This is a genomic window from Methylobacterium brachythecii, from assembly GCF_014196345.1.
Taxonomy (GTDB): domain Bacteria; phylum Pseudomonadota; class Alphaproteobacteria; order Rhizobiales; family Beijerinckiaceae; genus Methylobacterium; species Methylobacterium brachythecii.
This window is the reverse complement of the sequence record NZ_JACIDN010000005.1, coordinates 56,556-114,226: the sequence shown is the minus strand read 5'-3', so window position 1 is coordinate 114,226 and position 57,671 is coordinate 56,556. Positions and strand designations below refer to the sequence as shown.

Annotated in this window: 47 protein-coding genes and 1 tRNA gene (2 of these 48 cut by a window edge); 32 read left to right on the top strand and 16 right to left on the bottom strand. The window is 67.4% G+C overall.

Features of this window, described 5'->3' with window-relative positions; translation table 11 throughout:
• Positions 1–1,027, bottom strand: partial view of an MBOAT family O-acyltransferase gene (locus GGR33_RS14105; RefSeq protein ID WP_183506270.1) — the 5' portion only. 347 nt of this gene lie to the left of the window's left edge; 1,027 of the gene's 1,374 nt are visible here — the first part of the coding sequence; its start codon is at positions 1,025–1,027; its stop codon lies off the left edge, out of view.
• Between the two features lie 288 nt (positions 1,028–1,315).
• Here GGR33_RS14105 and GGR33_RS14100 point away from each other — a divergent pair, with 288 nt between their 5' ends.
• The gene (locus GGR33_RS14100; RefSeq protein ID WP_183506268.1) at positions 1,316–2,935 is read left to right on the top strand and encodes a sensor histidine kinase; all 1,620 of its coding nucleotides are present in this window, start codon (positions 1,316–1,318) and stop codon (positions 2,933–2,935) included.
• Positions 2,936–3,159: 224 nt separating this feature from the next.
• Here the strand turns inward: GGR33_RS14100 and GGR33_RS14095 are convergent, their stop codons facing one another.
• Entirely contained in the window at positions 3,160–3,591 is a 432-nt protein-coding gene (locus GGR33_RS14095; protein WP_183506913.1) for a flagellar assembly protein FliX, read from the bottom strand.
• Positions 3,592–3,834: 243 nt separating this feature from the next.
• Between GGR33_RS14095 and GGR33_RS14090 the strand changes: the two genes are divergently transcribed.
• Genes GGR33_RS14090 through GGR33_RS14080 form a run of 3 tightly spaced genes read left to right on the top strand, consistent with a single transcriptional unit; the run spans position 3,835 to position 5,826 of the window.
• Positions 3,835–4,974 (top strand): flagellar basal body P-ring protein FlgI, encoded by a 1,140-nt coding sequence (locus tag GGR33_RS14090; protein ID WP_183506266.1) that lies wholly within the window; start codon positions 3,835–3,837, stop codon positions 4,972–4,974.
• 23 nt (positions 4,975–4,997) lie between these two features.
• Entirely contained in the window at positions 4,998–5,360 is a 363-nt protein-coding gene (locus tag GGR33_RS14085) for a rod-binding protein (protein ID WP_183506264.1), read from the top strand.
• Complete coding sequence (locus tag GGR33_RS14080; RefSeq protein ID WP_183506262.1) at positions 5,347–5,826, top strand: hypothetical protein; 480 nt, start codon at positions 5,347–5,349, stop codon at positions 5,824–5,826. Before GGR33_RS14085 ends, GGR33_RS14080 begins: the two co-directional genes overlap by 14 nt.
• 4 nt (positions 5,827–5,830) lie before the next feature.
• Here GGR33_RS14080 and GGR33_RS14075 read toward each other — a convergent pair whose 3' ends face one another.
• The 6 genes from GGR33_RS14075 to GGR33_RS14050 all read right to left on the bottom strand — a co-directional run bounded on the left by GGR33_RS14075 (position 5,831) and on the right by GGR33_RS14050 (position 12,877).
• Positions 5,831–6,241, bottom strand: a complete 411-nt coding sequence (locus GGR33_RS14075) for a porin (RefSeq protein WP_246413141.1) — start codon at positions 6,239–6,241, stop codon at positions 5,831–5,833.
• Positions 6,242–6,298: 57 nt separating this feature from the next.
• On the bottom strand, positions 6,299–8,719 hold the full coding sequence (gene lon / locus GGR33_RS14070) for an endopeptidase La (RefSeq protein ID WP_183506260.1): 2,421 nt from the start codon (positions 8,717–8,719) through the stop codon (positions 6,299–6,301).
• Positions 8,720–8,978: 259 nt separating this feature from the next.
• On the bottom strand, positions 8,979–10,250 hold the full coding sequence (clpX, locus tag GGR33_RS14065; RefSeq protein ID WP_183506258.1) for an ATP-dependent Clp protease ATP-binding subunit ClpX: 1,272 nt from the start codon (positions 10,248–10,250) through the stop codon (positions 8,979–8,981).
• A gap of 226 nt (positions 10,251–10,476) precedes the next feature.
• Entirely contained in the window at positions 10,477–11,103 is a 627-nt protein-coding gene (locus tag GGR33_RS14060) for an ATP-dependent Clp protease proteolytic subunit (RefSeq protein WP_183506256.1), read from the bottom strand.
• Between the two features lie 126 nt (positions 11,104–11,229).
• A complete protein-coding gene (gene tig, locus GGR33_RS14055; RefSeq protein WP_183506254.1) occupies positions 11,230–12,633 on the bottom strand; it encodes a trigger factor in 1,404 nt (467 codons plus the stop codon).
• 159 nt (positions 12,634–12,792) lie between these two features.
• Positions 12,793–12,877, bottom strand: a tRNA-Leu gene (locus GGR33_RS14050).
• Positions 12,878–13,059: 182 nt separating this feature from the next.
• On the opposite strand from GGR33_RS14050, the gene GGR33_RS14045 reads away from it, so the two are divergent.
• Entirely contained in the window at positions 13,060–14,499 is a 1,440-nt protein-coding gene (locus GGR33_RS14045; protein ID WP_183506252.1) for a multicopper oxidase family protein, read from the top strand.
• On the opposite strand, the gene GGR33_RS14040 is transcribed toward GGR33_RS14045, so the two are convergent.
• On the bottom strand, positions 14,496–16,010 hold the full coding sequence (locus GGR33_RS14040; RefSeq protein ID WP_183506250.1) for an NAD(P)H-hydrate dehydratase: 1,515 nt from the start codon (positions 16,008–16,010) through the stop codon (positions 14,496–14,498). The two genes, GGR33_RS14045 and GGR33_RS14040, sit on opposite strands and share 4 nt — an antisense overlap.
• A 207-nt stretch (positions 16,011–16,217) precedes the next feature.
• On the opposite strand from GGR33_RS14040, the gene GGR33_RS14035 reads away from it, so the two are divergent.
• Genes GGR33_RS14035 through GGR33_RS14025 form a run of 3 tightly spaced genes read left to right on the top strand, consistent with a single transcriptional unit; the run spans position 16,218 to position 18,312 of the window.
• Positions 16,218–16,556: a P-II family nitrogen regulator gene (locus tag GGR33_RS14035; protein ID WP_183506248.1), complete on the top strand. Its 339-nt coding sequence runs from the start codon at positions 16,218–16,220 to the stop codon at positions 16,554–16,556.
• A 1-nt stretch (position 16,557) separates the two neighbouring features.
• Positions 16,558–17,337 carry an isocitrate lyase/PEP mutase family protein gene (locus GGR33_RS14030; RefSeq protein ID WP_183506246.1) on the top strand — a complete coding sequence of 260 codons (780 nt, stop codon included), beginning with the start codon at positions 16,558–16,560 and terminating at the stop codon, positions 17,335–17,337.
• Positions 17,338–17,382: 45 nt separating this feature from the next.
• The gene (locus tag GGR33_RS14025) at positions 17,383–18,312 is read left to right on the top strand and encodes a glutaminase (RefSeq protein WP_183506903.1); all 930 of its coding nucleotides are present in this window, start codon (positions 17,383–17,385) and stop codon (positions 18,310–18,312) included.
• 76 nt (positions 18,313–18,388) lie between these two features.
• Here the strand turns inward: GGR33_RS14025 and GGR33_RS14020 are convergent, their stop codons facing one another.
• Positions 18,389–19,444 (bottom strand): glutamine synthetase beta-grasp domain-containing protein, encoded by a 1,056-nt coding sequence (locus GGR33_RS14020; RefSeq protein WP_183506245.1) that lies wholly within the window; start codon positions 19,442–19,444, stop codon positions 18,389–18,391.
• Between the two features lie 485 nt (positions 19,445–19,929).
• Here GGR33_RS14020 and glnA point away from each other — a divergent pair, with 485 nt between their 5' ends.
• From glnA to GGR33_RS13945, 15 genes are all read left to right on the top strand, one after another.
• The gene (gene glnA, locus GGR33_RS14015; RefSeq protein ID WP_183506243.1) at positions 19,930–21,339 is read left to right on the top strand and encodes a type I glutamate--ammonia ligase; all 1,410 of its coding nucleotides are present in this window, start codon (positions 19,930–19,932) and stop codon (positions 21,337–21,339) included.
• Positions 21,340–21,519: 180 nt separating this feature from the next.
• Entirely contained in the window at positions 21,520–23,448 is a 1,929-nt protein-coding gene (locus GGR33_RS14010) for a putative bifunctional diguanylate cyclase/phosphodiesterase (RefSeq protein ID WP_183506241.1), read from the top strand.
• Between the two features lie 86 nt (positions 23,449–23,534).
• A complete protein-coding gene (locus GGR33_RS14005) occupies positions 23,535–24,113 on the top strand; it encodes an NADPH-dependent FMN reductase (protein WP_183506238.1) in 579 nt (192 codons plus the stop codon).
• Between the two features lie 132 nt (positions 24,114–24,245).
• The gene (rnr, locus tag GGR33_RS14000; protein WP_183506236.1) at positions 24,246–26,588 is read left to right on the top strand and encodes a ribonuclease R; all 2,343 of its coding nucleotides are present in this window, start codon (positions 24,246–24,248) and stop codon (positions 26,586–26,588) included.
• Positions 26,589–26,611: 23 nt separating this feature from the next.
• A complete protein-coding gene (locus tag GGR33_RS13995; protein ID WP_425488783.1) occupies positions 26,612–27,115 on the top strand; it encodes a DUF983 domain-containing protein in 504 nt (167 codons plus the stop codon).
• On the top strand, positions 27,084–27,818 hold the full coding sequence (locus tag GGR33_RS13990; RefSeq protein ID WP_246413184.1) for an NUDIX hydrolase: 735 nt from the start codon (positions 27,084–27,086) through the stop codon (positions 27,816–27,818). The genes GGR33_RS13995 and GGR33_RS13990 overlap by 32 nt, the downstream gene beginning before the upstream one ends.
• An 89-nt stretch (positions 27,819–27,907) precedes the next feature.
• Entirely contained in the window at positions 27,908–29,122 is a 1,215-nt protein-coding gene (locus GGR33_RS13985; protein ID WP_183506232.1) for a serine hydrolase domain-containing protein, read from the top strand.
• A 68-nt stretch (positions 29,123–29,190) separates the two neighbouring features.
• Positions 29,191–30,123, top strand: coding sequence for a LysR family transcriptional regulator (locus GGR33_RS13980; protein WP_183506229.1), 933 nt, complete (start codon positions 29,191–29,193; stop codon positions 30,121–30,123).
• Positions 30,124–30,451: 328 nt separating this feature from the next.
• Positions 30,452–31,612 carry an NAD-dependent formate dehydrogenase gene (locus GGR33_RS13975; protein WP_183506227.1) on the top strand — a complete coding sequence of 387 codons (1,161 nt, stop codon included), beginning with the start codon at positions 30,452–30,454 and terminating at the stop codon, positions 31,610–31,612.
• 116 nt (positions 31,613–31,728) lie between these two features.
• Positions 31,729–32,259: an HPP family protein gene (locus GGR33_RS13970; RefSeq protein WP_284211774.1), complete on the top strand. Its 531-nt coding sequence runs from the start codon at positions 31,729–31,731 to the stop codon at positions 32,257–32,259.
• Between the two features lie 199 nt (positions 32,260–32,458).
• Positions 32,459–32,947: a cyanase gene (cynS, locus tag GGR33_RS13965; protein ID WP_183506223.1), complete on the top strand. Its 489-nt coding sequence runs from the start codon at positions 32,459–32,461 to the stop codon at positions 32,945–32,947.
• Positions 32,948–33,183: 236 nt separating this feature from the next.
• A complete protein-coding gene (gene msrB, locus GGR33_RS13960; protein WP_183506221.1) occupies positions 33,184–33,654 on the top strand; it encodes a peptide-methionine (R)-S-oxide reductase MsrB in 471 nt (156 codons plus the stop codon).
• 32 nt (positions 33,655–33,686) lie between these two features.
• Positions 33,687–34,421: a peptide-methionine (S)-S-oxide reductase MsrA gene (msrA, locus tag GGR33_RS13955; RefSeq protein WP_183506219.1), complete on the top strand. Its 735-nt coding sequence runs from the start codon at positions 33,687–33,689 to the stop codon at positions 34,419–34,421.
• A gap of 87 nt (positions 34,422–34,508) precedes the next feature.
• On the top strand, positions 34,509–35,789 hold the full coding sequence (purD, locus tag GGR33_RS13950; RefSeq protein ID WP_183506218.1) for a phosphoribosylamine--glycine ligase: 1,281 nt from the start codon (positions 34,509–34,511) through the stop codon (positions 35,787–35,789).
• A 7-nt stretch (positions 35,790–35,796) separates the two neighbouring features.
• Entirely contained in the window at positions 35,797–36,243 is a 447-nt protein-coding gene (locus tag GGR33_RS13945) for a nucleoside deaminase (RefSeq protein ID WP_183506216.1), read from the top strand.
• Positions 36,244–36,366: 123 nt separating this feature from the next.
• Here the strand turns inward: GGR33_RS13945 and GGR33_RS13940 are convergent, their stop codons facing one another.
• Positions 36,367–37,290: an alpha/beta fold hydrolase gene (locus GGR33_RS13940; protein WP_183506214.1), complete on the bottom strand. Its 924-nt coding sequence runs from the start codon at positions 37,288–37,290 to the stop codon at positions 36,367–36,369.
• Between the two features lie 213 nt (positions 37,291–37,503).
• On the opposite strand from GGR33_RS13940, the gene GGR33_RS13935 reads away from it, so the two are divergent.
• The 7 genes from GGR33_RS13935 (at position 37,504) to GGR33_RS13905 (ending at position 46,790) form a co-directional block, all read left to right on the top strand.
• On the top strand, positions 37,504–39,609 hold the full coding sequence (locus GGR33_RS13935; RefSeq protein WP_183506212.1) for a sensor domain-containing protein: 2,106 nt from the start codon (positions 37,504–37,506) through the stop codon (positions 39,607–39,609).
• Positions 39,610–40,021: 412 nt separating this feature from the next.
• The gene (locus tag GGR33_RS13930; RefSeq protein WP_183506210.1) at positions 40,022–40,225 is read left to right on the top strand and encodes a CsbD family protein; all 204 of its coding nucleotides are present in this window, start codon (positions 40,022–40,024) and stop codon (positions 40,223–40,225) included.
• Positions 40,226–40,300: 75 nt separating this feature from the next.
• Positions 40,301–40,477: a DUF1328 domain-containing protein gene (locus GGR33_RS13925; protein ID WP_183506208.1), complete on the top strand. Its 177-nt coding sequence runs from the start codon at positions 40,301–40,303 to the stop codon at positions 40,475–40,477.
• A gap of 164 nt (positions 40,478–40,641) precedes the next feature.
• On the top strand, positions 40,642–42,429 hold the full coding sequence (locus GGR33_RS13920; protein WP_183506207.1) for a pseudouridine synthase: 1,788 nt from the start codon (positions 40,642–40,644) through the stop codon (positions 42,427–42,429).
• Between the two features lie 49 nt (positions 42,430–42,478).
• On the top strand, positions 42,479–43,039 hold the full coding sequence (rsmD, locus tag GGR33_RS13915; protein ID WP_183506205.1) for a 16S rRNA (guanine(966)-N(2))-methyltransferase RsmD: 561 nt from the start codon (positions 42,479–42,481) through the stop codon (positions 43,037–43,039).
• Between the two features lie 120 nt (positions 43,040–43,159).
• Positions 43,160–45,298: a molybdopterin-containing oxidoreductase family protein gene (locus GGR33_RS13910; RefSeq protein WP_183506203.1), complete on the top strand. Its 2,139-nt coding sequence runs from the start codon at positions 43,160–43,162 to the stop codon at positions 45,296–45,298.
• Between the two features lie 250 nt (positions 45,299–45,548).
• Positions 45,549–46,790 (top strand): glycosyltransferase, encoded by a 1,242-nt coding sequence (locus GGR33_RS13905; protein ID WP_183506201.1) that lies wholly within the window; start codon positions 45,549–45,551, stop codon positions 46,788–46,790.
• 112 nt (positions 46,791–46,902) lie between these two features.
• Here the strand turns inward: GGR33_RS13905 and GGR33_RS13900 are convergent, their stop codons facing one another.
• On the bottom strand, positions 46,903–47,256 hold the full coding sequence (locus GGR33_RS13900) for a hypothetical protein (protein ID WP_183506199.1): 354 nt from the start codon (positions 47,254–47,256) through the stop codon (positions 46,903–46,905).
• 26 nt (positions 47,257–47,282) lie between these two features.
• A complete protein-coding gene (locus tag GGR33_RS13895; RefSeq protein WP_183506197.1) occupies positions 47,283–50,537 on the bottom strand; it encodes a DUF6973 domain-containing protein in 3,255 nt (1,084 codons plus the stop codon).
• A 274-nt stretch (positions 50,538–50,811) separates the two neighbouring features.
• Here GGR33_RS13895 and GGR33_RS13890 point away from each other — a divergent pair, with 274 nt between their 5' ends.
• The gene (locus GGR33_RS13890) at positions 50,812–51,927 is read left to right on the top strand and encodes a DUF1521 domain-containing protein (protein WP_246413140.1); all 1,116 of its coding nucleotides are present in this window, start codon (positions 50,812–50,814) and stop codon (positions 51,925–51,927) included.
• A 390-nt stretch (positions 51,928–52,317) separates the two neighbouring features.
• On the top strand, positions 52,318–53,205 hold the full coding sequence (locus tag GGR33_RS13885; protein WP_183506195.1) for a response regulator: 888 nt from the start codon (positions 52,318–52,320) through the stop codon (positions 53,203–53,205).
• A gap of 18 nt (positions 53,206–53,223) precedes the next feature.
• Here GGR33_RS13885 and GGR33_RS13880 read toward each other — a convergent pair whose 3' ends face one another.
• From GGR33_RS13880 to sctV, 3 genes are all read right to left on the bottom strand, one after another.
• Positions 53,224–53,613 (bottom strand): hypothetical protein, encoded by a 390-nt coding sequence (locus GGR33_RS13880; protein ID WP_183506193.1) that lies wholly within the window; start codon positions 53,611–53,613, stop codon positions 53,224–53,226.
• A gap of 27 nt (positions 53,614–53,640) precedes the next feature.
• Positions 53,641–56,976: a DUF4781 domain-containing protein gene (locus tag GGR33_RS13875; RefSeq protein WP_183506191.1), complete on the bottom strand. Its 3,336-nt coding sequence runs from the start codon at positions 56,974–56,976 to the stop codon at positions 53,641–53,643.
• Between the two features lie 79 nt (positions 56,977–57,055).
• A protein-coding gene (sctV, locus tag GGR33_RS13870; protein WP_183506189.1) for a type III secretion system export apparatus subunit SctV crosses the window boundary here: on the bottom strand, positions 57,056–57,671 show its final stretch. Its footprint extends 1,523 nt past the window's final position; the window shows 616 of its 2,139 coding nt (coding positions 1,524–2,139); its start codon lies beyond the right edge, outside the window; the stop codon is at positions 57,056–57,058.

Sequence of the window (57,671 nt, the reverse complement as noted above, 5' to 3'; positions counted from 1 at the left end):
CCGCGCAGAGGCCGAGCCCGTGGGCCGCGCCCCAGGCGACGAAGGTCAAGCCGGCGCCGTGCCAGAGGCCGCCGAGCGTCATCGTCGCGAACAGGGCGGCCAGTTGAAGGGCGAGCCCGCGGCGATTTCCTCCGAGGGCGATGTAGAGGTAGTCGCGCAGGAAGCGCGACAGCGTCATGTGCCAACGCCGCCAGAAATCCCGCAGCGAGGTGGCTCGGTAGGGCACGTCGAAGTTCTGCGGCAGGACGAGGCCGAACAGCAGGGCGATGCCGAGCGCCATGTCGGTATAGCCCGAGAAATCGAAGTAGATCTGCAGAGTGAAGCCGAGCGTCGCCTGCCAGGCCTCGGTCACGGTGACGACGTGCCCGGCGGCAGCGTTCTCGAAGACGGAATTGACCTGGACGCTGAGAGGGTCGCTCAGAAGCACCTTCTTCGAGAGGCCGACGACGAGCAGCAGCAGGCCGCGTCCGATCCGCTCCATCGCGTCGGCGCGCGCGTAGGGGCGCTCGTCGAACTGGTGCATGATCTCGCTCCAGCGCACGAGCGGGCCGGCGAGAACCTGCGGGAAGAAGGCGATGTAGAGCGCGTATTTGACGAGCCCGAAGGCCGGCGCCCGGCCGGCCCTCAGGTCGGTCAGATACATGATGTGGTGGAAGGTGAAGAACGAGATGCCGAGTGGCAGCACCCAGTCGAGGTGGCGCGCGCTCACCCCGGGCAGCAGGCTCGCCAGATCCGCGAAGAAGTTCAGGTACTTGAAGAGCGCCAGGACCAGCAGGTTCGCGCCGATCGCGGCCGGGATCAGCCAGGAAACGGGGCGCGCCAGAAACGCGCGCATGACGAGCCAGTTCACGCCGATCGAAGCCAGCATCAGCGGCACGAAGCGGATGTCCCACCAGCCGTAGAAGACGAGCGACAGCAGGACGAGCAGCGCCAGCCGCCAGTCCGGCCGGAATCGCTCGACCAGCGCGTGGAGGGCGAAGGCGAGCGGTAGGAAGGCGAGAAGAAAGATGTGCGAGTTGAAGAGCATCGCCGCTGGATCAGGCGCGCGATGCGGGGCGCGTGGCCACCGTCCCCCTCACGCCGCGCCCTTGTCGAAGATCGGTCCGGCCAGGTCAACGGATGAAGCGGGGCCGGCGCGAGTTCGGTTCCGTACGATCAGGTTCCTGCGGCGATGCGTGCACAGCCAGAAGGTATCTATCTCGTTGTCGAAAAAGCGCTTTTCAGCTAGGCTCGAATCGGTCGAGACAGGCGACGCGTGACCGAAAATCATCGAAATCGAGTGGAGGTCGAACGACTTGCGGCGGAGAACGCGCGGTTGCGTAGCCTGCTGCAGGATGTCGAGGCCGATGCCTCGCGCGCCGAGGACAGCAGAGGCCAGCCGGCCGACCGCGATTACCAGCTCGATCTCGCCGATGCCGTCTCCGGCATCGCGGCCTCGGACGACCTCGCCGTCGAGTTGCGCGCCAGCCAAGCCGCCCTGGCGCTCATCGAGGAGCGCCTCGCCTTCGCCGTCGAAGCTTCGGGCGCCCTCGGCTGGTGGGACTGGGACATCGCCCTCGACCGCGTCTATGCCGGCGAGGTCTTCGCACGAATGTACGGGGTCGATCCCGCCGAGGCGGCAGCCGGCGCTCCGCTCACGGCCTTCGTCGACGGGATACACCCGGACGACCGGGAGATGGTTGCAGCGAAGATCGCGGCGACCGCCGCCGAGGCGGCCGAGTTCCGGGAGGAATACCGCCTGCTCGGTGCCGACGGCACCGTCACCTGGGTCTATGCCCGGGGCCGCTGCTACCACGATACGGAGGGCCGCCCGTCGCGCTTCCCCGGCGTCGTCATCGACATCACCGACCGGAAATGCACCGAGCGGCGCAAGGATGCGCTGATCGAGCTCGGCGACCGGCTTCGCGACCGCGACGACGTCGGCGAGATCACCTTCGCGGCGGCCGAGGTGATGGCGCGGGCACTCGGCGCTACGCGGGCCGGCTACGGCCTCGTCGACCACGCCGACGAGAGCATCGTGGTTCAGCCGGACTGGCGCTCGCCCGGGGCCGCGTCCATTGCCGGGCTGCACCGCTTCCGCGACTACGGCAGCTTCGTCGACGATCTGAAGCGCGGCGAGACGGTGATCATCACCGATGTCGCGACGGATCCGCGCTCGCGGGGCATGTCGGATACGCTTCTCGCTCTCGGCATCCGTGTGCTCGTCAACGTGCCCATCGTGGAGCGCGGCCGGCTCGCCGCCGTCGCCTTCGTGCATTACGACAAGCCACATCGATGGACGGATGAAGAGATCGGCTTCGTCCGGACGATGGCCGACCGCACCCAGGCTGCCGTGGCGAGAGCCCGCGCCGAGGAGCAGCAGCGCTGGCTCAACGGCGAATTGAGCCACCGGCTCAAGAACACGCTCGCGATGGTCCAGTCGATCGCGACCCAGACCCTGCGCAACGCCGCGGACCTCGACGCGGCGCGCGAGGATCTCGTCCCGCGCCTCATCGCGCTGGGCAAGGCCCACGACATCCTGCTCGCCGGCAGTCGCGAGAGCGCGGAGGTGGCCGACGTGGTGGGCGGCGCGCTGGCGCTCCATGCCGGACGGGAGGGCCGCTTCGAAATTCAGGGGGCTGTGATCCGCCTGGACTCGTCCGTCGCCCTGTCGCTGTCCCTGATCCTGCACGAACTCGCGACGAATGCCGCCAAATATGGATCGCTGTCACAGGAGAGCGGTCGAGTTTCGGTGTCATGGACGGTCGTTCGCGTAAACGGCGAGACGACGTTCCGCCTGGTTTGGACCGAGCGCGACGGCCCCGCCGTTTCGCCCCCCTCACGAAGAGGGTTCGGCTCGCGCTTGATCGAGCGCGGCCTCGCGGGGGGATCGGTGGCGATCGATTATGCGCCCGAAGGTCTGACCTGTACGCTCGAGGCTCTGCTGGGTGAGTGACCGGGCTGAGCCCCTTCCCAATCCAGCACCCCTTCCTCGGACGCGTGAAGCGAGAGCGGAACCTAAGCCGAGGCCTAGAGAAAAGACGTCGCGAAGAGTCGCAATGTCAGCGCGGTTCGACCCGAGCCGATGACGCGGCTCGTAATTGCTCTGCGTTCTGGATCACCTTCCGCTGGCGCTCACGCGTCCGGGAAGGAACCGCGTCGATCAGCCAGGAGCAGACCTCAAACGCCGCGTAGGGCTTCGAGCTTGGCGAGCTCCACGGCCGCACGCAGCTCGATCTCGGCGACGAGGCCGTCGAGGCGAGGATCGCCGCTGGACTCGGCCCTGTCGGCCAGGCGGCCGGCGATGGTCTGTAATTCGTGCGTGGCGACGCGGCCGCCGAGGATGGCGGCCTTGAGGCGATCGAGACCGTCGAGAAGGTCGTGGCCGCGCTTGACCGAGCGGCGACGGCGCTCTTGGGGCGCGTCCTCGTTGCCCTGCAAGGTCAGGATGGCATCGAGCCCGGCGAGCATGCCGGTCTGCGTGGTAGCGCTCGTTCCAACACGGGCCTGCTGCGCGCCCTCGGTGAGAGAGAACGCGCGCGCGGCGTCCGCGCGGCGTCCGGCATTGGCCGGTCCGGCAGCGGTAGCGGCAAAGCGTTGCTCGACGCGCATGATCCTAGCTGGGAAGGAGACGGGAGCCATCACGGCTCGACCCGTCCAGTCTTCCGGCCGCCATGGTTAACCGTCGGTAAACGGCCCGGCAGAAGCTGCCGGGCCGGCAGGAAAGGACGCGACCGGCGAGGCCTCGCTCGCCCGTGAAGCTTTGGAAAAATCGATAAAATTCAGTGATTTACAAAAACCCGACGGATGGCACGCCGCTCGCAAGGGAGGAGCCGTCAGTCACCTGAGTCCACCATGACCCCGCGTCCGGTTCGGCCCACTTCTCTCCCCATCCTGCGCCTGCTGGCGCTGGGGCTCGTCGCCTGGCTGTCGAGCCTCGGCGCGGCTTCGGCGCTGTCGCGGGTGAAGGATCTCGCCTCGATCGAGGGCGTGCGCCAGAATCAGCTCGTCGGCTATGGCATCGTCGTCGGCCTCAACGGCACCGGCGACACCCTGAACAACATCCCCTTCACCAAGCAGTCGCTGCAGGCGATGCTGGAGCGGCTCGGCGTGAACACGCGCGGCGCCACCATGCGCACGCAGAATCTCGCGGCGGTGATGGTAACGGCGAACCTTCCGCCCTTCTCGGCGCAGGGCAATCGCATCGACGTCACCGTCTCCTCGCTCGGCGACGCCAAGTCACTGCAGGGCGGCACTCTGCTCGTCACGCCGCTGCTCGGCGCGGATGGCGAGGTCTACGCGCTGGCGCAGGGTTCGGTCGCCATTGCCGGCTTCTCGGCCGAAGGCGACGCGGCAAAGATCACCCGGGGTGTGCCGACGAACGGCCGGATCTCCAACGGCGCGAACGTCGAGCGCGAGGTGGCGTTCAAGCTGAACGACGCGCGGTCCCTGCGTCTGTCGCTGCGCAACCCCGACTTCACGACCTCGAAGCGTATCGCCGCCGCGATCAACGACTTCATGGGCTCCGATACGGCCGAGCCGACCGATCCCGCCACCGTCACCCTGCAGATCCCCGCCAAGTATCATGGCAACATGATCCGCCTCGTTACCGAGGTGGAGCAGCTCAAGGTCGAGCCCGATCAGACCGCCCGCGTCATCGTCGACGAGCGCTCGGGCATCATCGTGATGGGCCGCGACGTGCGCGTCTCGACCGTGGCGATCGCTCAGGGCAACCTGACGGTAACGATCACCGAGCAGCCGCAGGTCAGCCAGCCCGGCCCGCTCTCGAACGGTCAGACCGCCGTGGTGCCGCGCACCGCTCTCAAGGTCGATACCGGCGACGGCAACAAGCTCGCCCTGGTTCGCGAAGGCGTGACGCTCCGCGAGCTGGTCGACGGCCTCAATGCGCTGGGCGTCGGCCCGCGCGACCTCATCTCGATCCTGCAAGCCATCAAGACTGCCGGCGCCCTGCAGGCCGACATCGAACTCATGTGATCGACAAGGAGAAGGGCCAGACCATGCTTCCTCTCGCAACCTTCGCAGCATCCGCAGCGGTCGGCGTCGGCAAGGCCTTGGCCGGCGCCATCGCCAAGACCGGCACCGACACGATGGACACGGCCAAGGCGACCGCCTCGGCCAAGGCCAAGAAGACCGCCGATGAGTTCGAATCGATGTTCCTGGAGAACAGCCTCGAGTCGATCACCCAGTCGAGCGGCACCGAGGGACCGCTCGGCGAGAACGGGACCGGTGGCGGCGTCTGGCGCTCGATGCTCACCAAGGAATATGCCGGCTCGATCGTGAAGAGCGGCGGTGTCGGCATTTCGAGCCAGGTCTACGGCGAGATGATGAAGATGCAGGAGGCCGGCCGTGCAGGCGCCTGACACGCGCGCCGTGCGCATCCATGACAAGGCATCGGCCGAGGCGTTCATTGCAGGCCTGATGGCGACCATGCAGGACCTCGATGCGGTGCTCGCCAGCGAGAGCGACGGTGTCCGTGCCGGCCGCATCCGCGAGGCGATGGTCGACGGCCCGCGAAAGGCCGAACTCGCCTCAGCCTATCTGAACGGCCTGGAAGCCGCGAAGGCCAACGCCATTGCCCTGGCGCGGCTCGCACCGAGCGGGATCGAGAGCCTGAAGGCTGCCCATCGCCGTTTCGCCGCCGTCGTCGAGACGAACCAGACAGTGCTCGCTACCGCGCGGACCGTCTCCGAGGGGCTGATCCGCACGCTCGCCGAGGAGATCGGCAAGTCCGGGACGCCGACCGTCTACGGCCGGCCTTCGACACCGCCCTCCCCCTATGGGCGCAGCGCCGGACGGGGGCCGCTGCTGCTCTCGCGCAGCCTCTGACGCTTCAGCGGCGCCCGGCGTCGATGCGCACAAAGGAGCGCATCGGGCCGACGGCCGTGTCGGTGCGCGTATCGATCGCGAAGCGGCCGCTCCCCGTGCCGGTGCTGTAGGTGCGCGTATCCGTCGCGACGTCGGCGCCGGCGGCGACCCGGCCCGAGAGGCGGATGCAGGTGCTGGTGCCGGGGATGCGGGCGAAGCCTGGCCCCTGTTCCGGGCATTTCTGCATCGGCGCCTCGGACGGAAGCGGTGCCCGCTCGAAGGCGGTGGCCGGCGCCGCAGCGAGAAACAGGAGGAGCGGGCAGAGACGGACGAGGCGGTACATGGCGCGGGTTCCGGCGAAGACCGAGCGAACCTCTACGCCTAAGACCAGCGCCGTCTGACGCCTAGCGCTGCAAGGCCACAGATCCCCGCTCATGAAAAAAGCCTCCGGGAGTGCATCCCGGAGGCTCATGTCGTTCGTCAGCCCGCGGGGTCAGTGAGCGACCACCGCGGCGCCGTCTTCCTGGCCCGGCTTCTTCACTGGCGGAACCGGCTCGTCCCATTCGATCGGCTCGGGCTGTCGCACCAGGGCGTGGATCAGGACCTGGTCCATGCGCGAGACCGGGATGATGTCGAGGCCGTTCTTCACGCTGTCCGGCACCTCGGCGAGGTCCTTGGCGTTCTCCTCGGGGATCATCACCGTCTTGATGCCGCCGCGGAGAGCCGCGAGCAGCTTCTCCTTCAGGCCGCCGATCGGCAGGACGCGGCCACGCAGGGTGACCTCGCCCGTCATGGCGACCTCGCGGCGCACCGGGATGCCGGTGAGCGTCGAGATGATCGCCGTGGCCATGGCGATGCCGGCCGACGGACCGTCCTTCGGGGTTGCCCCTTCAGGCACGTGGACGTGGATGTCCCGGCGCTCGAACAGCGGAGGCTCGATGCCGAAGTCGATGGCCCGCGAGCGGACATAGCTCGCCGCAGCCGAGATCGACTCCTTCATCACGTCGCGCAGGTTGCCCGTGACCGTCATCTTGCCCTTGCCGGGCATCATGACGCCCTCGATCGTCAGCAATTCGCCGCCGACCTCGGTCCAGGCCAGACCCGTGACGACACCGACCTGATCGTCCGCGTCGATCTCGCCGTAGCGGAACTTCGGCGGCCCGAGGAATTCCGGCAGGGTCTCGGCGTTGCCCACGACGGACTTCACCTTCGCGATCAGGATCTCCTTCACCGCCTTGCGGGCGAGGTTGGAGATCTCGCGCTCCAGGTTCCGCACGCCTGCCTCACGGGTGTAGCGGCGGATGAGCATCATCAGGCCGTCGTCGGTGATCGACCATTCCTTCTCGTCCAGACCGTGCTTCTTGAGCGCGTTCGGGATGAGGTGGCGACGGGCGATCTCAGCCTTCTCCTCCTCGGTGTAGCCGGCGATCCGGATGATCTCCATGCGGTCCATCAAGGGGCCCGGGATGTTCAGCGTGTTCGCCGTCGTCACGAACATCACGTTCGACAGGTCGTAGTCGACCTCGAGGTAATGGTCGTTGAAGGTCGCGTTCTGCTCGGGGTCGAGGACCTCCAGCAGGGCGGCCGACGGATCACCGCGGAAATCCATGCCCATCTTGTCGATCTCGTCGAGCAGGATGAGCGGGTTCGAGGTCTTGGCCTTGCGCATCGACTGCACAACCTTGCCCGGCATGGAGCCGATATAGGTCCTGCGGTGACCGCGGATCTCGGCCTCGTCCCGCACGCCGCCGAGCGACATGCGCACGAACTCGCGACCCGTCGCCTGCGCGATCGACTTGCCGAGCGAGGTCTTGCCGACGCCCGGAGGGCCGACGAGGCACAGGATCGGTCCGGTCAGCTTGTTGGCGCGCTGCTGCACGGCAAGGTACTCGACGATCCGGTCCTTGACCTTGTCGAGGCCGAAATGATCCTCGTCGAGCAGCGTCTGGGCCGCGACGAGATCCTTCTTGATCTTCGAGCGCTTGTTCCACGGGATACCGAGCATCCAGTCGAGGTAATTGCGCACGACGGTCGCCTCGGCCGACATCGGCGACATCTGGCGCAGCTTCTTCAGCTCGGCCGTCGCCTTCTCGCGGGCTTCCTTCGAGAGCTTGGTCTTCTCGATCTTCTCCTCGAGCTCGGCCAGCTCGTCGCGGCCGTCCTCGTCGCCCAGCTCCTTCTGGATCGCCTTCATCTGCTCGTTGAGGTAGTACTCGCGCTGAGTCTTCTCCATCTGCCGCTTGACGCGGGTCCGGATGCGCTTCTCCACCTGCAGGACGGAGATCTCGCTCTCCATCAGCGACAGCACGCGCTCGAGGCGAGCGGCGACAGTCGGGATTTCGAGGATCGCCTGCTTGTCTGCGATCTTGACCGCGAGATGCGAGCCGACCGTGTCGGCGAGCTTCGAGGGCTCGTCGATCTGCGTGACGGCCGAGACGACCTCGGGGGAGATCTTCTTGTTCAGCTTCACGTAGTTCTCGAACTCGGAGATCACCGAGCGCGCGAGGGCTTCGGCCTCGACGCTGTCGCCGAGATCGTCGACCAGCGTCTCCGCGGTCGCCTCGTAATACTCGTCCGAGCGGATGAACTCCTCGATCTTGGCACGGCCGGCGCCTTCGACGAGTACCTTCACGGTTCCGTCGGGCAGCTTGAGGAGCTGAAGCACGCTGGCGAGCGTGCCGATCTTGTAGATCTGGTCGGTCGACGGATCGTCGTCGCCGGCATTGATCTGGGTGGCGAGCAGGATGTGACGATCGGCCTTCACGGCCTCTTCGAGAGCGCGGATGGATTTCTCGCGGCCGACAAAGAGCGGCACGATCATGTGCGGGAATACGACGATGTCGCGCAGGGGCAGGACGGCATAGGAGCCCGTCGAGCCCGGAACGACCGGCTGGCGCGATTTCGACTGGGTCATGGGGTTGGCTTCCCTTGTGCTCTGACGCCGGGCATTCGCTCCTCTTTGACGAGCAAGCATCCTGCCAGGGCCGACCGGGCCGCGTATGGTCGGAGATCGGATCGAACGTTGCGGCTGGTGACGCGGCACCGCACCTCGGGAGGTGAGCATGCGGCCACTGCGCTGACGATCAGGTGGCGTTCGCCGCCACGGCTTTCAAGTTTGGTGACGGTGGAATGACAGGGCCGCGCCGCTTGCACGGCGCGGCCCCGAAGCCGGGTCAAGCGCTGACGCTTGCCGGGGCTTCCTTGTTGCGGTCGCCGTGGATGTAGAGCGGCCGAGACTTGCCCTCGACCACCTCGGGGCCGATCACCACCTGCTCGACCGAGTCGAGGCCCGGCAGGTCGTACATCGTCTCCAGCAGGATGGTCTCCAGGATGGAGCGCAGGCCGCGGGCGCCGGTCTTCCGTTCGATCGCCTTGCGGGCGACCATGGACAGTGCCTCTTCCTGGAAGGTCAGCTCGACGTTCTCCATCTCGAAGAGACGGGCGTACTGCTTCACCAGGGCGTTCTTCGGCTCCTGTAGGATCCGCTTGAGGGCGGTCTCGTCGAGATCCTCCAGCGTCGCCAGGACCGGGAGACGGCCGACGAATTCCGGGATCAGGCCGAACTTGAGCAGATCCTCCGGCTCGACCGAGCGGAAGATCTCGCCGGTGCGGCGATCATCGGGAGCCTGCACGGTCGCGCCGAAGCCGATCGAGGTGCCCTTGCCGCGCTGGGAGATGATCCGCTCCAGCCCCGCGAAGGCGCCACCGCAGATGAACAGGATGTTCGTCGTGTCGACCTGCAGGAACTCCTGCTGCGGGTGCTTGCGGCCGCCCTGCGGAGGCACGGAGGCGACGGTGCCTTCCATGATCTTCAGGAGCGCCTGCTGCACGCCCTCGCCCGACACGTCGCGGGTGATCGACGGGTTGTCGGACTTGCGGGAGATCTTGTCGATCTCGTCGATGTAGACGATGCCGCGCTGCGCCCGCTCGACGTTGTAGTCGGAGGCCTGGAGCAGCTTCAGGATGATGTTCTCGACGTCCTCGCCGACATAGCCGGCCTCGGTGAGCGTCGTGGCATCCGCCATCGTGAACGGCACGTCGAGGATGCGGGCGAGCGTCTGCGCGAGCAGCGTCTTGCCCGAGCCCGTCGGCCCGATCAGCATGATGTTGGACTTCGCCAGCTCGACGTCGGAATGCTTCGTCGCGTGGGCAAGGCGCTTGTAGTGGTTGTGAACCGCGACCGAGAGGACCTTCTTCGCGTAGTCCTGACCGATGACGTAGTCATCGAGGACGCGGCGGATTTCCTTCGGGGTCGGGACGCCGTCCCGCGACTTCACGAGCGAGGATTTCGACTCCTCGCGGATGATGTCCATACACAGCTCGACGCACTCGTCGCAGATGAACACCGTCGGGCCCGCAATGAGCTTGCGGACTTCGTGCTGGCTCTTGCCGCAGAACGAGCAGTACAGCGTGCTCTTGGAGTCGTTGCCGCCAGTCTTGCTCATATCGGTCTCCGCTCCGCGAGCGCGGCGCCGGCAAGGGACGCACGCGCATCGCTCAGAATTAAAGGCATCCGCCTAAAGAAACAGTCACCTCAAGGCACGCACCGGGTCCGGGTGGGGCACGAACCCCGATGCAATCACGCTGCCGACTTCGGATCAACCTGCGCGATGCCCCGAACTGTCGCCAAAAGGACGCATCGGGAGGCTGATCCGTACCGCGGCAACGCCTTTACGCCGCCGCCGGCTCCGGCCGCTTGTGCAGGATGTCGTCGACCAGGCCGAACTCCTTGGCGGCCTCGGCCGTCATGAAGTTATCGCGCTCGAGCGCCTGATGAATGGTGTCGTAGTCGCGGCCCGTATGCTTCACGTAGATCTCGTTGAGGCGCTTTTTCAGCGCTTCGATCTCGCGGGCGTGGATCAGGATGTCGGTCGCCTGGCCCTGAAATCCGCCGGAGGGCTGGTGGACCATGATCCGGGCGTTCGGCAGGGCAAAGCGCTGTCCGGCCTCGCCCGCGCAGAGCAGCAGCGAGCCCATCGAGGCCGCCTGACCCGTGCAGAGCGTCGTCACCGGGCAACGGATGAACTGCATGGTGTCGTAGATCGAAAGACCCGAGGTCACCACGCCGCCGGGCGAGTTGATGTAGAAGGAAATCTCCTTCTTCGGGTTCTCGGCTTCGAGGAACAGAAGCTGCGCGACGATCAGCGACGCGCCGTAATCCTCGACCGGACCGGTCAGGAAGATGATGCGCTCGCGAAGAAGACGCGAATAGATGTCGAAGGCGCGCTCGCCGCGGCTCGACTGCTCGACCACCATCGGGACGAGGTTGTTCTGGAAGTAGTCGACCGGATCTCTCATTCTCACGCCCTCAAGCTCAGGGACCGGCCGGGGCGAATCATCCCCGAACCGGTGTTACAAGCCAACTACGGCGGTTGTTAACACCGCCTGATCGGACCCGCTGACCCTGAACCTCGGGTGCGGGTCTCAGCCGGCGGCCTTCTCGGTCGCCGCCTCGTTCGTCTCGGCAGGTGCGGCCTCTTCGTCGTCCTCGGCGAAGAGCGTCTCCTTCGAGACCTGCTCTTCGACGAGCTTGACCTGACCGAGGACGTGGTCGACGACCTTCTCCTCGAACAGCGGCGCGCGAAGCTCGGCGAGCGCCTGCGGATTGTTCCGGTAGAAGTCGTAGACCACCTTCTCCTGGCCGGGGAACTGACGCACCCGGGCGAAGAGGGCTTGATTGACCTCGTCGTCGGAGACCTTGATATCGGCGGTCTCGCCGACCTGCGCAAGCACCAGTCCGAGACGCACGCGCCGCTCGGCGATCTTGCGGTACTCCTCTTGAGCCTTCTCTTCGGTAGTACCCTCGTCCTCGAAGGTCTTTTCGCGGGTCTTCAGGTCCTGCTCGACCTGCGCCCAGACGCTGGCGAATTCCTGCGTGACGAGGCTCGGAGGCAGCTCGAAGGCGTATTTGCCGTCCAGCGCATCGAGCAGCGCCTTCTTGGTCTTGCGGCGCGAGGCGGCCTCGTAGTCGCTGCCGATGGCCTTGGAGACGGCCTCCTTCAGCTTGTCGAGGTCTTCCATGCCGAAGCGCTTGGCGAGCTCGTCGTCGATCGTCACGTCGCCCGGCGCCTGGACGCCCTTCACGGTGACGTCGAATTCGGCGGCCTTACCGGCGAGCTGAGCGGCCTGGTAGTCCTCCGGGAAGTTCACCTTCACGACGCGGCTGTCGCCGGCCTTGGCGCCGACGAGCTGGTCCTCGAAGCCGGGGATGAAGCTGTTCGAGCCGAGTTCCAGGTCGACGTCCTCGCCCTTGCCGCCCTCGAACTCGGTGCCGTCGATCTTGCCGACGAAATCGATCGACACCTTGTCGCCGGTCTCGGCGGCGGCGGCTTCGTCCTTGGCGGCGAAGTCGCGGTTCTGCTTGGCCATGCGATCCAGCGCCTCCTGCACCTCCTCGTCGGAGGGCTTGAGCACCGGCTTGGTCAGCGTGACGTCGGAGAGGTCGACGAGGTCGAAGGTCGGCAGCACTTCGAGCTTCACCTTGAAGGCGAGGTCACCCTTCGCCTCGAGCGCCTTCTCGACGATGTTCTGCTCTTCGTCCTTGGGGAACTCGATCTGCGGCTCGAGCGCCAGCTTGAGGCTGTTGTCAGCCACGATCTTCTGATTGGCTTCGTTGACAGCGTTCTGCAGCACGTCGGCCATCACGGACTTGCCGTAGACCTTGCGCAGATGCGCCACCGGCACCTTGCCCGGGCGGAAGCCCTTGAGCTGGGCCTTACCCTTGATGTTCGAGAGCTCGGAATTCAGGCGATCCTCGAGCTCGCTTGCGGGAAGGAGCACCTGAAACTCGCGCTTCAGCCCCTCAGAAGTCGTCTCGGTCACCTGCATCGTCGTCTCGTCCGATTCTCTAACGTCTTACAGCAATGGCTTTGTCCGCCGCGGGCGAACCCTGGGCGGGGCGACGGACCGAACCTGGGGTCGGAGACCGTCTCGACGCGACCGCGGATGCTCTTTCGCGAGGCCCCTCGGCGGTCACGGCAGTCGGTCTGGTGCGGGCGGAGGGGCTCGAACCCCCACGTCTTGCGACACTGGTACCTAAAACCAGCGCGTCTACCAGTTCCGCCACGCCCGCGGGCACCTGCGAGGAGGCACACGTCCGACCGCACAGGGGCGGCTCTATAACACGCGTGTTCCAGGCCGCAGCAAAAAACTTCGCGCGGCTTCGCCTCGTGTTGGCGCATGGCACCGGCCGCCGCTAAGTAGCATTCTGCGCCTCTGCCGAAGCGCGCCGTCTCTCTCGAAAATCCGGGTGCCATGCCGCCACGCAAAGCCACGACAGGACCGTCGCGACGCGCGCTGCTCGGGGGTGTCGCCGCGCTTGCGTGGCTGCCGCGGCCGTCCGTCGCGCAGACTGCGCCGGCCGCCGCTACCGTTTCCCAAACCTCTGCCGAGACCCTCTGGAATGCGGCGCCCGGCAAGACGCGGCTGAAGCCGGAGCCTGCGAAGGAAACGCCGATCTGGTGCTTCGACGGGAAATCGGCCCCCCCGGTCCTGCGGATCAAGAAGGGCGAGGCGGTCAGGCTGAAGCTCGACAACAAGACCGACAAGCCGCTTTCGCTGCACTGGCACGGCGTGCGCAACAAGAGCGCCATGGACGGCGTCGGAGGTGTCACCCAACCTCCGATCGCGCCGGGAGCGAGTTTTTCCTACGATTTCACTCCGCCGGATGCCGGCACGTCCGTGATCCGCCTGCTGGTCGTCGGCGGCTCGAGCGAGCCATCGGGCCGCGGGCTTGCCGGGATGCTCGTTGTCGAGGAGGCGACGCCGCCCGTCACCGACCGAGACCTGAGCCTCCTGTTGCAGGACGTCCGCCTCGAGGGGGATGGCCAGCCCCTCGCCTTCGGCCAGGTCGAATTCGCCGCCGCCTCGGGTCGCCTCGGCAACCTGGTGACCCTCAACGGCAAGCCGATCCCGGAGGCCATCGAGGTGCCGCCGGGCAGCCGAATACGCCTGCGGCTGGCGAATGCCTGCAACGCGCGCTCGACCCGCATCCGCTTCGATGGCGCCAAGGCCTATGTCGTGGCGGTGGACGGCCAGCCGACGGACCTGTTCGAACCGCTGCGCGCGACGTTGCCCTTCGCGCCGGGCACCCGCTACGACCTTCTCCTCGACATGCCGTCCGAAGAGGGCGCTGCGGTGACGGTCAACGCCTTGATTGGGCAAGGCTTGGCGCTGGCGACCATCACCGCGAAGGGCTCGCCGGTGCTTCGGCGCAGTGCGCTCGCTCCGATCGCGCCGATCGGCACCAATCCCCTGTTACCGGCCGAGGTGAAGTTGCAGAACGCCTTTCGCCGCGATCTCGTCCTCACGGGCGGCGTGCGCATCGACAAGGAGAAGCCCGCGACGGAGCCGACCTACCACGGCGACCCCACCCGGATCTGGCAGATCAACGGCGTCAGCGGCGTGGCCGGCGCCGCGCCGGCCTTCTCGGTGAAGCGCGGTCAGGTTGTGGTGCTAGCTATTCGCAACGACACCTCGTTCCTGCAGACGCTGCATGTCCACGGTCACGCCTTCCGCCTGCTCCATCCCCTCGACGATGGCTGGGAGCCCTATTGGCTCGACACCTTCCAACTCCTCGACGGCAAGACCGCCCGCATCGCGTTCCTTGCCGACAATCCCGGGCGCTGGCTGATCAGTTCCACCGTGCTGGAGCGGTTTGATACGGGGATGTGGACGAGCTTCGAGGTGACTTAGGCCCCGAGCAACTCGGCCAACACCTCCGGCATCATTTCCGGGATGTCCTCGGCGATGAGCCCAGGCCCGTGCCGCAGGCCGGCATCGCCGTGCAGCCAGACGCCGGCGCAGGCCGCTTCGAACGGCTCCATGCCCTGAGCCAGAAGCCCCGCGATCAGGCCGCCGAGAACGTCGCCCGAGCCCGCGGTGCCGAGATAGGGCGAGCCGTGATCGTTGATGGCGGCCCGTCCGTCGGGCGCGGCGATCACGCTATCGGAGCCTTTCAGGACGACGATGCCGCCGACGATCGCCGCGGCACGCCTTGTGCGCTCGATCTTGGAGAGACCCACCTCGACGGCCCGCGTGTTGGCGAAGAGGCGCGCGAACTCGCCCTCATGTGGGGTGAGCACAGCGGCCGAGCCGCCTTCGCTCAGGTGTTCGGCCAGAAGCGGCGCCTGCCCCTTGAAACTCGTCAGCGCGTCGGCGTCGAGCACGAGCTTGCGGCCGGCGGAGGCGGCCACCGCAACAAGGTCGCGGGCCGTCTCACCGATACCGAGGCCGGGGCCGATCAGCACCGTGTCGAGGCGCTCGTCGGTGAGCAGGTCGTCGAGATCGTCTGGGCTGTCGCAAGCGCGGAGCATGATCGCGGTGAGGTGGGCGGCATTCTCGGCCATCGCCGCCGTCGGCGAGACCACCGTGACCAGCCCCGCGCCGACGCGTAGAGCGCCGCGCGCGGCGAGCCGTGCCGCTCCCGTCTTGAAGGCTGGTCCCGACAGGACGAGGGCATGGCCGCGGGTGTATTTATGGGCCTGCGCGCCGGGGCGTGGAAACGCGTCTTGCCAAAGGTCCGGTCCATTGCGGAACGAGGCAGGGCCGACAGCTGCAAACCCGGCTTCGACGGCCGCCTCGCCCGTTCCGATATCGGCGACATGGAGCCCGCCGCAGAGCGATCGTCCGGGCTGAAGAAGATGGCCGGGCTTCAACGTCACGAAAGTCATGGTCTCGGTGGCCGCGATGGCTCCGCCGCGCATCTCCCCGGTATCGCCGTCGAGACCGCTCGGAACATCCACCGCGAGGACGGTCGTGCCGGAGCGGTTGACGGCCTCGATCAGTACCCTCGCCTCGCCCGCGATCTCCCGCGACAACCCAGCCCCGAACAAGGCGTCGATGATCAGGTCGAAGGAGGAGAGATCGTCCGAGGCCGCCACGTCGACCGAAAAGCCCCCCTCCTGCCAATCGGCAGCGGCGAGGGCCGCATCGCCGGACAAGGTACCCAGATCTCCCAAGAGTTGCAGGGCGACCCGGTAGCCGCTGCCTGCGAGCATGCGCCCAGCGACGAAGCCGTCGCCGCCATTGTTGCCGGGGCCGCAGAGGATCAGGATCCGCCCACCGGAGGGAGCCAGAACGCGAGCCCGGGCTGCCACCGCTGCGCCCGCGTTGCGCATCAAGGTGTAGCCCGGGATGCCGCCGGCGATCGCGGCCTCGTCGACCCGCCGCATCGCACTGACCGTCAACAGCCGGTTCGTTGTCATGATGGCCTCTCCGGCTCCTGCTCGCGCACCACCCAGGCCCTGCCTTCAGGATGAGCGAAGTTCAGCAAAATGCTCGAATGTTGTGCATTTTCTGCTTAAGGCTTGCGCAGATCGTGGGCACAGCACAGCAAAACACCGTGGCGATCCGCGGTAGGCGGTGCTACGAATCCATCACCTCCGCGAATGCGCAGATCAGGCGCCCACCGAATGAAGAAGATCGAAGCGATCATCAAGCCGTTCAAGCTCGACGAGGTGAAGGAGGCCCTTCAGGACGTCGGCTTGCAGGGCATCACTGTGATCGAGGCCAAGGGTTTCGGCCGTCAGAAGGGCCATACCGAGCTCTATCGTGGAGCGGAATACGTCGTCGACTTCCTGCCCAAGGTGAAGCTCGAGATCGTGCTCGGGGATTCCCAGGTCGAGGCTGCGGTCGAGGCGATCCGCAAATCCGCCCAGACCGGCCGTATCGGCGACGGCAAGATCTTCGTCTCGAGCATCGAGGACGCGATCCGCATCCGCACCGGTGAGACGGGGCCGGACGCGATCTGACATGGGCGGGAGGGCGACAGCAGCGCGCCTCGCCTTCCGGGACCTGCACGCTCAGGGCTGTTTCGTTCTTCCGAACCCATGGGACATCGGCAGCCTGCGGCGGCTGGAGAAGCTCGGCTTCGAAGCCGTGGCCTCGACGAGTGCGGGCTTTGCCTGGAGCGCCGGCTTCGACGACCTCACGCTGACCCGCGACGCCGTGCTCGGCCATCTGCGCGCGCTCTGCGCCGCAACCGATCTGCCGGTGAACGCGGATTTCGAGGCTGGCTTCGCCGACGATCCGGCAGGTGTCGCGGCCAACGTCGTCCTGGCTCTCGATACCGGCGTGGCCGGGCTGTCGATCGAAGATCGCAAGGGCGACGTCCTCTACGACAAGGCTCTCGCGGTGGAGCGCATCGCGGCGGCACGCGCAGCGATCGACGGCATCGATCGCGAAACGATCCTCGTCGGCCGCAGCGAGGGTTTTCTGATCGGCCAGAAGGATCTGGCGCCCACCATCCAGCGGCTCGTCGCCTATGCCGAGGCCGGGGCCGATTGCCTCTACGCGCCGGGCTTCTCGGATCCGGTTGCGATCCGCGAGATCGTGCAGGCCGTGGCGCCGAAGCCGGTCAACGTCCTGCTGACCTCGCCCGTGATGCGCATGGCCGATCTCGCCGAACTTGGAGTGCGGCGGGTCAGTACCGGCAGCAGACTGGCCTTCGCGGCCTGGACCGGGTTCGATGCGGCGGCACGCATGCTGCAGGAGGACGGCGCCCTGCCGGGCACGAGCTTCAAGAGCGCCTGAGCATCCTCAGCTCCGCATCGTTCCCCTGACCGCGAGCCGACTGCCCTGCCCCACCTCAACGACGTCGTGAGCGAGATCGCCGAAGAGATGCGGCTGCGGCCGGATCGCGGTGAGGTCGCCACCTACATCCCCGAGCTCGCCCGCGCCGACCGGCGGGCCTTCGGCATCGCCGTGATCGGCGCCGACGGCCAGCTTGCCGCCGCCGGCGACAGCGAAACGCCGTTCTCTGTCCAGAGCATCACCAAGGTGTTCACGCTGACGCTGGCGCTCGGCAAGATCGGCGACCGGCTGTGGAAGCGCGTCGGCCGCGAGCCCTCAGGCAATCCGTTCAACTCGATCGTGCAGCTGGAACTGGAGAAGGGCGTCCCCCGCAACCCCTTCATCAATGCGGGCGCCATCGCGGTGACCGATGCCATCCTCTCCGGCCACGAGCCCCGCGAGGCGCTCGGCGAGATCCTGCGCTTTCTGCAGTTCCTGGCCGAGGATTCCTCGATCGCCATCGACGAGGCGGTGGCGGCGTCGGAGAAGCGCACGGGCTTCCGCAACGTCGCGCTTGCCAATTTCATGAAGTCCTACGGTGTGTTGGACAATCCGGTCGACTACACGCTCGGCGTCTATTTCCACCACTGCGCCGTCGCGATGTCGTGCCGGCAGCTCGCCATGGCAGGCCGGTATCTCGCCCATAGCGGCCGCAACCCGACGACGGGCCTGCTCGTCATCTCGCCGGAGCGCGCGCGGCGTATCAACGCGATCATGCTGACATGCGGGCACTACGACGGCTCGGGCGACTTCGCCTATCGCGTCGGCCTTCCGGGCAAGAGCGGTGTCGGTGGGGGCATCCTGGCGGTGGCGCCGGGGAAGGCCTCGATCGCCGTGTGGTCACCGGGTCTCGACGCTGCCGGCAACTCACATCTCGGCCGCATCTCATTGGAGATGCTGACAAAGCGCATGGGCTGGTCGATCTTCGGGGAGTAGAAAAAAGGGCTCCGAAACGAGAACGGCGCGGACCCGAAGGCCCGCACCGCTGATCTCGATTACTGCCCGATGAGCATCAGGCTGCAGCTTCGGCCTCGCTGAGCGAAGAACCGGTGCCGGCTTCCGCCTCGGCAATGGTCTTCAGGATCTGCGAGGCGATCTGGTAGGGGTCGCCTTGGCTGTTGGGACGGCGGTCTTCCAGGTAGCCCTTATAGTCGTTCTTCACGAAGGAGTGCGGCACGCGGATCGAGGCGCCGCGATCGGCGACGCCGTAGGAGAACTTGTTCCACGGAGCGGTCTCGTGCTTGCCGGTCAGACGCTTGTCGTTGTCCGGGCCGTAGACGGCGATGTGGTCCATCAGGTTCTTGTCGAACGCCGCCATCAGCTTCTCGAAATACGGCTTGCCACCGGTGGTGCGCATGTAGTCCGTCGAGAAGTTGGCGTGCATGCCCGAGCCGTTCCAGTCGGTGTCGCCGAGCGGCTTGCAGTGGTACTCGACGTCGATCTCGTACTTCTCGCAGAGGCGCTGCAGGAGGTAGCGGGCCATCCACATCTCGTCGGCGGCGCGCTTGGAGCCCTTGCCGAAGATCTGGAATTCCCACTGGCCCTTGGCCACCTCGGCGTTGATGCCCTCGTGGTTGATGCCGGCCTCGAGGCAGAGGTCGAGATGCTCATCGACGATCTTGCGCGCGACCGAACCGACGGCCGAGAAGCCGGCGCCGCAGTAATACGGGCCCTGCGGCGGCGGGTAGCCCTGGGCCGGGAAGCCGAGCGGACGGCCGTCCTTGTAGAAGAAGTACTCCTGCTCGAAGCCGAACCAGGCGCCCTCGTCGTCGAGGATGGTCGCGCGCTTGTTGCTCGCATGCGGGGTGACGCCATCCGGCATCATCACTTCGCAGAGAACCAGGATGCCGTCCTTGCGAGCCGGGTCGGGGAAATGGCGGATCGGCTTCAGCATGCAGTCGGAGCTGCCGCCCTCGGCCTGCTTGGTCGAAGAGCCGTCGAAGCCCCAGATCGGGAGCTGCTCGAGCGTCGGGAAGCTATCGAAAGCCTTGATCTGCGTTTTGCCGCGCAGGTTCGGCACCGGCTCGTAGCCGTCGAGCCATATGTACTCGAGCTTGAATTTCGTCATCCCTGATCTCTCGTTCGCCGATTTTGCTCGGTCTGAGGACGCCCGGCCGAACCGGACCGTCTACGGCCGCTGCAGCGCTTGCATTTCGTGTGCCAGCCCCGACCGCCTTCATACAGCGCTGGTTGGCGCGCGAACGGGCATTCCTTGCCCGGATAAAGCGCGGCCATACGCGCGTCCATGTCGCCGAGAGAACGAATTACCCCGCGAATTGCCTGAAAAAGCGGCAAATTCCCTCTCGCGGCCGTCTGGAAACGGATGCGAACGGGGGATATCAGTGCGCCCGGCCAACGTGCGCGACGGGAGGGCGCACGACACCAGAGGTCGCTCGGGCACGTCCCCCGCGTCCGACGATCGTGGACCGTTAGAGCCTCACCGTCGCGAGCACGTCCGGCGAGATCGGCCATCGGCCGCGGTCCCGGAACCTCCGTCGAACGAGGCGGCCACGCTCCCTTGCCTACGCTCCCTTCCTGAGGAGAACGCCGACGATGAAGAACGCAGCCGAAGTCCTGAAGGCGATCAAGGACAACGACGTCAGATACGTCGACCTTCGCTTCACCGATCCCCGGGGCAAGTGGCAGCACGTCACGTTCGACGTCTCCCTCGTCGACGAGGAGCTGTTCTCCGAAGGCACGATGTTCGACGGCTCCTCCATCGCCGGCTGGAAGGCGATCAACGAGTCCGACATGCTGCTGATGCCGGATCCGGTCACCGCCTGCATGGATCCGTTCTTCTCGGCCTCGACGATGTCGATCGTCTGCGACGTGCTCGAGCCCTCGACCGGCGCGCCCTATTCCCGTGATCCGCGCTCGACCGCCAAGCTCGCCGAGGCCTACCTGAAGTCGACCGGCATCGGCGACACGATCTATGTCGGCCCCGAGGCCGAGTTCTTCGTGTTCGACGACGTGAAGTTCGGCGCCGATCCCTACCATACCGGCTTCCAGCTCGACTCGACCGAGCTGCCGTCGAACGGCTTCACCGATTACGAGGGCGGCAACCTCGGTCACCGCGTGCAGACCAAGGGCGGCTACTTCCCGGTTCCGCCGCAGGATTCGGCTCAGGACATGCGCGGCGAAATGCTGGCCGCCATGCAGTCCATGGGCGTGAAGGTCGAAAAGCACCACCACGAGGTGGCCTCGGCCCAGCACGAACTCGGCATGAAGTTCGACACGCTGACGCTGCTCGCCGACCACATGCAGATCTACAAATACGCGATCCACAACGTCGCGCAAAGCTACGGCAAGTCGGCGACCTTCATGCCGAAGCCCGTTTACGGCGACAACGGCTCGGGCATGCACGTGCACCAGTCGATCTGGAAGGATGGCAAACCGCTCTTCGCCGGCAACAAGTACGCCGACCTCAGCCAGGAGTGCCTCTGGTACATCGGCGGCATCATCAAGCACGCCAAGGCGCTCAACGCCTTCACCAACCCGTCCACCAACTCCTACAAGCGCCTGGTGCCGGGCTACGAGGCTCCCGTGCTGCTCGCCTATTCGGCGCGCAACCGCTCGGCCTCCTGCCGTATCCCGTGGACGACGAACCCGAAGGCCAAGCGTGTCGAGGTTCGCTTCCCCGATCCGATGGCGAACCCGTACCTCGCCTTCTCCGCCCTGCTAATGGCCGGCCTCGACGGCATCATGAACAAGATCGATCCGGGTCCGGCCATGGACAAGGATCTCTACGATCTGCCGCCGAAGGAGCTGAAGAAGATCCCGACGGTGTGCGGCTCGCTCCGCGAGGCCCTGCAGAGCCTCGACAAGGACCGTGCCTTCCTCAAGCAGGGCGGCGTGTTCTCGGACGACCAGATCGACTCGTTCATCGAGCTGAAGATGACCGAGGTGCTGCGCTACGAGATGACCCCGCACCCGATCGAGTTCGTTCAATACTACTCGCTCTGAGCGATCGACGACGTCAGGACGAAGAGGGGGCCGGAGCGATCCGGCCCCTTTCTTATTTGCGATGCCGGCTCGTTATTCTGCCGTTGATGTGAACTGCGTTTATTCGCCAGTACCGAAACGTTAGGACTTGGCTGATTGTGATGGCCCGACCGGCGATTTCTCGCGACCGGCTCGGCGCTCATGATCCGATTGACCTTCCTGTCGCGGTTATTCGCGGTTCCGCATTCCGATGCGGCCTTGGCCGCCGCTCAGGTTCGCGCCCTCTCGCGCCAAGTCCCGCTGCTTCTGATCACCTTGTCTGTGAACGCCGTCGCGGTGGCCTACACGCATTACGGCATTGCACCCCATGGCCTCACGATTCCGCCGCTCGTCGCCATGCTCGGGCTCGCCGCGGCGCGAATCCTCGTCTGGGTGAGGACCCTGCATCGGCCTCTCGAGGGCGAGGCGGCGTTCAGACGCTTGCGGGGAACGAACCTGTTCGGCTCGGCGCTCGGCGTGGGGTTCTCGATCTGGGCCGTGCTTCTGACCCGCTACGGCGACGTCGCCAGCCAGATGCAGGTGCTGTTCTTCCTCACCATCACCATGATCGTTTGCCTGACCTGCCTGCTGCATCTCAGCTCGGCCGCGCCGACGGTCGGCATCGCCGCTCTGCCCGTGACGCTCTACTTCATCAGCACCGGAGAGGTGCTCCTCGTCGTGACGGCGTTGAACTTCGCCGGCGTCATCAGTGCGATGATCTTCCTGCAGAAAATGGGCTACGGCGATTTCTGTCGGCTGACCGCGCTGATCGCCGAGAACCACGATCTCGCGCATACCGACCCGCTCACCGGCCTGCCGAACCGCCGCTCCTTCTTCGCCAAGCTCCAACAGACGATCGGCGAGGCGGGCGCTGCCGGGGCGACCTTCGCGGTCGGTCTTGTCGATCTCGACGGCTTCAAGCCGGTCAACGACAGCTTCGGCCATGCCGCCGGCGACGAGGTCCTGATCGAGGTGGGTGAGCGCCTCGCGGCGATCCTCGCCGGGAACGGCTGGGCCGCGCGGCTCGGAGGCGACGAGTTCGGAATCATCGTCGAGGGAACACAAGACCTCGACGCGATCGGCCGGCAGATCTGCGCCTCGCTACGTCGGCCTTACGCGCTGCGCGAGGTCACCGCACAGATCGGCGCCTCGGTCGGGTTCGCGCGCTTTCCCGATGCCGCCTCCACCTCCGAAATGCTGGTCGAGCGCGCCGATCATGCGCTTTACCATGCCAAGGAAGGCAGCCGCGGCACCGCGATCTGCTTTGCCCTGGAGCACGAGGCGCAACTGCGCAGCCACGCCGTCATCGAGCAGGCCCTCCGCAGTGCCGATCTCGAAACCGAGTTCAGCCTCGTCTACCAGCCGATCATGGATGTCGTGGAGCAGCGCGTCGACGCCTACGAGGCGCTCGCCCGCTGGACCAGCCCGACGATCGGAAAAGTGTCGCCGGGCGACTTCATCGTCGTCGCCGAGCGGAGCGGCCTGATCCGCGACGTGACGCGGGCGCTGCTGCGAAAGGCGCTCGCCGACATGGCCGCTTGGCCCATGGAGGTGAGCCTGTCGTTCAACCTCTCGGCGCACGACATCGCATCGAGCGCCTGCCGGGCGGACATCAAGGATATCGTTCGGGAGAGCGGCGTCGCGCCCGATCGGATCATCTTCGAGCTGACCGAGACCGGCCTGATGCGCGACCTCGTCGACGCACGCGATGCCCTCTCCGAGTTGAAGGGGCTCGGGGTCCGCATCGCCCTCGACGATTTCGGCACCGGCTATTCGAGCCTGAGCTACGTGCACAAGCTGCCGATCACCAGGCTGAAGATCGACCGCAGCTTCGTGACCAGCATCTGCGAGGACCAAGCCTCGCTCAACATCATCCGCGCCATCATCGACTTGGCGCGCAACCTCGGCTTCTCCTGCGTCATCGAGGGCGTCGAGACCACCGATCAGATGCTGCTGCTGCGCTCGGCCGGCTGCCGGTTCATGCAGGGCTACCTGTTCCAGAAGCCGTTGCCGCGTGAGGAAATCGAGGCGCTGTCTGGCGTCGCAGCAGCGATCGTACCGCAGGCGGATCAGCTGCGCAGCGTCGCGTAACGCGGCGGGATGGACGGGGGGCTCTCGGCCCGTCTTTCCCGGAGGCGCCGCCCTATATCGTGCGTGCCGATCGCTACGGAGGCCGTATGTCCCTCATTGTCCCCGTCATCCTCGGATCCGTCCGTTCGGACCGCCAAGGCATTCGTGCCGCCCGATTCCTGATCGAACAACTCAAGGCGCGTGGACATGAGGCGCCCCTCGTCGATCCCGCGGAGCTGAACCTTCCGCTGCTCGACAAGATGTACAAGGAACATCCCAAGGGCCACGCGCCGAAGATTCTCGAAGATCTCGCGACGCTGCTTCGCCGCGCCGACGCCTTCGTGGTGGTCTCGGGCGAGTACAATCACTCGATCCCGCCGGCCCTGTCGAACACGCTCGATCACTTCCTCGAGGAGTATTTCTGGCGGCCGTCGGGAATCGTCTGCTACTCGGCCGGCCAGTTCGGCGGCGTTCGCGCGGCGATGCAGCTGCGGGCCATGCTGGCCGAGCTCGGCACGCCTTCCATTCCCTCGTTGCTGCCGATCCCGCGCATCCACAAGGCGCTGAGCGAAGAAGGCGAACCCTCCGAAGAATGGCTCGGCAAGGCGGCGGGCAAGTTTCTGGACGAGCTGGGTTGGTATGCCGAGGCGCTTCAAGCGAAGCGCGCCGGCGGGACGCCGTATTGATCCCCTGCCCCGCTCGACGCGGACGTTGCCCCGGAGACGCGTCGGGGCCATGTTCGGCGCATCCGCCGGCATGTCCGGCCCTCCCCGATCGAGCGCCGGTGCCCTGAGGCCGGCGCAGCGAGCCCTTCTTCCTTGACCAGACTCACCAAACCCGCACCGGCTGCCGGCGCCCTTCCTTCGCGCGAAACCATCCTCGCCTTCATCTCCGACTCCACCGAGAAGGTTGGCAAACGTGAGATCGCCAAAGCCTTCGGCATCACCGGCGCCGATCGCATCGGCCTAAAGGCTCTGCTCAAGGAGATCGAGGAGGATGGCGCGATCGAGCGCGGCCGCGGTGGCCTCAGCAAAGCTGGCCGACTGCCGCCGGTGGTGCTCGCCGACATTTTTTCGCGGGATCGCGACGGCGAACTCGTGGCAAGTCCTGCGCAGTGGGACGGCGAGGGCGAGGCGCCGCGCATCACCGTCCAGATGCCGCGGGCCGGCCGCAAGTCGAACCGCCCTGCCCCGGGTCTCGGCGACCGGGCGCTGATCCGGGTCGAGCCGGAGGACAGATCGGCGACGCGCTACACCGGCCGTGTCATCAAGGTGATCGGCAAGAACAAGGCCGAGGTGATCGGCGTGTATCGTGCCGGGCGAGAGGGCGGCCGTCTCGTTCCCGTGGAGAAGCGCTCGCAGGGCCGTGAGATCGCGATTCCGCCCGGCGAGGAGGGCGAGGCGCGCGACGGTGATCTCGTCAGCGTCTCGGTGGAGAGCGAGACTCGCTTCGGCCTGCCGCGCGGACGCGTGCGCCAGCGGCTCGGCTCCCTCGGTTCCGAGAAGGCGGTGAGCCTGATCGCGCTCCACCTCCACAACATCCCGCATGTCTTCGCCAAGGAAACGCAGGCCGAGGCGGATGCGGTGAAGGATGTCGGCCTCAAGGGCCGCGAGGATTGGCGCGATCGGCCGCTGCTGACCATCGACCCTCCGGACGCCAAGGACCACGACGACGCCGTGATGGCGGAGCCTGACACCGATCCGAAGAACGAGGGCGGCTTCATCGTCACGGTCGCAATCGCGGACGTCGCCGCCTATGTCCGCCCCGGTTCGGCGCTGGACCGCGAAGCGCTGCTGCGCGGCAACTCGGTCTACTTCCCGGACCGGGTCGTGCCGATGCTGCCCGAGCGAATCTCGAACGATCTCTGTTCACTTCGCGAGAACGAGGACCGCCCGGCGCTGGCGGTGCGCATGGTGATCGATGCCGGCGGCGTGAAGCATCGGCACAGCTTCCATCGCGTGATGATGCGCTCCCGCGCCAAGCTCGCCTACGCGCAGGCTCAGGCCGCGATCGATGGCCGGCCGGACGACAAGACCACGCCACTGCTGGAGCCGGTCCTGCGCCCGCTCTACTCGGCCTACGAGGCCATGAAGGCCGCCCGCGACGCCAGGGGCCCGCTCGCGCTCGATCTGCCCGAGCGCAAGGTTCTCTTGAAGCCCGACGGCGCGGTCGACCGGGTCATCGTGCCTGAGCGGCTGGAGGCGCACCGGCTGATCGAAGAGTTCATGATCCAGGCGAACGTCGCCGCCGCAGAGACCCTAGAGGCGGCGAAGTCCCCGCTGATCTACCGCGTGCACGACGAGCCGGCCCTGGAGAAGATGCGGGCGCTCGGCGAGGTGCTCGCCTCGATCGGCATCAAGCTGCCGAAGGACGGCGTGCTGAAGCCCGCCTTGTTCAACCGCATCCTGCTCTCGGTGGCCGAGACCGAGCATTCGATCTTTATCAACGAGGTCATCCTGCGCTCGCAGGCGCAGGCGATCTATTCGAGCCAGAATCTCGGGCATTTCGGGCTGAACCTGCGCCGCTATGCGCATTTTACCTCGCCGATCCGGCGCTATGCCGACCTGATCGTCCACCGCGCCCTGATTTCGGCCGGGAAGCTCGGCTCGGACGGCCTGCCCTCCGACGTCACCGTCGGCATGCTTGACGCCATCGGCGAGCAGATCTCCGGCGCCGAGCGCCGCGCCATGGCGGCCGAGCGCGAGACCATCGACCGGCTGATCGCGCACTACCTCGCCGACCGGGTGGGCGCCACGTTCACGGGGCGCATCTCCGGCGTGACCCGCGCCGGCCTCTTCGTGAAGCTCGCCGAGACCGGTGCGGACGGCTTCGTGCCGGCCGCGACCATCGGGGCGGACTTCTACCGGCACGACGAGACCCGGCATGCCCTCGTCGGCGACCGCACCGGCGAGACCTTCCGCCTCGGTGACAATGTGGAAGTGAAGCTCGTCGAGGCCGCCGCCGTCGCGGGGGCGCTCCGCTTCGAGATCCTGTCCGAGGGGCGCTCCGGCTCCGGACGGCCGGGGCCGGGCGGACGACCGAAATTCCACAAGGCCAAGTCGAAGACGACGAGCTACGGGCCGCCGAGCTCGGCCTCGAAACGCGGCAAGCCGGCCGCCAGCCGCAACACCCCCAACCGCCGTCGCGGCTCGCGCGGCTGAGGCGCGTGGTGTAGGACCGCGCCATGCCGATCGAGACGACCCACGCTATCGATCCTCCTCCCGCCGAATCCCCAGGTGCCGTGGTCGAGCGGACGCGGCTGATCCCGGCCATGCTGCTCGGCTTCGTCTGCCGCTGCCCGCATTGCGGCGAGGGCAAGCTGTTTGGCCGCTTCCTCAAGGTGCGGCCGGAATGTGAAGCCTGCGGGATGAAGCTCGATGGCCACCGGGCCGACGACTTCCCGCCCTACATCGTGATCTTCCTCGTCGGACACATCGTCGGATACCTGATCCTGACCTTCGAGATGGGCTACGACGTGCCGCTCTGGGTCTCGGTGACGCTGTGGCCCGGCCTGACGCTCGGCCTTGCCGCACTCTTGCTGCAGCCTGTGAAGGGCGCGGTCATCGGCCTGCAATACGCCACCCGGATGCACGGCTTCCAGGTACCCCCTCCCCCGCGGCCTGGTGCCGAGGAGACGCGCATTGGATCCGGCAGTGCTGCCTCCGCCGCCGAATCCGGCCGCATCTGAGACCCGAAGCCGGTCGGCTCCCGCCCTCCGCCCCCGCGATGCCGCGACGCTGATCCTCGTCGACCGGTCGCGGAAGAAGCCGCGCGTCCTCATGGGACGCCGCAACACCCGCCTCGCCTTCCTGGGCGGCAAGTTCGTGTTCCCCGGAGGCCGGGTCGAGCCTTCGGACCGGCGCATGCTGGTCGCCAACGCCCTGCCCCAGCGCAGCGAGGATGCCTTGGCCGCGCGCCTCGTCGGCCGCTCGGCCATGCTCGGCCGGTCTCTGGCGCTCGCCGCGATCCGCGAGACCTATGAGGAGACCGGCCTGCTCGTCGGAAGCCGCGACTACGGTCCGCCCGAGGTCGCACCGGAGGGGGCCTGGCAGGCTTTTGCCGAAGAGGGTGTGTTTCCGGATCTGGACGCGCTGCATCTGCTGGCCCGCGCCATCACGCCGCCCGGCCGTCCGCGCCGCTTCGACACGCGCTTCTTCGTCGCCGACCGCAAGGCCGTGGCCACGGAACGCCCCGGTATCGTCGGCCCGGATGCGGAGCTCACCGAGATCGCCTGGGTCGGCCTCGACGAGGCGCGAGGGCTCGACCTGCCGCGCATCACCCGCGCGGTGCTCGACGATCTCGAAGCGGCCGCCGCGATCGACTTCAAGCCGTTCCGGCCGATCCCATTCTACTTCGAGCGCTATGGGAAAGGCTTGCGGGAATTGCTGTGAATGTCTCACCTCCCCGTCATTCCGGGTTCGCCTACGGCGCCCCGGAATGACGGGGAGTGTTCAAAGCGAGCCTGGGTACAACTCATCCGATGACCGACACCGACCCCCGCGAACTCGGCCTCTGCCCTGAACGCCTGGAGCGCATCGACGCCTGGATGCGACGCTACGTCGACGAGGGCCGGCTCGCCGGCCTCTCGGTGAGCCTGCTGCGCCGCGGCCAGACCGCCTTCTTCCGCGCCCACGGCAAGGCCGACATCGCCCGCGACCGGCCCTTCGCCGCCGCGACGATTGCCCGCATTTATTCGATGACCAAGCCGCTCACTTCGGTGGCGGTGATGATGCTCTACGAGGAGGGCCGGTTTCAACTCGATGATCCGCTGAGCCGCTACCTGCCGGAATTCGCCGAGATGCGCGTCGCGGTCGGCGGCAACCGGGTGAAGCTCGATACGGTGCCGGCGCAGCGCCCGATCACCATCCGCGACCTGCTCACCCACACCTCCGGCCTGACCTACGGCTTCATGGAAGCGACGCTGGTCGATGCGCTCTACCGGGTCGCCGGCATCGACTTTCAGATTTCCGACCATTCGCTGGCCGACCTCGTCGGGCGTGTCGCACGCCAGCCCTTGCTCGCCCAGCCGGGCGCCGAGTGGAATTACTCCGTCTCCACCGACGTGCTCGGCCACCTCGTCGCCGTGCTCTCGGGCCTGGATTTTTCGGAGTTTCTGCGCGAGCGCGTGCTGAAGCCCCTCGGCATGAACGACACCGATTTCTTCGTGCCCGAAGACAAGCGCGAACGCTTTGCGGCCAACTACGTCTTCGACCGCACGGGCCGGCTCAAGATCTACGACGATGCCGAGGGCAGCCGCTTCCTGTCGCCCCCGCCAGTGGCCTCGGGCGGCGGCGGTCTCGTCGGCACGGCGGCCGACTATCTGCGCTTCTGCCGCTTCATCCTGAACAAGGGCGAACTCGACGGCGTGCGGCTGCTCGGCCGCAAGACGGTCGAGCTGATGACCACCAACCACCTGAACGGCGACATGGCCACGATGGGCCAGCCGCGGTTTTCGGAGTCCTCCTACACCGGTATCGGCTTCGGGCTCGGTTTTTCCGTGATGCTCGATACGGCCCGCGCCCAAATCGTCGGCACGCCGGGCGAGGTGGCCTGGGGTGGACTCGCCAGCACCTCGTTCTGGATCGACCCGGACGAGGATCTCGCCGTGGTGCTGTTCGCGCAGCTCATCCCCTCCTCCGCCCTGCCCATCCGGCGTGAATTGCGGGTGCTGACCTACGCCGCGCTGGTGGACTGAATGCTCTGCTTCAGCGTTATATCTGAGAAGGAATAGCGGGCTCGTCCGCACCTGTCTTCGGCGATCCCATGCTCGTGCGGCACCTGTCCTTTTTCGTCACGCTGGCGCGGGAGCAGCACTTTGCGCGCGCGGCCGATGCCTGCAACGTCACGCAATCGACGCTCTCGGCGGCCCTGCGCAAGCTGGAGGAGGACCTCCAGGTTCCACTCGTGGTGCGCAACCAGCGCTTCGTCGGGCTGACCGTCGAGGGCGAGCATCTCCTCGCTTGGGCCCGGCAGATCCTCGCCGACTATGACGGCCTGCGTGACGATCTCTCCGGCCTGCGCGCGGGGCTGAGCGGCACGCTGCGGCTCGGGGTCGTCCCTGCCGCGATGGGCACCGTCGGCGTGCTGTCGACGTTCTTTCGCAAGGCCCATCCCGAGGCGCTGATCGAGATCCGCTCGCTGTCCTCGCGCGATATCCAGAAGGGGCTCGACGATTTCGAGCTCGAAGCCGGCCTCACCTATCTGGAGAACGAACCGCTGGAGCGGGTCCGCCGGATCCCGCTCTATCACGAGCGCTACATCCTCGCGATGCGCGCCGACCACCCGCTGGCCGCCCGCGAGACCGTCACCTGGGCCGAGGCCGTCACGCAGACGCTCTGCCTGCTCAGCCCCGACATGCAGAACCGGCGCATCCTCGACAATCTCGCCGAGAGCCTGTCGCTGCGGCTGCGCCCGGCCGTGGTCAGCAACTCCTTTCTCGGGATCTGCGCGCATCTGCGCCAGGGCGGCTTCGCGGCGATCGTGCCGCACGGTTTCCGCCATCTGTTCGGTGGAACCGATGAGCTCGCCATGCGCGACCTCGTCGAGCCGGCCCATCGCCAGGCGGTCGGGCTCGTCCTGTCCGACCGCGAACCGCTCCCGCCGATGGCCTCGGCGCTGCTCCGCGTCGTGCTGCGGGCCGATCTCGGTAGCGCCGCCGGTCCGACGGCCGATGTGTTCGGGCCGTCCGTCCACTGACCCACTCCGTCATTGCGAGCGCAGCGAAGCAATCCAGGGTCGCACACGCGACGTCAGCGCGTTGGCCCTGGATTGCTTCGCCTTCGGCTCGCAATGACGATTGCGAAATCTGATCGACGCCTTCGATCAGGCGATGCAAGTTTTTCGTTTGATGATCTCGGAAGTATTTTTCATTTTGAGCCCGCTCGGACCGTCGGATCGCAGTCAAGACGATCAACGACAAGGTCCCGAGTGGGGAAGCGCTCAGTATTCTGGAATATTTCCAATCGGAAAATTCCAAATTTCGGCTGAGCGGCGTCCCCTTTGTCACCGAGCAAAGGGACTAAACATGGCCAAGATCGTCCTCGTCCTCTACGACGACCCGGTTGACGGGTACCCCAAGACCTATGCCCGCGACGATCTGCCGAAGATCGAGCGCTATTCCGACGGTCAGACCCTGCCGACCCCGAAGGCGATCGACTTCCAGCCCGGCACCCTGCTCGGCAGCGTCTCCGGCGAGCTCGGCCTGCGCAAATACCTCGAGAGCCTCGGCCACGAGTTGGTCGTGACCTCCTCGAAGGAAGGTTCCGACTCCGTCCTCGACCAGCATCTGCACGACGCCGAGATCGTGATCTCGCAGCCCTTCTGGCCGGCCTACATGACCGCCGAGCGGATCGAGAAGGCCAAGAAGCTCAAGATCATCGTCACCGCCGGCATCGGCTCCGACCACACCGATCTCGATGCGGCGATCAAGCACAACATCACCGTCGCGGAGGTGACCTTCTGCAACTCGATCAGCGTCGCCGAGCACGTGGTGATGATGATCCTCGGCCTCGTGCGCAACTACATCCCCTCCTACCAGTGGGTGATGAAGGGCGGCTGGAACATCGCCGATTGCGTGGCCCGCTCCTACGACGTCGAAGGCATGCATGTCGGTACGGTGGCTGCCGGCCGCATCGGCCTCGCGGTGCTCAAGCGTCTGAAGCCCTTCGACATGCACCTGCACTACACCGACCGTCACCGGCTGCCGGAATCGGTCGAGCGGGAGCTCGGCCTCACCTGGCACGCGAGCCGCGAAGAGATGTACGGCGTCTGTGACGTCGTCACGCTGAACTGCCCGCTCCACCCGGAGACGGAGCACATGATCAACGACGAGACGCTCAAGCTGTTCAAGCGCGGCGCCTACCTCGTGAATACCGCCCGCGGAAAGCTCGCCGACCGCGATGCCATCGTCCGTGCCCTCGAGAGCGGCCAGCTCGCTGGTTATGCCGGCGACGTCTGGTTCCCGCAGCCGGCTCCGGAGGACCATCCTTGGCGGAAGATGCCGCATCACGGCATGACCCCGCACATCTCCGGCACCTCGCTCTCGGCCCAGACCCGCTACGCGGCCGGCACCCGCGAGATCCTGGAATGCTACTTCGAGAAGCGTCCGATCCGCGACGAGTATCTCATCGTCGAGGGCGGCAAGCTCGCCGGCGTGGGGGCACACTCCTACAGCGTGAAGAAGTAAGGCGCGCGAGGCGCGCCAGCGTCTCTCCGACATCAGGGGGGCGGCGGTCGAACACCGCTGCCCGTCCCATGCCCGATCATGGCCGCGCCTGCGGCCGGCGCGGAGAGCGTTCGACCGTGAGCAGCCAGGATACCGCGCGAGCGCTTCGCGAAACCGATCCCCTGAGCGAGATCAAGGCACGCGCACGCAGCGCGTTGCCAGCCGTCCTTGCCGGGCTTGGTGGTTTCCTCGTCATCTACCTGCTTTCCGAGTTGACGAGCCTGCTCGAGGCGTCGCTGCTGATCGCGCCTTTCGGAGCGAGCTGCGTCCTCGTTTTCGGCTTGCCACAAAGTCCGCTCGCCCAGCCGCGAAACGTCATCGGCGGCCATCTGATTTCGTCGGCCGTCGGCTTGGCGAGCCTCGCCCTGCTCGGTCCGACGCCCCTGGCATTCGGGATCGGGGTCGGCATCGCGATCACGGCGATGCTGCTGACCCGGACGACGCATCCTCCGGCCGGCGCCGACCCGATCGTGGTGATCCTGGCGGGAGCATCGTGGCAGTTCCTGCTGATGCCCGTCCTGCTCGGAGCCCTCGTGATCTTGGCAATCGGGATGATCTATCATCGTCTGGTGACGAAGGCCCCGTTTCCGGCCGTCGTCGGCAAGTAGGGACCGGCCTCCCCGAATGGAGGCATCGTCATCCATCGATCGTTCGGTCGCGGGCTTTCCGGAAGGGCCGCCGCCCCGCTCGGCCCCGATCTCGGGTTCGGTGGCCGCAAACTTGCAGGCCGCGGTTGCCTTCCAAGGTGCCGGCGCCACGCGCTGATCGGCGCCCCGAGGGGGCATCACGAGCGATCAGGGACGACACATGAAGCGCGAAGACCTCACGGAGAAGCTGCTCGACATCAAACGTGAGAAGGGCTGGACCTGGAAACACATCCAGGAGGAGATCGGCGGCATCTCTCCGATCCTGATCACCGCCGCCTGCATGGGCCAGATGAAGCTGCCCAAGGCCCAGGCCAAGAAGGCGGCCGATCTGTTCGGGCTCAGCGCCGCCGAGGAGCGCATGCTGAACGAGGCGCCCTATCGTGGCTCGATCCCTCAGATGCCGCCCACCGACCCGCTGATCTACCGCTTCTATGAGCTGGTGATGGTCTACGGCACCACCTGGAAGGAGCTGATCCAGGAAGATTTCGGCGACGGCATCATGTCTGCGATCGACTTCAACATGACCATGGAACGCGAGCCCAACAACAAGGGCGATCGGGTCAAGATGAGCCTCTCCGGCAAGTTCCTGCCGTACAAATACTACGGCAACGAGGATGGCGTGCCCGAATACGGCTTCAAGGAGGGGTGAAGCGTTCTGCCAGGTAGCGCTGTCATTCCGGGGCTCGCCTTCAGCGCCCCGGAATGACGAAGCGGATCACGATTGCGACGGCGTGCCCCTCGCTTCGCGCTTCTTGCCAAGTTTCCTGCCGCCTATGCTGCGAGAAATCCCCGAGGCGGCGCGTCGCAGGCCGAGCCCGAAACGTAACCGGCGCGCCGTCCGTACGAATGGGGAGACGACACGTCACCCTTTCGAGAGCAGCGCCCATGAACCGCCGCCAGACCCTTTTCGCCGGAGCTTCGCTCGTCAGCCTGTTCGCCGGGCTGAGCACCTCGAAACCCGCCCTCGCCTTCGCGGTTGAGAAGAGCGACGAGGAGTGGCGCAAGCAACTCGACCCGGCCGCCTACAACGTGCTGCGCAAGCAGGGCACCGAGCGCGCCTGGACCAGTCCGCTCGACCATGAAAAGCGGGCCGGTACCTTCTCCTGCGCCGGCTGCGACCAGAAGCTCTTCGCCTCGCAGACCAAGTTCGACAGCGGCACCGGCTGGCCGAGCTTCTACCAGCCGCTGCCCGGCGCCGTCGGCGAAAGCAGCGACCGCGCCTACGGCATGACCCGCACCGAGGTACATTGCAGCCGCTGCGGCGGCCATCTCGGCCACGTCTTCGACGACGGCCCGCGTCCCACCGGCCTGCGCTACTGCATGAACGGCGTGGCGATGTCCTTCCAGGCGGCCTGAGCCGCCTCGTCCCTCATTCCCAGGAGATCACAATGATCGTCTCCAAGTTCCTGCGATCCGCCGCGCTCGGCTGGACGCTCGCCATTGGCGCAACGGGCGGCCTGCTCGCCACGGTCTCGCTGCCTCACGGCATGGCTTACGCGGAAGAAGCCGGGCAGCGCCTGCCCGACGCCGTGATGAAATCCGGCGAGGCGCCCGGCAAGCTGCAGACCGCGACGCTGGCCGGCGGCTGCTTCTGGGGCATCCAGGGCGTCTTCCAGCACGTGAAGGGCGTGAAGCAGGCGGTCTCCGGCTATGCCGGCGGCAGCCGCGAGACGGCGAATTACAGCACGGTCGGGCGCGGCCGGAGCGGCCATGCCGAGGCGGTGAAGATCACCTACGACCCGGCGCAGGTCCGCTACGACGAGCTCTTGCAGATCTTCTTCTCGGTGGCTCTCGACCCGACGGAGGTGAACCGCCAGGGGCCGGATAGCGGCACGCAATACCGCTCGGCGATCTTCCCGGCCGATGCCGAGCAGGCCAAGGTCGCCAAGGCCTACATCGCCCAACTCGACACCGCCAAGACGTTCTCGCGACCGATCGCCACCAAGATCGAGCCCGGCGCGACCTTCTACGCGGCCGAGGACTACCACCAGGACTACATGGCCCTGAATCCGAGCGCCGGGTACATCGTCGTCAACGATGCGCCGAAGCTGCGCGCGTTCCAGCAGCTCTTCCCGGAGCGCAGCAATGCCGAGCCGGCCCTCGTCAACAAGCCGAAGGCCTGACCTGAACCACGGCTCTGCCGTGGACGGAGGGCTGTCCCGGCGCAATCAGGCTTTGCCCCGCCCGTCGTTTTCGACGATGGGAAGGGCATGAACATCCTGCTCATCGGCTCCGGCGGGCGCGAGCACGCGCTCGCCTGGGCGATCTCGAAATCCCCGCTCTGCGACCGCTTGTTCACGGCGCCCGGCAATCCCGGCACCGCCGCGCACGGCACGAACCTGCCCGACCTCGAGGTCGCCGACCACGCCACAGTGGTCGAGTTATGCCGCCGGGAAGACATCGGCCTCGTCGTGGTCGGACCCGAGGTGCCGCTCGTCGCTGGTCTCGTCGACGATCTTCAGGCTGCCGGCATCCGCGCCTTCGGACCGACCCGGGCCGCGGCGCAGCTCGAAGGATCCAAGGGTTTCACAAAGGAACTCTGCGCGGAGTACGGCATCCCCACCGCGGGCTTCGCCCGCTTCACGGAGGTCGAGCCGGCCCTCGCATACCTCCAGGAGAAGGGTGCGCCGATCGTCGTGAAGGCCGATGGCCTCGCCGCCGGCAAGGGCGTCGTCGTCGCCGAGAATCTGAGCGAGGCCGAGGCCGCCGTGCGCAACGTCCTCGATGCGCCGGGCGCTGCGCTCGTCATCGAGGAATGCATGTTCGGTGAGGAGGCGAGCTTCTTCGCCCTCTGCGACGGCACCCGCGCCCTCCCGATCGGCACCGCCCAGGACCACAAGCGCGTCTTCGATGGCGATCGCGGCCCCAATACCGGCGGCATGGGCGCCTACTCGCCCGCGACGATCGTGACCCCGGCGCTCGAAGCGGAGGTAATGGAGCGCATCATCGTCCCGACCCTTCGCGGCATGGCCGAGCGCGGCACGCCCTTCACCGGCATTCTCTATGCCGGGCTGATGCTGACGGCGGATGGGCCGCGGCTGATCGAGTACAACACCCGCTTCGGCGATCCCGAGGCGCAGGTGCTGATGCCGCGCCTCTCGGGCGATCTCGTGCCGGCGCTGATCGCCGCTTGCGACGGCGATCTCTCCACCGTCTCGCTCGATTTCGATGAGAACAAAGCGGCGCTGACCGTGGTGATGGCGGCCACCGGCTATCCGGGCACCGTGGTGCGCGGTTCGCAGATCCGCGGCGTGGCCGAGGCAGAGGCCGATGACGTCATCGTGTTCCATGCCGGCACGCGCCAGGACGGCGACCGGCTCCTCGCCGATGGCGGCCGGGTGCTCGCCGTTACCGCGATCGGCGCGAATGTGATGGCCGCCCAGACCCGTGCCTATGCCGCCGTCGCGCAGATCGACTGGCCGGAGGGCTTCTGCCGGCGCGACATCGGCCACCGGGCGGTGACGCGCGAGGTGGAAGCCACCGCCACCTGAGGCCCGGATGAGCCTGGACCCGCTCGGCCTCGCCTTCGACGCGGCCCGCGAGGCTGCCGCCCTCGGCGAGGTGCCGGTCGGTGCGGCCGTCGTGCGCGACGGCGTCGTGCTGGCGGTGGCCGGCAACCGGCCGCGTGCGCTGCACGACCCGACGGCCCATGCCGAGATCTTGGCGATCCGCGCCGCGTGCGCCGCCCTCGGCGACGAGCGGCTGACCGGCTGCGATCTTTACGTGACGTTGGAGCCCTGCCCGATGTGCGCGGGCGCGATCTCCTTCGCCCGCATCCGCCGGCTCTATTACGGTGCCGCCGATCCGAAGGGCGGCGGCGTCGAGCACGGCCCGCGCGTCTTCAACCAGCCGACCTGCCACCACGCGCCGGAGGTCTATGGGGGCTTGCGCGAGGCGGAAGCGGCAACGCTGCTCAAGCACTTCTTTCAGGCTCGGCGGGATTGAGGCCGTTTGCATCGAGCACCGTCCTTATCGAGCCGCTGACGCGGCCATTCCTGCGCTAGGTCCCGGATCACCTTCCGCTTCGCTCCAGGTGTCCGGGAAAGGGCAGTGAGGAGGAATGCTTCGTCAACTTGCCAAAAACTGCCGCAGCGCCGCCAGCACCTCTGCTGGCTTCTCCTCGACGACGAAGTGTCCGCAATCGAGCGACACGCCGGTCGCCTTCGGCGCGAAGGTCTGCTGCCAGACGGTGAGTGCGGGCTCGGGCTTGTTCTTGTCGAGATAGTGCCGGCTCGCGAAGACGAGGACCGGCATGGCGAGCGTCTTGCCGGCGGCGAGGTCGGCCCGGTCCGCCGCCCGGTCCGGCCCGTCGGGGCCGCCGCCGCGATAATCCTCGCACATGGCGTGGATGCGCTCGGGCACGTTCCAGCTCTGCCGGTAGAGCTCCAGCGCGGCCGGGGCGAAGACCGAGAGGTCGTGTGCCGCGTTCCACTGCGTCAGCAGACCCTCGAAATAGGCGTCCGGATCCTGGCCGATGATGCGCTCGGGCTCCGGCGCGGGCTCGGCGAGGAAGGACCAATGCGGGTTGCTGCCGGGCTTCGCCTCGATCCGCTGCCACTGAATTGCGGTCGGTACGATGTCGAGCAGAGCCAGCCGCTCGACGCGCTCGGGATGGTCGAGCGCGAGTCGATAGGCGACGCGGGCGCCGCGGTCATGGCCGGCGATCGCGAAATGGACGTGGCCGATCTGCTCCATCAGCGCGACGATGTCCCTGCCGATGGTGCGCTTGGCATAGGTCGAATGGTCCGGCTCGCCCTTCGGCGCGTCCGTCCAGCCATACCCCCGCAGGTCGAGGCAGATGACCCGGCGATGCGCGGCGAGCCCGGCGGCGATCGGGTTCCACATGGCGTGCGTCTGCGGGAAGCCGTGCAGCAGGAGCAGCGGCGGCGCATCCGCGGGACCGCCGGCGCGGGCGAACCAGCGGCCGGACGGCGTGTCGATCCACAACGCTTCGAAATCGGAAAACAGATTTGTCGCCACGTCCTCGGTCATGTTGTGCTCGCCTCCGGCATCTCTGCAAGAATGATCTTTCCGATTTCAAGCTGTCGCGCTTCGTTCGAGCGATCTCTCGGTGCTTCGGGGAAGCCTAACCGTTCGCTCGCAAGTGAGCCCAGCGATCATTTGAAGAGCAGATTGCTCGCTACTTGTGCAAGACCTTTTCTTAACTCTTCTATCGGAGATTGCGCCGTCAGTCGCGGATGTTCCATGCCTTTGCACGCCCTCGAAGAAGTCGCGCAGATTTCGTCCGACTGGCTCTGGGAGACCGACCAGGACGGACGCTTCACGCATATCTCGGCCGAGGCCGAGCGTCTGTTGGGTCTACCTGCCTCCGCCATGATCGGCCGGACCCGCGATGCCTTCGCCGTCGACGACGAGTCCCTCGGAGGTGAAGTCTACAGCTTGCGAGAGGTTTCGGACGCGATGGCCGCGCGGCGGCCCTTTCGCGATCGGGTCTACGTGTTTCGGCATCCCGACGGGGCCCCACGCTGGTTCGAAATCAGCGGCCGCCCCCTCTTCGCGCCCGATGGCGGTTTCCTCGGCTATCGCGGCGTCGGCAGCGACGTCAGCGACCAGCACCGCACCCGCAGCGCGCTCGCCGCGGCGCTCACCGAGATCCAGAGCGCGAACGCGCAGCTCGTCGAGCAGAACCGGCGCTTCGACGCGGCTTTGGAGAACATGACGCAGGGCCTGTGCATGTTCGATGAACAGGCCCGCCTCGTGGTCTGGAACCGCCGCTACCTCGAGATCTTCGGCCTCGACGACGGGACGATCAGCGTCGGCATGACCCAGCGCGAGATCATCGAGGTTCTCGTCTCGTTCAAGCGCTACAAGTCCGGCGCCACCGTGGATTCGGTCAGCGAGGGCACCCGCACATCCCTCGCCGGCGAGAACGCCAAGTCGGTCCTGCGCGAGCTCGCCGACGGACGCGTCGTGGCCGCGACGCATCGGACGATGGATGGCGGCGGCTGGGTCGCGACCTTCGAGGACGTGACCGAGCGGCGCCGCAACGAGGCTCGCATCATCCACATGGCGCGCCACGACGCGCTCACCGACCTGCCGAACCGCTCCTCCGTGCGCGAGATCGGCATCGAGATGATGAGCCAGGCCGACGACGGCCAGACGCTGGCTGTGCTCTGCCTCGATCTCGACCGCTTCAAGCCGGTCAACGACAGCTACGGCCACGCCCTGGGCGACGGCCTTCTCCGCGCCGTGGCCGAGCGGCTGCGCAGCCATGTCCGCAGCCGCGACGTCGTCGCGCGTCTCGGCGGCGACGAGTTCGTGGTGCTGCACCGCGTCGACGACCCGGGCGGCGCGGTCGGCCTGGCGCAGCGCCTGATCCAAGTGATCAGCGAGCCCTACGCGCTGAACGGGCTCACCGTCGAGATCGGCATGAGCGTCGGCATCGCCTTCGCCGACGGCGAGGGCCGCGACATCGAGCGGCTGCTCAAGAACGCCGACATGGCTCTGTACGAGGCCAAGTCCGCAGGCCGCGGCACCCATTGCCTGTTCGAGCCGCAGATGGACGAGACCGCCCGCGAGCGGACGGTGCTGGAACGCGAGCTGCGCGAGGCGCTGACCTTCGGCCGCTTCGAGGTGCATTACCAGCCGCTGGTCGATCTCGACCGCAACCGGATCAAGGGCGTCGAGGCCCTGGTGCGCTGGCGCCATCCCGAGCGCGGCCTAATCAGCCCCGCCGTCTTCATCCCGCTCGCCGAGGAGACCGGCCTGATCGTGCCCCTGGGCGAATGGGTGCTCAATCAAGCCTGCCGCGATGCCGCAACGCTGGCCGACGACATCAGCGTCGCCGTCAACGTCTCGGCGATTCAGCTCCGCAACCGCACCTTCGCGCAGACCGTGCTGATGGCGCTCGCCGCGAGCGGCCTCAAGGCAACGCGACTCGAACTGGAGATCACCGAGAGCGTGCTGCTCGACGACACGGAGGCCAATCTCGAGACGCTGCATACCCTGCGCCGGCTCGGCGTGCGCATCTCCATGGACGATTTCGGCACCGGCTATTCGTCGATCAGCTACCTACGCCGCTTCCCCTTCGATAAGATCAAGATCGACCGCTCCTTCGTGCGCGATTCCGCCGGGCGCTCGGATGCCGGCGCGATCATCCGCGCCATCGTCGGCCTCGGCACCAGCCTGGGCATCACCACCCTAGTCGAGGGCGTCGAAACGGAAGATCAGCTCGCCACCGTCCGTGCCGAGGGCGCCCAAGAGATCCAGGGCTACCTGTTCAGCCCGCCGCGTCCGCTGAGCGAGATCAACGAGATGCTGTTCCTGGCGAAAGCGAGATCGGCGGCGTGAGGAGATGAGGCTTGTTTCTGTCTGTCAGCGCGTCTTGCTTTGCTGGACGTGCTAGATTCAGATGTGTATGACATCAAATTCTCTACATCCGGTGGTCGTCTTCGTATATTTGTTGTTTTCATAATTGTCGTATTAAGTAACCACACGCTCGCGGCGGATCGCGCGAGACCGGGCCGTGTTGCGACCGAGAGCCGAACCGCCGAGACCATGATCGTTTCGACGAGTGAGAGCAGGGTTCGCACGAAAGGCCGGCCCCAACTCCTGATGGCCCGTTCGGGCGGCTGCGCACCCAATGCCCGGCTTGCTTGGCTGCTGTTGCCGCAAAAATGTTAAACCGCGGAACATTGCGGCGGCGGCCGCCGTTGCTCTCCCGAAGACGGCTTGACCGTCGATCAGATCAAGAGAGTTTGCCATGAGCAGCACGACCGACAAGATCAAAGGTCTCGGCAACGAGGCGGTAGGTAACGTGAAGCAGAAGATCGGCGAGGCGACGGACAACAAGAAGCTCGAAGCCGAAGGCAAGGCGCAGGAACTGAAGGGCGACGCGCAGAAGGCCGCCGGCCATGCCAAGGATGCCGTCAAGAGCGGTGCGGATGCGGTCAAGCGCAGCGTCTAAGGGAAAATCGACGAGGCTGCGGAACGTTTTACGCAGCTTGGCCATTTAATCCCCGGAAGCTTGCAGGAGACGACAATGCTCGGTTGGGCAGTCACATTTCTCGTTATCGCGCTGATCGCGGCAGTTCTCGGATTCGGCGGCGTTGCCGGAACGGCGATGGAAGCGGCCAAGATCATCTGCTTCGTGGCGGTCGCGCTGTTCCTGATCTCCGCCGTCATGGGAGCGGTGCGCGGACGCGCCCCGAGGCTCTGACGGAGCGACATCGCGAGACGGTGGAAAGGGCGGCCTCGGGCCGCCTTTTTCGCGTCTGGTTCGCTGCCGCCGGGCGCCCCATGCAGCAGACTCATCGCCGTGCTGTCGTCGAGCGGGCCACTGTTGTCTCGTAACGCGGCGCGCGCTCTGTTATGGCAGCCGCCATGAGCGACACTTCAGACGACGAGACCCGTGGGGCCGAGGCTCCGCGCGGCGAGGATGCCATTCCCGAAACCTTCGAGGGCGAGCGGATCGCCAAGGCCATCGCCCGGGCCGGGCTGGCCTCGCGCCGCGACGCCGAGGCGATGATCGAGGCCGGCCGTGTCAGCCTGAACGGCAAGGTCCTGGCCTCGCCGGCGATCAACGTCACGGACAAGGATCGCATCACCGTCGACGGAGAGCCGCTGCCGGCGCGGGAGCGCACCCGGCTCTGGGTGCTGCACAAGCCGCGCGGCGTCGTCACCACGGCGCGCGACCCGGAAGGGCGCCAGACGGTGTTCGACGGGCTGCCGGAGGAACTGCCGCGCGTCGTCGCCGTGGGCCGGCTCGACATCAACACCGAGGGGCTGCTGCTCCTCACCAACGATGGCGGCCTCGCCAAGGTGATTGCCCATCCTGACACCGGCTGGCTGCGCAAGTACCGCGTGCGCGCCTTTGGCGAGATCACGCAGCCCGAGCTCGACAAGCTCCGCAAGGGCGTCACCATCGACGGCATGGAATACGGCCCCGTGGAGGCGAGCCTCGACCGGTCGCAGAGCGACAACGTCTGGCTGACCCTTGGCTTGCGCGAGGGCAAGAACCGCGAGGTCAAGCGCATCCTCGAGCACCTCGGCCTTTCGGTGAACCGGCTGATCCGGCTCTCCTTCGGCCCCTTCCAACTCGGCGACCTCGAGGTCGGACTGGTCGAGGAGATCCGCACCAAGGTCCTGAAGGAGCAACTCGGCAAGACGCTCGCCGAGCAGGCCGGCGTCGATTTCGAGAGCCCGACCCGGGAGCCGATCGCGCCCTTCGGCAAGCCGAAGAAGCCCGCTGCGGACTCCCAGCGCGATCCGTCCGCCAAGCCCCGCAAGCCGGCCTCCGCCTCCTCGCGTCCTGCCCCGCGCGGCGGTGACGGCCGCCCGAGCCGCAGTCCCTCCCGCCCGGCCGCGCCGGCCCGCGTCCCCACCGGCGGCATGAGCGCCGGCCCACGCCAGTCGATCTGGCGCGCCGACGAGGGCACCGAGCGTCCCCACGGCACCAAGATCCCGCGTCGGGGCACCGATCCGCGGATCTCCCGCGAGGCGGCGGCCGAGCGTGGCCGCGAGCGCGTCGGCGCCATCACCTCGGGTGATCGCCGCGTCCTGGTCGAGCGCCTGCAGCCGAGCCCGGAGCAGCCCGCGCCCGAGCCGCATCGCCGCGTCCGCTTCCGCACGGCGGAAGAGCGCCCTCAAGGCTCAGAAGACCGTCGCGGCCCCCGGTCCGATCCGCGCCCGCCTCGCCGGGAGGGCGATGGCGCGCCGCGTGGAAACCGCTTCGAGGACCGTGGCGAGCGCCGCGGCCCAGCCCGGGACCGGCCTCGCGACGGTGAACGCTCGGGCGGGTTTCGCGATGGATTGCGGCCGCGCTCGAGCGATGGCGGCCGGGACCGGCGCGATGACGCCGGCGCGCGTCCGCGTGCGCCTCGGGATCATGACGAGGGTGCTCGCCGGGCTGGGCCGAGGACCGACACTGGCCGTCCGGCCCGGGCCGAGCGCCCCTTCGGCGGCGCAGCCCGCGCCGACAAGCCGGCCGGCGGCCGCGGCTTCAAGGCCGGTGGCGGCGATCGTCCGGGCGGCGGTGGCTTCAAGGCCGGTGGCCGTCCCGGTGGCGGCTTCAAGGGCGGCAAGCCCGGTGGACGACCGGGCGGATTCGGCGGCAAGCCGGGCGGCTCTCGTGGCGGTGGCGGCGGCCGGCCGCCGCGCGCCGGAAAATGAGCCGGCGTCGCCCCGTCGAGGGGCGCCGTAAACAGGCCCGAGGCGCCAGGTGAGGATCGTCGGCGGAAGCCTCAGCGGGCGCACCCTGCGCGGTCCGCGCAGCGACGCGATCCGGCCGACTTCGGATCGGCTGCGCGAGGCGTTGTTCAACGTACTTCGTCATGCCTATGGCGATCCCGTTGACGATGCTCGCGTTCTCGATCTCTTTGCCGGAACGGGTGCTTTCAGCTTCGAAGCCTTGTCGCACGGCGCGGCCTACGCGCTTCTCGTCGACGAGGGCGCCGAAGCGCGTGGGCTGATCCGCGAAAATATCGAGGCGCTCGGGCTCGAAGGCGTCACCCGGCTCTATCGCCGCGACGCCACCAAGCTCGGTCTCGCCCAGGCGATCGGCCGCTTCTCGCTGGTGTTCTGCGACCCTCCCTACGGCCGCGGTCTCGCCCCGAAGGCGCTCGCTGCTGCCGTCGAAGGCGGCTGGCTGGAGCCGGACGCCCTGGTGCTGGTCGAGGAATCTGCCTCGTCGCCACTCGGCCCGCTTCCCGGTTTCTCGGAGCTGGAACGCCGGGATTACGGCGAGACGGCCGTGACGTTCCTGCGTTTCGAGGGCGCCTGAGACGGGCGATAGCGGCGGCGCCTTAGTGCGGTCCTTAGAATTATAATTGACTTAGATGCAGCCTCGCGGAACTCTCTCAGCATAAAAGCGCCCGAACGGCGCAACCTGGGAGAGACATGGATGGCTGCCACACAGACGACCAAGCTCGGCGCCTGCCCGCACGACTGCCCCGATACCTGCTCGATGATCTACACCATCGAGGAAGGCCGGCTGCTTTCGGTGAAGGGCAATCCCGATCACCCAATGACCCGCGGCTCGCTCTGCGTGAAGGTCAAGGATTTCGAGCGCCATCACTATAACCCGGACCGCATCCTCTACCCAATGCGCCGCACCGGTCCGAAGGGCTCTGGCCAGTTCACCCGCATCACCTGGGCCGAGGCGCTGGATGAGGTCTACACACGCTTCCAGGACGTGATCACGCGGCACGGCCGCGAGGCCATCCTGCCCTACAACTACCTCGGCAACGAGGGCGTGGTGCAGGGTCTCACCGTCGGCGACGCCTTCTTCAACAAGCTCGGCGCCAGCGTCGCCGAAAAGACTTTTTGCGGTTCTGGCTCGTGCACGGCCTGGCTGCTGACCGTCGGCCCGACCAACGGCCTTGATCCGATGAGCTTCACCCAGTCGAAATACATCGTCATCTGGGGCTGCAACTCGATCTCGACGAACATCCACCACTGGCACGTGGTGAAGGATGCTCAGCGCCACGGTGCGAAGGTGGTGGTGATCGACCCATACCGCTCGCGGACCGCCAAGGAAGCCGACTGGCACATCATGCCGAAGCCCGGCACGGACGGCGCGCTCGCGATGTCGCTGATCCACTGTATCATCAACGGCAATCTGATCGATCGCGACTATGTCGAGAAGCACACGATCGGCTTCGACGAATTGAAGGAGCGCGCCGAGCTCTTCACGCCCGAATACGCGGAAGAAATCTGCGGTGTGCCGGCTGCGGATATCCGCATGCTGGCGCATGAATACGCCACCACCCGCAACGCCGCGATCCGCCCCGGTGTCGCCGTCGAGCGCAGTGCCGGCGGGGCGCAGGCTCTCCGCGCGATCTTCTCGCTGCCGGCGCTGACCGGTGCCTGGAAGGATCCGGGCGGCGGCATCTACCAGATGCCGCTCTGGGAATTCCCGGTGCATTGGGACCGCGTCTGCCGGCCGGACTGGATTCCGCAGGGCACCCGCGCCGTGAACGTGCTGAAGCTCGGCGCCGTTCTCAACGGCGAAGCTGGGCTCGACCCCGGCATCCATGCGCTGATGGTCTACAACGCCAACCCGGTCTCGAACTCCACGGAGACGGCGGCGATCAAGAAGGGTCTGGCCCGCGAAGACCTGTTTACGGTGGTGAGCGAGCATTTCGTCACCGACACCGCCCGCTACGCCGACATCCTGCTGCCGGCGACCATGGCCGCCGAGCACGATGACATGATGTTCTCGTGGGGCCACTTCTTCTTCACGCTGAACCAGAAGGCCATCGAGCCGCCGGGCGAGACCGTCTCCAACGCCGAGCTGTTCCGGCGGCTGGCCAAGCGCTTCGGCTTCGACGAGCCGCAATTCTCCATGAGCGAGATCGAGCTCATGGAGTGGTACCTCGACTGGGACAGCCCGAAGATGGCCGGCGCCAGCATGGAGGAATTTCGCAGGACGGGATGGTATCGCCTGAACATCGGCGATCCGGAGACGCGGACCCCCCATGCCGAGGGCAACTTCCCGACGGCCTCGGGCAAGTGCGAGTTCTTCTCGCAAGGCGCCCTCGACAACGGCAACTTCGTCGCCCCGCCCTTCCGGCAGATGTACGAGGCCGAGCAGGGCGGAGAGCCCCTCGACCCCCTGCCCGGCTACGTGCCGGCGAACGAGCGGCCGGAGACGAACGGGGCGCTCGCCGCGTGCTTCCCGCTCAACATCGTCTCGCCGAAGAGCCACGGCTTCCTCAATTCGCAATACGCGAACGAGGCGCACAAGATCGCCCGACAGGGCGAGCAGTCGATCCTGATCAACCCGTCCGACGCGTCAGGGCGGCAGATCACCGAGGGCGCCCTGGTACGGGTCTTCAACGAGCGAGGCACCTTCCATGGGCAGGCACAGGTGACGGATGACGTGCCGCCGGGCGTAGTCGTTGCCTCGCTCGGCTACTGGCACTCGCTCAACCGCGACGGCGCGGTGAATGTGGTCAGCTCGTCGAAGTACGGAGGCATGGGCCACTCACCGACCTTTAGCGACAACCTCGTCGAGGTAGGGCTGGCCAGCCCAGCGTAGCAACCCTGCTCGCCGTCATTGCGAGGCGAAGCCGAAGCAATCCAGGGCCACCGCACTGACGGTGTGGGTGTGCCCCTGGATTGCTTCGCTGTGCTTGCAATGACGGGGGATGGATTGGCTTAGCCGTCCTGCTGCTGACGGAGCGGCTGACCGCATCCTGCCTAGTCAGTACATATGGCGCACCGGGGGCTTGCGGCGAGCCCCCGGACCTGCCGCATGAAGGCTCCCCATTCATAACGGGGGGCGCCGAATGCGCGTGTTATTGTCGACCTATGGATCCCGCGGGGATGTCGAGCCGATTGCGGGTCTCGCAGCCGCATTGCAGGAACTCGGCGCGGACTTGCGCGTCTGCGCGCCGCCGGATGACGAATTCGTTGATGTGCTGGCGCGGGCAGGTGTCGCGCCGGTTCCGGGCTTCGCGCCGCTGCGCGATTGGGTGACGAAGCTGAAGAAGCAGCCGGCGACCGATCCGGCTCGGCGCGCCGCGGAGATCATCGAGACCGCCAAGCGAATCGTCTCCACGCAGTTCGACGTGATGGCCGCGGCGGCCGAGGGCTGCGACGCGATTCTGGCGACAGGCCTGTTCCCGTCCGTCGCCGCTGCGCAGGCCGTGGCCGAGCAGCGGGGTCTCCGCTTTGCATGCGCTGCATTTTGTCCGCGATTCCTGCCGTCCGAGCACCACCGGCCTTACGAGTATCCGACCCGTCCCCACCCGCCCGGGGTGAGCGACAACCGGGTGCTGTGGCAGCACGACCTCCAGACCCAGGCCGCGCTGTTCGGAGAGGGCATCAACACGCTCCGCGGGCGGATCGGCCTAGCCCCGCTGGAGAACCTCCGCGACCCGATCATCACCCGTCGCCCCTGGCTGGCGGCGGACCCGATCCTCGCGCCGTGGCAGCCGACGGACCTTCGCGACGTCGTGCAGACTGGCGCTTGGATCCTGTCGGACGAGCGTCCCCTGCCCGCCGAGCTGATCGCGTTCCTCGAGGCCGGCACGCCTCCGGTCTATGTCGGCTTCGGCAGCATGCCGATGCAGGCCTTGAAGGAGGCCTCTCGCTTGGCCGTCGAGGCGTGCCGCGCCCGGGGCCGGCGCGTGGTTCTCGCCCATGGCTGGGCCGAACTGGACCTGATCGCCGATCGCGCCGACGGCCTCGCGGTCGGCGACATCAACCAACAGGCGCTGTTCCGCCGAGTCGCGGCCGTTCTGCACCATGGTGGTGCCGGAACGACGACGGCGGCCGCGCGGGCCGGCGTCCCCCAGGTGATCGTGCCCCAGGTGGCGGATCAGCCGTATTGGGGCAGCCGGGTCGCGCAGCTCGGCATCGGCGCAAGCGATGGGGCGTCGGTCCCGAGCTTCGATGGGCTGTCGGATTCGCTCGCAAAGGCGCTGGCACCCGAAACGCGAGCCCGCGCGGCTGCCCTGGCCGGCACGATCCGCGTCGACGGGGCAGCGACGGCCGCGAGGCTGCTTCTTGCGCCCGCCTCCGTCTGAAGGCCCGCACGCTCGCCATCGAGTGGCCTCGCGCGACAGCCCCGGTCGCCAGTAGTCCGGTGTCGGCCCGAGATCGCTGCCGCGCGATCCCGGTTCGCCGACGGAGCCGTGGCTAACCCCGCGAAACCGAGACGCTGGAGAGGCGTCCGCCGCCGTCGAGACGCAGAACGAGGTAGGAATAGTCCACCCCGAAGCCGCCGACTCCCAGGGCGTAGGTCAGCACACCGTCCTTCTCGATCTCCGGCGGTCCGAGCCTGTCGATGATCGCCTCACGGGTCATGCCCGTTTCGAGCGCTGCCTTGACCTCCTCGACCATGGCTGCGCGCGGATTCTTGCGCTCGGTCGAGCCGTAGGCGGCCTTCCAGGCCCGCCCGTCGAATCCGCCCGCATGCGATGCCACGGCCAAAGCTCCGAACCAGCCCAGGGCGAACAGGCCCGCGACGGTGGCCTTTCCAACTCTGCTCATCCTGATCCTCGCCATCGACGACACCCTCAAGACGGCCGGCTATCCGCCGCCGCCGGATCGGGCCGCGGGATGTGACCGCCGACGGCCGGCGCGTCATCGGCCGTCCCGTGTTCGCCGTAGCGGGCCTGATCGCTCCAGGCCAGGTTCCCGCTGCGGTCGATCACGACCATGTCGCCGCGGCCGATCGCCTGCTGCACGAGATCGGCGAGTTCGTCGTCGGAGGCGTCGGGATGCTCGCGGGCGATCCGGCGGCCGACGCCATTGTTGTAGAGGTCCATTGCTTCTCGGTCGGCCGGATTGCCCGGTGCGCCTTCGTGAGCGGTGGTGAAGGCGCTCGCGAAATTCTCTCCGAACTGCTTGGTCATGCGGGCATTCCAGTAGGCGTGCCGGAAGGCGTCGTTGTGGCCGTCATTGCCGGCCCATTGCCGGAACATCTGGTCGCCCTGGGCGCCCGCGGGGAAGGCGGCCCGATGCTCGGTGGGCGGCGGGAAGCGCTCGTCGGCCTTCGAGAAGGCGGCCTCCTGGATGTCCTTCATGTCGAGGAGCTGCGGCACCGATAGGTGATCGAGCATCGCCGCCTCGGTCTTCGTCACCTCGCGCGCGTCGATTCCCGGCACGCCGATCCCGAGGAACTCGGGCTTCCAGGAGGTCATCGCGTCGTCGCCGACCTGGTAGTCGCGCAGGACTTGGCCGAGGTCCGGCCGCGACGGCTGGGGCGCAGCGTTGGGGATGGCGGGCGCGCCCGGCGTGCCGGGGACGATCGTGGTGCCCGGCCCCGCTGGGATCGATGGCTGCGAGGTGGGGCCCGATGGCGCCGATGTTACCGACGGTGCCTGTGGAGCCGGCGCGACCGGAGGTGCTGCGGGCGGCTGCTGCGGCTGCGCCGGAGCCACTTCGACCGGCCGGCCCGTGCCAGGCAGGTAGACGCGATCCCCGGCGAAGACGCGGCCCGGCTCGATCAGATGGTCCTTGTTCAGTTCGACCGTGTCCCTGAAGTCGACGCCCTCGCGCTGCGCCACGTCCCAAAGCGAGTCGCCGGGCCGGAGGTCGCGCGAGGCGTAGCGCTGCTTTTCCAACGCAGGGTCGATGCGGCCATTCGGCCCCATCGCACCATCCGGGTGAGCTTGCAGGTAGGCGCCGTCGACCCATCCTTCGACCGGCCGCTCGGCCGGATCGGGACCGCGGACCTGGACCCATTCCTGGCCGTTCGCGTCGGTGCGGCGCTGTCCGGTCGCGGTCACGAAGGTACCGTGCCGCAGGACCCCGGCCTCCGCCGCCGTCGTCGAGGGGCCGGTGCGCACGTTGACCCCGTCGGGCGGTACGACCGCGAGCTGCTCGGGGGGCAGGCTTCCCGTGACGGGAGGATCGTTCGGGACGGGAGCGGCCGGGCCGGGGCCGGCGAGGCGGTCGGCGATCTGTGTGCCCGTCGCTTCGCGGGTGCTGCGCGCGATCACGTCGTCGCGCCCGACCTCGCCGAGCACCGAGACCTTGGCCTGGATTGCCTCAGGCTTCTTGCCGACGGCCAGCCCGAGCTCGTGCTGCTGGCTCACGCCGTCGCGCTTGATGGTGTCGGTGGTCGTCGACACCTTGAAGTCGTCGCCCATCCCGCGGAAGGCGCCTTCGAGATCACCGTCGAGCAGGCGGCCTACAGCGGGACCGGCATTGTCGCGCGGATTGCGCACGCTCGCCTCGACCGTGTATCGCTTCTGGTCGGTCCGGCTCGGGTCGGCGAGCCCCTGCGTCTGGTAGCGCAGCTCCGTCTTCACCGAGAGCGCGTCCGGCCTGTCGAGACGCCCTTCGTCGACGAGGCCGGTCTCGGGAACGGGGCGGCCGCTGACCGTGCTGAAGGCCGCACCGGGCGCGACGTCCCAGCTCAGCGAGACCTCGCCGCGCGCCGCGCCGTGATCCATGACGTTCTGTGGCGTGTAGTCGAGCTTGACCGGGCTCTTGTCGTCACCGAGGTCGACGGCGCCGGCCTTGAGCTTCTCCTTGGTGCTCGCCTGCAGGTCGCCCGACAGGGTGTAGGTCAGCTTGCCCGGCTGGCCGTCGCGGGGCATCTCGATCGTCCGGCTGATGTCCCGGTTGCCGTCGAGGCGGCTCTCGAGGCCGAGCCGGTCGAACTTGCCGCCGATTTTGAGCCGCGCCTGGCCGCCGAGCCGCTGCGTGAAGCTCGTGGTGTGGCCGCGCAGGAACTGCGTGTCCGCGGCGGAGGGGCCGAGCCGGTCGGCGGCGACCTCGCCAAGTTTCGACATGACCGGTCCCAGCGGGTTCAGCCCGGGCACCCCGATGCCGGGCAGGCCGACCCCTCCGGGCAGGCTCGGTCCGCTCGCCGATCCGTCGCCCGCGAGCGGGTTGCTGCCGGGAAAGCCACCGCTCAGTCCGCCCGTCGCGGTCGAGGCGGCATCGCGCACCGATTCGGACACCGCCAGGCGCTCGAGCGCCTGCGTCGCCCGGGTCGCGTCCTCTTTGCTGTCGAATCGCATCGTGACGGAATCGACCGTGCGCAGGTTGAGCTCGACGCCGGCGCTGGCTCCGACGGTCTTGCCGCCGAGGGTTTTGCTCTCGACTTCGCCCTCGACGAGCGCACCGCCGAGCAGGTTCTTGTCGAAAGTGACGTCGTATTGCGCGGGTTTGGCTGGCGCCGGGTTCGGCCCGGGCTGGGCGGGATCGGCGGGGGCGGCCCCGCCGACCTGCTGGACCGTGATGTTGTAGCCGTACTGGGCCTTCGCCCCCACGGGTACGCCCTCGATCGGCACCACGAGCTTGCCTTCGAGGGTACCCGACATCACGACCTGATCGCCGTCGCTGTTGAGCTTGCCGATCTCGGCACCGGGATCGGCGACGACCGCGCCCGCGGTGCCGAACGAATCCTTGAGCGGATCGAGCAGGCTGGACGGGTCCTTCACCGCGCCTTCGATGGTCTTGCCGAGATTGGCGATGTCGTTCGGCCCCGGCATCGAGGGCAGGCCCGGCATTCCGGGCAGCCCGGGAATCTGCAGAATGCCCGGCGGTTTCGGCGAAGCGGGGGCGGTCGGAAAGCCTGCCGGTCCCGAAGCGGCCGAAGGGGCAGCCGGTGGCGTCGGCCCAGCGCCGCTGGCGGCCGGTGTGGGTGCGGGCTTGGCCGGCGGCGTCGCGCCGGTGGCCTTCACGCTGTCTGCGAAACTCGGCGCGGATGGGGTCTCGCTCGCCTTGGCTGACGGCTGCGCCGGAGCGGGGGGAGACGGCGGAGCCGCGGGCCGGCGATCGTTGGAAGCGGTCGGGGCGGAGGCGGCATCGGACATCGTCGGATTCCCTCGGGCAGGACGCTGATCGGCCCGACGCATCTGCACTGCGAACCTGACGAGAGCCTGATCACATCCCGATATTTCCGAAGTCGAACGGACCCGGCGGAAGATCTCGCGGGCCGTCAGGTTGCCGAAAGCTCGCCTTTCTACCGATGCTGCAAGCCTTCAGGACGACCGGCACCCAACGCGGTGCGGCGACTGCTGGCTTCTCGCACGCCGATCCCGGACAGCGATCCCGGCCGGCGACCCAACGACCTGTCGGAGACTGACCATGAGCCTCGGAATCTCGAACCTCGCGGGTGGCAGCGGAGCGCTCGCCGGCGCCGGCCTGTCCGGTGATGGCGCCGCTGCCGCGAAGACCTTCCTCAACGCCCTGCTCGGCCAGAACGACGCGCCCCGTTCCGGCGGCCAAGCGTTCCTCGCCGACGTCAAGGATGCCCACAAGCCGAGCGAGAAGCGCGCGCTGATCGACGGCTTCGCCGAGGGCTTCGCCGCCGCCTCGCAGGGTGCCGATCGCGGTGGCCGTTCCGATGCCGCCTCGGACGCGGCCCCCAGCGATGCCGCCTCCCAGACGAGCGCTGCCGATGACGCTGGCGAGGCATCCAGCCCGCAGGATCTCATGAGCGGCTTTCAGGAAATCGCCGACAAGGTGGCCGATTCCGCGCTGCCCAACAAAGCCAAGAACATGCTCCTCGACGGCATTGCCGGTCTGATGTCGAAGCTCAAGGCCGAGGCCCCGAGCCAGCAGTCCTCTCCGGCTTCCTCCCCCGCGGCCGACGGCGGCACCGCCCCGCGCGCTTTCTCGGCCCCGTCGACTTCCGACCAGACCGGCTCGACCCAGGGCGCCGACGGCTCGTCCGCGACGGACCCATCTTCGAGCGCCAATGACGGCGTCTGGACGCACGAGGTCAAGGACGGACAGGCGACCATCCGGCTCGGCGACAAGTACACGATCACCGCCGACGAGAAGGACGCCTCCTGGACGGTGAAGAACAACGAGACCGGCAAGACCACCAAGGTCTCCGGCGACCCCCACGTCGACAAGGACGGCGATGGCAAGAACGACTTCGACTTCAAGAAGGACATGACCTTCAAGCTCGACGACGGCACCAAGATCACCGTCGGCACCGTGCCGGGCGGCGATAACGGCACGACCTTCTCGTCGAAGCTCACCATCACCAACGGCGAAAACGCCATCCAGGTCTCGGGCCTCGGCGACTCGCATGACGGCAAGGACAACCTCGCCGTGACCCAGTCGATGGAAGGCGAGACCATCGACGGTCTCACCAACGATGGCTCGACCACAATCTTCGAGAATGGCGGCGCCTGGCAGACCGCGGCCGGACAGGCCGTCGACCAATCGGTGATCGACGCCGCCGAAGCCTGATCGGCCGGCATAGTCGCGATCACGACGCGAGGGGTGGATCGATCGATCCGCCCCTTTTTTCGTGCTGCCGAGCGTCAAGCGCACGCCGTGCTGGGCACGAATTCGTTATTGATCGAAGTTCGTCTCTGCCATTCGCCAAAGCAGCAGTAATTGAACCCCGATAATCTGCGCGATCAAATTTTCGTTAATGCTCGGACTGTGAAGTGACAAGCTTCAAAATTTGGCGAGATCCTCTGGAATTTCACCAGATAGACCGTTGATTAGCCGGCATAAATCTTGAGGAATGATGATTCGTCAAGATTCTGTAATAAAACCTGACTAACCAGCGACGGCGTCGCAGCGATCCACTTGATCGGCCGGCCGATCCGATCCCGTCATCGTGGAACCCGCATGCGAATTCTGGTGGTCGATGACAACGCCGCCTGTGCGAGCTGCTTCGGAGAAACCCTTCGCGAAGCCGGGTTCGTCGTCGACGTGTCGGCAAATCTCGCGGAAGCCGACGACTCGGTCTCGGTCGCAACCTACGATGCCATTCTCGTCGACCGGATGCTGCCCGATGGCGACGGGCTCGACTGGATCCGCAGCCAGCGGCGCGGCGGCGGTACGGTGCCGATGCTGATCGTCAGCGCGGAGCGCGACGAGGTCGATCATCGCATCGAGGGCCTGAACGCGGGCGCGGACGACTACATGGTCAAGCCGGTTCCGCTCGACGAACTGGTGGCGCGCGTGCGCGCCGTGCTGCGGCGGCCGCCCGCGATCCTGAATCCCGTCCTCCAGGCAGGCAATGTCGAGTTCGACCCGTCGAACCGCGAGGTCCTCGTCGACGGCAAGGCGCTGCGGATGCCGCGCCGAGAAACCTGCATCTTCGAGATGCTGATTCGCCGTGTCGGAAAAACCGTGACGAAGAGCCTGCTCGAAGAAGGGCTCTACAGCTTCGAGGACGAGGTCTCGGCCAACGCGATCGAGGTGGGCATCTACCGTCTGCGCGGACACCTGATGGGATCGAGCGCCACGGTGTCGGTCCGGACCGTGCGGGGGACGGGCTACGTCCTGGAGCCGCACGACGTGCCGATCGTCGCACCGCAGGTGCCGCAGGCGGCCTTGATCGCGGCGCAGGTCGCCGTGGCGCTGGTCAACGATGGATCGTCGAACGCCCCTGCCCTGCCGGCCATCGCGGCGAGTCTGTCGACCATGCAGGCGCATGAGACGAACGTCGCTGTCGTCGCCGCCGCACTCGCGGTCAGCATGGCCGTCGGCACGGACGACGACGGCGCCTGATCGGAGACGCCGGACCGGTTACTTCGGCCGGAGCTCTTCGCGCATCGCCTCGTAATTCGTCGGCGTCACCTTCCAGCGCGCGGCGTCGTCATATTCGAAGAAGTAGCTGACCTTCGCCGTCTCCCGCCAGATCTGGACGAGCGCGGCCTTCCACGGCTTGCCGTCGCGCTGGCGCATCACCTGGTGCAACTCGACGAAGCGCTGCGCGATCTTCGACTCACGCGGGGTCTCGGCTGCGGTCTTGCCCGCGTCGAGATAGACGTAACCGTGTAGCTGCACGACGTTTTCGTCGCGCATGGTCGCGACCAGGGACAGCGTGTTCCAAGGCTGCTCGAGATAGGCCTCGTCGTGCACGATCAGGCTGCCGATCTCGTGGACGAGAGCCTCGTTGGTCGCAGGATTGTCCATTGGCGCTCGCCCGTTCCTCTCAACCACTTATTCGAGTCCGAGTGCTTCGCGCATCCGGGCCGCGACGTCGACCTTGGCTCCGCCAGGGCCGTTCTCCTCGATCAGCCGGTCGCCGTAGCCGTCGAATTCCTGGCCGGCCTCGTTCTTGAACTCGGTAACCGGCTGCTTGTAGATCACATCGCCCGTCTTGGGATCGGTGACTTCGTATTCGACGGTGACGCGGCTCGGCCGCTTTCCGCCCCAGACGCGCGTCGCGGGCGTGTCACCCTCGCCGAGGGTGAAGCGGGTGTGAACCTCGGCGCCCTGCTCGACCCATTGCCTGACTTCGCCGTCGATCTCGTTGAAGACCCGCTGGTTGAAGTCTTCGTTCTGCGGGAACTGGTTGATCAGCCCCTGCTCGTGCAGGAACTGGAAGCCGGCAATGTGGCCGCCGTTGTCGCGCTCCTCGCGCGTGGTGCGGGGCCGGCCGCCGGACTTGCCGACCGCCGCCGTCATCTTGTTCTCCGCCGATGAGCGCTTCTTGCTCGGCGGGATCTCGGTGAGGGTGAGGTCGACCTGCGTCGGGTTGTGCTGCTCGTTGACGTAGTAGGTCACGGTATTCCCGCCGACCGTCCGGGTGGTCTCGCCGACGGGGAGCTTCGCCCGCTCGGCCTCGATGTCGTAACCCGAGACCTTGCCCGTGCGGGCCGTGCCGTCGACGCGCTTGCGCTTCGAGTTCTTCGCATCGATCGTCGCGCGATCCGGATCGCGTGCGAGGCTCGAAACCTCGTCGGCCAAAGCGTCGAGATGGCGCGTATCGACCGCGTTGGCCTCTTCGATCTCGGCGCGCCGCTCGGGCGTCAGACCGGGCGCGTCGAGTTCGGCGCTGCGCGTCCGCAGCCGTTCCTGCACCTTGGTGATGTCCGCGCGGGCGGCCCAGCCGATCGTGCCGGGCGGCGGCTCCCGGCCGCCCGAGAACAGCCGGCCGACCTGGCCTTCGAGGGTCAGGCTGCGCTGGATGTTCTGCGCCGTGCGCTGGTGCAGGGCGATGTCGGCCGGGGTCGCGTCCGGCCCGTGCCGGATGCCCTGGACCACGCCGGTGGCGGGATCGTAGTCGATCTTCACCGCGTCGCCCGGCAGCGCCGGATCGGCGGTCACGCCGGGCGCGTGCGCGGCGAGGATGCCGTCCCGGATCTTGATCGGGTTGAACATGTCGCCGGGATTGCGCAGGCCGGAGGCGCGAAGGCCGGCCCCGGCGCCGACGCCCCAGAATCCCATCTGCAGGATCGACGCGGCGCGATCGCCCGCGCTCATCCGGTCCCAATTGCGGGCGGTGTCGACGCCCTGGTTGGCCACGGCCGCCGTATCGAGGGCGAAGGCGCCCGCCTGCACGTAGCCGTGGAGCGAGGCCTCGATCGGCGCGATGGCACGTCCCGCCTGACCGAGTTCGGCGAGCCGGGCCGCACTGCCGAAGGCCCCGATCGAGGCGACGCTCGCGCCGAGGTTCAGCCAGAGGCCGCGGGCCTCGCTGTCCGTGATGGGGTTCAGGGATTGGCCGTGCTCGCCGCGATCGACCAGGGCGCTGCCGCTCCGATAGGCGCCCCAGGCGCCGGCTCCGGCCGCGACCGCCCCCGCGCCGACCACGACCGGCGTGGCGAGCCCGCCCGTGCCGACGATCAGGACGCCGCCGGCGACGATGCCGCCGACCAAAGCCACCTTGTCCACCACGGAGGTGAGGTGCTCGCCGAATGTGTCGACGGTGTCCGGCGTATTGCCCTGTCCCAGCGCGACCTTTCCGTCCGCGCCCGCTTTGAGATGGCCGCCCTCCGGATAGACCTGGGTGCCCGGCGGCAGCTTGTTGTTGGTGCGCCAATCCTCGAAGTCGTCGTAGCGGCGGCCGGTATTGTCGACGTAGCGCTCGGCGCCCGACGGGTCGGTCACGCGGAACAGAGGGAGCTGCACCGGTCCGGTCTTCCCGTCGGAATAGGTCACGGGGAGCACCGTGACGTTGGCCGACGCATCGCCTGCGATGCCGCGGATCTGGTCGGCGACCTTCTTGACCGGCTCGGCCGCATCGCCTGTCCCATAGAACGAGAAGGCGCCGCGGGCCGCGGCGGCCTCTGCCTCGGCGGGCGCCGTCCCAGCCGGAACGGCGGGCGGCAGGCCCATGGCGGTCCCGACGGTGTTGTCGAGGTCGCTTCCGGCGAGGGCGACCGGCGCGTCGCCCCTGTTGTCGAGGTACTGTCGGGCGCCCGCCTGCGCGCCCGGCATGATAATCGCCGAGTTGTTCCAGGGGTCGTCGGTCTGCTTGAGGACGTCGCCGGTGATCGAGGCGTCGCTGCGGATCGTGGCGAGCGCGTTGACCCGGTTCTCCAGAGACGGGCCGTCCTTGCCGCCGTCTCCGAGGAGCCGGCGTCCCTGATCGGTTCCGAGGATGCCCGTCAGCCGGCTGGCGTCGCGGGAGGCTGCCGCCGGGTCGTCGGGTTGCCATTCCCGCGCGAGCGCTCCGCCCATGGCCTTCTGGAGGTCGGGCGTCGCGGCGAGGTCGTCCGCCGTCACCGCGGAGAAGGCGTTCTGAACGAAGGCGCTGCGCGCCGCGCTCGGGCCTTCGCCATCGAGCGCCGTGAGCGTGCGCGTGAGATCCGTCTGTGCTCCGGGCATGCCGCCGAGCGCGCCGTTTCCGGCAAGCGCCCGGGCGAAATCACCCGCCTTGTCGGGTCCGAGGCGAGAGATCGTCTCGCGCAGGCGGCCGGCGGAGGCCGAATCGTCGGCGCTCCCTGCGGCGTCCACCGCGCTGCGGGCGTAGGAGCTGGCCCGGGCGCGGCTCTCCCAATTCGCGTCCGGCTTACTCGGGTCGAGCGGCGTCGCCTTGGTGATCCCGGCCGATCGCGCTGCCAGTTCCTGGCCGAGGATGGCGCGGCTGTCGGGCGCATCGCCGAGCGCTTCCACGAGCTGCATGGGTCCGCTCGGGCCATCGCCCCGCCCGGCATCCCAACGGTCGATCATGCGGTCGGCGAGCACGCGCTGCTCGTCGGTGCTCATCGGGCCGAGTTCGGACTTGCCCGCGAGCGCGTCGCGCACCTTCTCGCTCGAACCGGTGCCGCCGATCCCGAGGAAGCCGCCGCTGTGATCCGATTTCGTCTCGGCCCAGGCGGCGATCTGCGCCTGCCGCTCGGGCGCGACGGGATTCGAGGCCGGAGCCGCCGGAGGCGGGTTCGCGGTCGGAGCGGCCGTGTTCGAGTTCGCGGCCGGTGGCGCCGCTGCCGGCTGCTTCGCCGATGCCCGTGCGGCCTCGTAGTCGGCCTTGGCCCCGTCTGAGGGCGGCGAGGCCGGCGGTGCGGCTGGTGCGGTCCTGGCGGCGGAGGGTGCAGCGGTTGCGGCCATCGTCATATCCTCGATGAGGGGCTGCGCCCCATGAGTCTCTTGAGGTGCCGGGTGGCGTCCCGGCTTCGGCGGATGCGGATCAGCCCGCGACCGCCATGGAGTCCTTTGCCTTGATGGCGGCGCTCGGGCGGGAGCCGGCGAGACCCTGCGGCTTCGACAGGCTGAGAGAGCCGACCGGCTGCACCGTGAATTCGTCTGCGAGATCCTGGTAGGACAGCACCGCGAGTTCGATCCCGTTGCGAACGAGGAAGCCGCGCACGAAGCGGCGGATATCCATCGAGGCCAGCAGCACCGGCCGTCCGGCTTCGCCTGCCCCGGTACGCCCGGCGGCACCCTCCTGGATGCGGCGGAACTGGCCGAGCAGCGCCTCGGAGGCACGCTCTTCGAGGACGAGGTAAGGACCGACGGCCGTATCGCGCACGGCGGCACGGATCGTCTCCTCGGCCTCGCGTTCGAGCACGTAGGCGGCCACGATCTTGTGCGGGTTTGCGTGGAGGTGGCAGATCTGGCGCTTGAGGCCGGAGCGGACATACTCCGTGAGCAGCATCACGTTCTGCTCGCGTTCGCCCCACTCGGCCAGCGCCTCCAGGACGAGGCGCGTATTGCGCATCGGGATGCCCTCGTCGAGCAGGCGCCGCAGGACTTCGGCGATGCGCGGCACCGGCACGGTGCGCAGGACCTCCTTCACGAGGTCG

Bases quoted from the DNA above. Each gene is read 5' to 3' on its own strand.
- GGR33_RS14020 (WP_183506245.1), bottom strand. From the start codon at position 19,444: ATGACGAAATTCAAGCTCGAGTACATATGGCTCGACGGCTACGAGCCG.
- clpX (WP_183506258.1), bottom strand. From the start codon at position 10,250: ATGAGCAAGACTGGCGGCAACGACTCCAAGAGCACGCTGTACTGCTCG.
- GGR33_RS13980 (WP_183506229.1), top strand. From the start codon at position 29,191: ATGCTCGTGCGGCACCTGTCCTTTTTCGTCACGCTGGCGCGGGAGCAG.
- GGR33_RS13900 (WP_183506199.1), bottom strand. From the start codon at position 47,256: ATGAGCAGAGTTGGAAAGGCCACCGTCGCGGGCCTGTTCGCCCTGGGC.
- GGR33_RS14095 (WP_183506913.1), bottom strand. From the start codon at position 3,591: ATGCGCGTCGAGCAACGCTTTGCCGCTACCGCTGCCGGACCGGCCAAT.
- GGR33_RS14005 (WP_183506238.1), top strand. From the start codon at position 23,535: ATGTCCCTCATTGTCCCCGTCATCCTCGGATCCGTCCGTTCGGACCGC.
- glnA (WP_183506243.1), top strand. From the start codon at position 19,930: ATGAAGAACGCAGCCGAAGTCCTGAAGGCGATCAAGGACAACGACGTC.
- GGR33_RS14030 (WP_183506246.1), top strand. From the start codon at position 16,558: ATGGGCGGGAGGGCGACAGCAGCGCGCCTCGCCTTCCGGGACCTGCAC.
- GGR33_RS13930 (WP_183506210.1), top strand. From the start codon at position 40,022: ATGAGCAGCACGACCGACAAGATCAAAGGTCTCGGCAACGAGGCGGTA.
- msrA (WP_183506219.1), top strand. From the start codon at position 33,687: ATGATCGTCTCCAAGTTCCTGCGATCCGCCGCGCTCGGCTGGACGCTC.
- cynS (WP_183506223.1), top strand. From the start codon at position 32,459: ATGAAGCGCGAAGACCTCACGGAGAAGCTGCTCGACATCAAACGTGAG.
- msrB (WP_183506221.1), top strand. From the start codon at position 33,184: ATGAACCGCCGCCAGACCCTTTTCGCCGGAGCTTCGCTCGTCAGCCTG.
- GGR33_RS14075 (WP_246413141.1), bottom strand. From the start codon at position 6,241: ATGAGCGGGGATCTGTGGCCTTGCAGCGCTAGGCGTCAGACGGCGCTG.
- GGR33_RS14035 (WP_183506248.1), top strand. From the start codon at position 16,218: ATGAAGAAGATCGAAGCGATCATCAAGCCGTTCAAGCTCGACGAGGTG.
- GGR33_RS13905 (WP_183506201.1), top strand. From the start codon at position 45,549: ATGCGCGTGTTATTGTCGACCTATGGATCCCGCGGGGATGTCGAGCCG.
- GGR33_RS13920 (WP_183506207.1), top strand. From the start codon at position 40,642: ATGAGCGACACTTCAGACGACGAGACCCGTGGGGCCGAGGCTCCGCGC.
- GGR33_RS14085 (WP_183506264.1), top strand. From the start codon at position 4,998: ATGCTTCCTCTCGCAACCTTCGCAGCATCCGCAGCGGTCGGCGTCGGC.
- GGR33_RS13985 (WP_183506232.1), top strand. From the start codon at position 27,908: ATGACCGACACCGACCCCCGCGAACTCGGCCTCTGCCCTGAACGCCTG.
- GGR33_RS13880 (WP_183506193.1), bottom strand. From the start codon at position 53,613: ATGGACAATCCTGCGACCAACGAGGCTCTCGTCCACGAGATCGGCAGC.
- GGR33_RS14045 (WP_183506252.1), top strand. From the start codon at position 13,060: ATGCCGCCACGCAAAGCCACGACAGGACCGTCGCGACGCGCGCTGCTC.
- GGR33_RS13940 (WP_183506214.1), bottom strand. From the start codon at position 37,290: ATGACCGAGGACGTGGCGACAAATCTGTTTTCCGATTTCGAAGCGTTG.
- lon (WP_183506260.1), bottom strand. From the start codon at position 8,719: ATGACCCAGTCGAAATCGCGCCAGCCGGTCGTTCCGGGCTCGACGGGC.
- GGR33_RS14060 (WP_183506256.1), bottom strand. From the start codon at position 11,103: ATGAGAGATCCGGTCGACTACTTCCAGAACAACCTCGTCCCGATGGTG.
- GGR33_RS13935 (WP_183506212.1), top strand. From the start codon at position 37,504: ATGCCTTTGCACGCCCTCGAAGAAGTCGCGCAGATTTCGTCCGACTGG.
- GGR33_RS13875 (WP_183506191.1), bottom strand. From the start codon at position 56,976: ATGGCCGCAACCGCTGCACCCTCCGCCGCCAGGACCGCACCAGCCGCA.
- GGR33_RS13975 (WP_183506227.1), top strand. From the start codon at position 30,452: ATGGCCAAGATCGTCCTCGTCCTCTACGACGACCCGGTTGACGGGTAC.
- GGR33_RS13995 (WP_425488783.1), top strand. From the start codon at position 26,612: ATGCCGATCGAGACGACCCACGCTATCGATCCTCCTCCCGCCGAATCC.
- GGR33_RS14090 (WP_183506266.1), top strand. From the start codon at position 3,835: ATGACCCCGCGTCCGGTTCGGCCCACTTCTCTCCCCATCCTGCGCCTG.
- GGR33_RS14010 (WP_183506241.1), top strand. From the start codon at position 21,520: ATGATCCGATTGACCTTCCTGTCGCGGTTATTCGCGGTTCCGCATTCC.
- tig (WP_183506254.1), bottom strand. From the start codon at position 12,633: ATGCAGGTGACCGAGACGACTTCTGAGGGGCTGAAGCGCGAGTTTCAG.
- GGR33_RS13925 (WP_183506208.1), top strand. From the start codon at position 40,301: ATGCTCGGTTGGGCAGTCACATTTCTCGTTATCGCGCTGATCGCGGCA.
- purD (WP_183506218.1), top strand. From the start codon at position 34,509: ATGAACATCCTGCTCATCGGCTCCGGCGGGCGCGAGCACGCGCTCGCC.
- GGR33_RS13890 (WP_246413140.1), top strand. From the start codon at position 50,812: ATGAGCCTCGGAATCTCGAACCTCGCGGGTGGCAGCGGAGCGCTCGCC.
- GGR33_RS14040 (WP_183506250.1), bottom strand. From the start codon at position 16,010: ATGACAACGAACCGGCTGTTGACGGTCAGTGCGATGCGGCGGGTCGAC.
- GGR33_RS13945 (WP_183506216.1), top strand. From the start codon at position 35,797: ATGAGCCTGGACCCGCTCGGCCTCGCCTTCGACGCGGCCCGCGAGGCT.
- GGR33_RS13910 (WP_183506203.1), top strand. From the start codon at position 43,160: ATGGCTGCCACACAGACGACCAAGCTCGGCGCCTGCCCGCACGACTGC.
- GGR33_RS13895 (WP_183506197.1), bottom strand. From the start codon at position 50,537: ATGTCCGATGCCGCCTCCGCCCCGACCGCTTCCAACGATCGCCGGCCC.
- GGR33_RS13885 (WP_183506195.1), top strand. From the start codon at position 52,318: ATGCGAATTCTGGTGGTCGATGACAACGCCGCCTGTGCGAGCTGCTTC.